Annotated in this window: 54 protein-coding genes, 1 tRNA gene and 1 other RNA gene (1 of these 56 cut by a window edge); 23 read left to right on the top strand and 33 right to left on the bottom strand. The window is 64.9% G+C overall.

Going from position 1 to position 54,532, the window contains the following annotated elements; genetic code table 11:
• From ACVINW_RS08880 to ACVINW_RS08870, 3 genes are all read left to right on the top strand, one after another.
• Positions 1 to 320, top strand: partial view of a type II toxin-antitoxin system HicB family antitoxin gene (locus tag ACVINW_RS08880; protein WP_456750937.1) — the 3' portion only. 178 nt of this gene lie to the left of the window's left edge; only the last 320 of its 498 coding nucleotides appear in the window; the start codon falls outside the window, past its left edge; its stop codon occupies positions 318 to 320.
• A gap of 282 nt (positions 321 to 602) precedes the next feature.
• A complete protein-coding gene (locus tag ACVINW_RS08875) occupies positions 603 to 1,847 on the top strand; it encodes an MFS transporter (RefSeq protein ID WP_456750936.1) in 1,245 nt (414 codons plus the stop codon).
• A 172-nt stretch (positions 1,848 to 2,019) separates the two neighbouring features.
• Positions 2,020 to 3,234 (top strand): MFS transporter, encoded by a 1,215-nt coding sequence (locus tag ACVINW_RS08870; RefSeq protein WP_456750935.1) that lies wholly within the window; start codon positions 2,020 to 2,022, stop codon positions 3,232 to 3,234.
• A 105-nt stretch (positions 3,235 to 3,339) separates the two neighbouring features.
• On the opposite strand, the gene ACVINW_RS08865 is transcribed toward ACVINW_RS08870, so the two are convergent.
• Positions 3,340 to 3,834: a VOC family protein gene (locus ACVINW_RS08865; protein ID WP_456750934.1), complete on the bottom strand. Its 495-nt coding sequence runs from the start codon at positions 3,832 to 3,834 to the stop codon at positions 3,340 to 3,342.
• A gap of 164 nt (positions 3,835 to 3,998) precedes the next feature.
• Positions 3,999 to 4,544: a carboxymuconolactone decarboxylase family protein gene (locus ACVINW_RS08860; RefSeq protein ID WP_456750933.1), complete on the bottom strand. Its 546-nt coding sequence runs from the start codon at positions 4,542 to 4,544 to the stop codon at positions 3,999 to 4,001.
• A gap of 167 nt (positions 4,545 to 4,711) precedes the next feature.
• On the opposite strand from ACVINW_RS08860, the gene ACVINW_RS08855 reads away from it, so the two are divergent.
• Together ACVINW_RS08855 and ACVINW_RS08850 are read left to right on the top strand one after the other, a co-directional pair.
• Positions 4,712 to 5,896 (top strand): acyl-CoA dehydrogenase family protein, encoded by a 1,185-nt coding sequence (locus tag ACVINW_RS08855; RefSeq protein WP_456750932.1) that lies wholly within the window; start codon positions 4,712 to 4,714, stop codon positions 5,894 to 5,896.
• A gap of 157 nt (positions 5,897 to 6,053) precedes the next feature.
• Complete coding sequence (locus ACVINW_RS08850) at positions 6,054 to 7,193, top strand: acyl-CoA dehydrogenase family protein (RefSeq protein ID WP_456750931.1); 1,140 nt, start codon at positions 6,054 to 6,056, stop codon at positions 7,191 to 7,193.
• 187 nt (positions 7,194 to 7,380) lie between these two features.
• Here ACVINW_RS08850 and ACVINW_RS08845 read toward each other — a convergent pair whose 3' ends face one another.
• From ACVINW_RS08845 to ACVINW_RS08805, 9 genes are all read right to left on the bottom strand, one after another.
• Entirely contained in the window at positions 7,381 to 8,418 is a 1,038-nt protein-coding gene (locus tag ACVINW_RS08845) for an amino acid ABC transporter substrate-binding protein (protein WP_456750930.1), read from the bottom strand.
• Positions 8,419 to 8,484: 66 nt separating this feature from the next.
• The gene (locus tag ACVINW_RS08840) at positions 8,485 to 9,078 is read right to left on the bottom strand and encodes a L,D-transpeptidase (protein ID WP_456750929.1); all 594 of its coding nucleotides are present in this window, start codon (positions 9,076 to 9,078) and stop codon (positions 8,485 to 8,487) included.
• 174 nt (positions 9,079 to 9,252) lie between these two features.
• Positions 9,253 to 9,381, bottom strand: coding sequence for a DUF2474 domain-containing protein (locus tag ACVINW_RS08835; RefSeq protein ID WP_456750928.1), 129 nt, complete (start codon positions 9,379 to 9,381; stop codon positions 9,253 to 9,255).
• Positions 9,381 to 10,391, bottom strand: coding sequence for a cytochrome d ubiquinol oxidase subunit II (gene cydB, locus ACVINW_RS08830; RefSeq protein ID WP_456750927.1), 1,011 nt, complete (start codon positions 10,389 to 10,391; stop codon positions 9,381 to 9,383). The genes ACVINW_RS08835 and cydB overlap by 1 nt, the downstream gene beginning before the upstream one ends.
• On the bottom strand, positions 10,388 to 11,794 hold the full coding sequence (locus ACVINW_RS08825) for a cytochrome ubiquinol oxidase subunit I (protein WP_456750926.1): 1,407 nt from the start codon (positions 11,792 to 11,794) through the stop codon (positions 10,388 to 10,390). Before ACVINW_RS08825 ends, cydB begins: the two co-directional genes overlap by 4 nt.
• Before the next feature lie 75 nt (positions 11,795 to 11,869).
• Positions 11,870 to 12,448 (bottom strand): redoxin domain-containing protein, encoded by a 579-nt coding sequence (locus ACVINW_RS08820; RefSeq protein WP_456750925.1) that lies wholly within the window; start codon positions 12,446 to 12,448, stop codon positions 11,870 to 11,872.
• 18 nt (positions 12,449 to 12,466) lie between these two features.
• A complete protein-coding gene (locus ACVINW_RS08815) occupies positions 12,467 to 13,165 on the bottom strand; it encodes a cytochrome c biogenesis CcdA family protein (protein WP_456750924.1) in 699 nt (232 codons plus the stop codon).
• Positions 13,166 to 13,575: 410 nt separating this feature from the next.
• The gene (locus ACVINW_RS08810; protein ID WP_456750923.1) at positions 13,576 to 14,187 is read right to left on the bottom strand and encodes a sigma-70 family RNA polymerase sigma factor; all 612 of its coding nucleotides are present in this window, start codon (positions 14,185 to 14,187) and stop codon (positions 13,576 to 13,578) included.
• 234 nt (positions 14,188 to 14,421) lie between these two features.
• A complete protein-coding gene (locus tag ACVINW_RS08805) occupies positions 14,422 to 15,489 on the bottom strand; it encodes an acyltransferase family protein (RefSeq protein WP_456750922.1) in 1,068 nt (355 codons plus the stop codon).
• 217 nt (positions 15,490 to 15,706) lie between these two features.
• Between ACVINW_RS08805 and hrpB the strand changes: the two genes are divergently transcribed.
• From hrpB to ACVINW_RS08790, 3 genes are all read left to right on the top strand, one after another.
• Positions 15,707 to 18,307 (top strand): ATP-dependent helicase HrpB, encoded by a 2,601-nt coding sequence (hrpB, locus tag ACVINW_RS08800; protein WP_456750921.1) that lies wholly within the window; start codon positions 15,707 to 15,709, stop codon positions 18,305 to 18,307.
• A 282-nt stretch (positions 18,308 to 18,589) separates the two neighbouring features.
• On the top strand, positions 18,590 to 20,056 hold the full coding sequence (locus ACVINW_RS08795; protein WP_456750920.1) for an NCS1 family nucleobase:cation symporter-1: 1,467 nt from the start codon (positions 18,590 to 18,592) through the stop codon (positions 20,054 to 20,056).
• 176 nt (positions 20,057 to 20,232) lie between these two features.
• On the top strand, positions 20,233 to 20,745 hold the full coding sequence (locus ACVINW_RS08790) for a TIGR02281 family clan AA aspartic protease (RefSeq protein WP_456750919.1): 513 nt from the start codon (positions 20,233 to 20,235) through the stop codon (positions 20,743 to 20,745).
• Between the two features lie 53 nt (positions 20,746 to 20,798).
• Here ACVINW_RS08790 and ACVINW_RS08785 read toward each other — a convergent pair whose 3' ends face one another.
• A complete protein-coding gene (locus tag ACVINW_RS08785; protein WP_456750918.1) occupies positions 20,799 to 21,284 on the bottom strand; it encodes a hypothetical protein in 486 nt (161 codons plus the stop codon).
• Between the two features lie 528 nt (positions 21,285 to 21,812).
• On the opposite strand from ACVINW_RS08785, the gene ACVINW_RS08780 reads away from it, so the two are divergent.
• Positions 21,813 to 23,312: a phosphomannomutase/phosphoglucomutase gene (locus ACVINW_RS08780; RefSeq protein ID WP_456750917.1), complete on the top strand. Its 1,500-nt coding sequence runs from the start codon at positions 21,813 to 21,815 to the stop codon at positions 23,310 to 23,312.
• Positions 23,313 to 23,477: 165 nt separating this feature from the next.
• Here the strand turns inward: ACVINW_RS08780 and ACVINW_RS08775 are convergent, their stop codons facing one another.
• The 6 genes from ACVINW_RS08775 to ACVINW_RS08750 form a co-directional block, all read right to left on the bottom strand.
• The gene (locus tag ACVINW_RS08775; protein ID WP_456750916.1) at positions 23,478 to 24,944 is read right to left on the bottom strand and encodes a methyl-accepting chemotaxis protein; all 1,467 of its coding nucleotides are present in this window, start codon (positions 24,942 to 24,944) and stop codon (positions 23,478 to 23,480) included.
• Positions 24,941 to 25,222, bottom strand: coding sequence for a hypothetical protein (locus ACVINW_RS08770; protein WP_456750915.1), 282 nt, complete (start codon positions 25,220 to 25,222; stop codon positions 24,941 to 24,943). Before ACVINW_RS08770 ends, ACVINW_RS08775 begins: the two co-directional genes overlap by 4 nt.
• 187 nt (positions 25,223 to 25,409) lie before the next feature.
• Complete coding sequence (locus ACVINW_RS08765) at positions 25,410 to 25,910, bottom strand: Lrp/AsnC family transcriptional regulator (RefSeq protein WP_212021204.1); 501 nt, start codon at positions 25,908 to 25,910, stop codon at positions 25,410 to 25,412.
• 76 nt (positions 25,911 to 25,986) lie between these two features.
• Positions 25,987 to 26,934, bottom strand: a complete 948-nt coding sequence (locus tag ACVINW_RS08760) for a sugar kinase (RefSeq protein WP_456750914.1) — start codon at positions 26,932 to 26,934, stop codon at positions 25,987 to 25,989.
• A gap of 80 nt (positions 26,935 to 27,014) precedes the next feature.
• A complete protein-coding gene (nudC, locus tag ACVINW_RS08755; RefSeq protein WP_456750913.1) occupies positions 27,015 to 27,965 on the bottom strand; it encodes an NAD(+) diphosphatase in 951 nt (316 codons plus the stop codon).
• A gap of 6 nt (positions 27,966 to 27,971) precedes the next feature.
• Positions 27,972 to 28,391: an HIT domain-containing protein gene (locus ACVINW_RS08750; protein ID WP_212021210.1), complete on the bottom strand. Its 420-nt coding sequence runs from the start codon at positions 28,389 to 28,391 to the stop codon at positions 27,972 to 27,974.
• A gap of 110 nt (positions 28,392 to 28,501) precedes the next feature.
• Here ACVINW_RS08750 and ffs point away from each other — a divergent pair.
• From ffs to ACVINW_RS08725, 5 genes are all read left to right on the top strand, one after another.
• An RNA gene (gene ffs / locus ACVINW_RS08745) (signal recognition particle sRNA small type) lies at positions 28,502 to 28,598 on the top strand.
• Positions 28,599 to 28,707: 109 nt separating this feature from the next.
• Complete coding sequence (locus ACVINW_RS08740; protein ID WP_456750912.1) at positions 28,708 to 30,558, top strand: DNA polymerase III subunit gamma/tau; 1,851 nt, start codon at positions 28,708 to 28,710, stop codon at positions 30,556 to 30,558.
• Positions 30,559 to 30,581: 23 nt separating this feature from the next.
• A complete protein-coding gene (locus ACVINW_RS08735; protein WP_018269493.1) occupies positions 30,582 to 30,902 on the top strand; it encodes a YbaB/EbfC family nucleoid-associated protein in 321 nt (106 codons plus the stop codon).
• A 1-nt stretch (position 30,903) separates the two neighbouring features.
• Positions 30,904 to 31,509: a recombination mediator RecR gene (recR, locus tag ACVINW_RS08730; protein WP_163160808.1), complete on the top strand. Its 606-nt coding sequence runs from the start codon at positions 30,904 to 30,906 to the stop codon at positions 31,507 to 31,509.
• 205 nt (positions 31,510 to 31,714) lie between these two features.
• Positions 31,715 to 32,143, top strand: coding sequence for a hypothetical protein (locus tag ACVINW_RS08725; protein WP_456750911.1), 429 nt, complete (start codon positions 31,715 to 31,717; stop codon positions 32,141 to 32,143).
• 127 nt (positions 32,144 to 32,270) lie between these two features.
• On the opposite strand, the gene ACVINW_RS08720 is transcribed toward ACVINW_RS08725, so the two are convergent.
• The 3 genes from ACVINW_RS08720 to ACVINW_RS08710 all read right to left on the bottom strand — a co-directional run bounded on the left by ACVINW_RS08720 (position 32,271) and on the right by ACVINW_RS08710 (position 35,375).
• Complete coding sequence (locus tag ACVINW_RS08720; protein ID WP_456750910.1) at positions 32,271 to 33,638, bottom strand: AmpG family muropeptide MFS transporter; 1,368 nt, start codon at positions 33,636 to 33,638, stop codon at positions 32,271 to 32,273.
• 121 nt (positions 33,639 to 33,759) lie between these two features.
• On the bottom strand, positions 33,760 to 34,059 hold the full coding sequence (locus ACVINW_RS08715) for a GIY-YIG nuclease family protein (protein ID WP_456756345.1): 300 nt from the start codon (positions 34,057 to 34,059) through the stop codon (positions 33,760 to 33,762).
• A 95-nt stretch (positions 34,060 to 34,154) separates the two neighbouring features.
• The gene (locus ACVINW_RS08710) at positions 34,155 to 35,375 is read right to left on the bottom strand and encodes a DNA recombination protein RmuC (protein WP_456750909.1); all 1,221 of its coding nucleotides are present in this window, start codon (positions 35,373 to 35,375) and stop codon (positions 34,155 to 34,157) included.
• A gap of 170 nt (positions 35,376 to 35,545) precedes the next feature.
• Between ACVINW_RS08710 and def the strand changes: the two genes are divergently transcribed.
• Genes def through truA form a run of 3 tightly spaced genes read left to right on the top strand, consistent with a single transcriptional unit; the run spans position 35,546 to position 37,783 of the window.
• Positions 35,546 to 36,073, top strand: a complete 528-nt coding sequence (gene def, locus ACVINW_RS08705; RefSeq protein WP_092122626.1) for a peptide deformylase — start codon at positions 35,546 to 35,548, stop codon at positions 36,071 to 36,073.
• A 37-nt stretch (positions 36,074 to 36,110) separates the two neighbouring features.
• Positions 36,111 to 37,046 (top strand): methionyl-tRNA formyltransferase, encoded by a 936-nt coding sequence (gene fmt / locus ACVINW_RS08700; RefSeq protein ID WP_456750908.1) that lies wholly within the window; start codon positions 36,111 to 36,113, stop codon positions 37,044 to 37,046.
• A complete protein-coding gene (truA, locus tag ACVINW_RS08695; protein WP_456750907.1) occupies positions 37,046 to 37,783 on the top strand; it encodes a tRNA pseudouridine(38-40) synthase TruA in 738 nt (245 codons plus the stop codon). Before fmt ends, truA begins: the two co-directional genes overlap by 1 nt.
• A 64-nt stretch (positions 37,784 to 37,847) precedes the next feature.
• On the opposite strand, the gene dapE is transcribed toward truA, so the two are convergent.
• From dapE to rpmH, 11 genes are all read right to left on the bottom strand, one after another.
• Positions 37,848 to 39,014 (bottom strand): succinyl-diaminopimelate desuccinylase, encoded by a 1,167-nt coding sequence (gene dapE, locus ACVINW_RS08690; RefSeq protein WP_456750906.1) that lies wholly within the window; start codon positions 39,012 to 39,014, stop codon positions 37,848 to 37,850.
• Positions 39,015 to 39,223: 209 nt separating this feature from the next.
• On the bottom strand, positions 39,224 to 39,652 hold the full coding sequence (locus ACVINW_RS08685; protein WP_456750905.1) for a DUF805 domain-containing protein: 429 nt from the start codon (positions 39,650 to 39,652) through the stop codon (positions 39,224 to 39,226).
• Positions 39,653 to 39,896: 244 nt separating this feature from the next.
• Positions 39,897 to 40,742, bottom strand: a complete 846-nt coding sequence (gene dapD, locus ACVINW_RS08680) for a 2,3,4,5-tetrahydropyridine-2,6-dicarboxylate N-succinyltransferase (protein ID WP_021079579.1) — start codon at positions 40,740 to 40,742, stop codon at positions 39,897 to 39,899.
• 175 nt (positions 40,743 to 40,917) lie between these two features.
• Positions 40,918 to 41,607, bottom strand: coding sequence for a pyrimidine 5'-nucleotidase (locus ACVINW_RS08675; protein ID WP_456750904.1), 690 nt, complete (start codon positions 41,605 to 41,607; stop codon positions 40,918 to 40,920).
• A gap of 177 nt (positions 41,608 to 41,784) precedes the next feature.
• Positions 41,785 to 42,771 carry a DUF1036 domain-containing protein gene (locus tag ACVINW_RS08670; RefSeq protein WP_456756344.1) on the bottom strand — a complete coding sequence of 329 codons (987 nt, stop codon included), beginning with the start codon at positions 42,769 to 42,771 and terminating at the stop codon, positions 41,785 to 41,787.
• A gap of 59 nt (positions 42,772 to 42,830) precedes the next feature.
• Entirely contained in the window at positions 42,831 to 43,724 is an 894-nt protein-coding gene (argB, locus tag ACVINW_RS08665) for an acetylglutamate kinase (RefSeq protein ID WP_456750903.1), read from the bottom strand.
• A gap of 204 nt (positions 43,725 to 43,928) precedes the next feature.
• Positions 43,929 to 44,297, bottom strand: a complete 369-nt coding sequence (locus ACVINW_RS08660; RefSeq protein WP_456750902.1) for a DUF423 domain-containing protein — start codon at positions 44,295 to 44,297, stop codon at positions 43,929 to 43,931.
• Positions 44,297 to 44,947, bottom strand: a complete 651-nt coding sequence (yihA, locus tag ACVINW_RS08655; RefSeq protein WP_456750901.1) for a ribosome biogenesis GTP-binding protein YihA/YsxC — start codon at positions 44,945 to 44,947, stop codon at positions 44,297 to 44,299. The genes ACVINW_RS08660 and yihA overlap by 1 nt, the downstream gene beginning before the upstream one ends.
• A gap of 113 nt (positions 44,948 to 45,060) precedes the next feature.
• Positions 45,061 to 46,932: a membrane protein insertase YidC gene (yidC, locus tag ACVINW_RS08650; RefSeq protein WP_456750900.1), complete on the bottom strand. Its 1,872-nt coding sequence runs from the start codon at positions 46,930 to 46,932 to the stop codon at positions 45,061 to 45,063.
• A gap of 3 nt (positions 46,933 to 46,935) precedes the next feature.
• Entirely contained in the window at positions 46,936 to 47,331 is a 396-nt protein-coding gene (rnpA, locus tag ACVINW_RS08645) for a ribonuclease P protein component (protein ID WP_456750899.1), read from the bottom strand.
• 32 nt (positions 47,332 to 47,363) lie between these two features.
• Positions 47,364 to 47,498, bottom strand: a complete 135-nt coding sequence (gene rpmH, locus ACVINW_RS08640) for a 50S ribosomal protein L34 (RefSeq protein ID WP_008542748.1) — start codon at positions 47,496 to 47,498, stop codon at positions 47,364 to 47,366.
• A 398-nt stretch (positions 47,499 to 47,896) separates the two neighbouring features.
• Here rpmH and ACVINW_RS08635 point away from each other — a divergent pair, with 398 nt between their 5' ends.
• The 5 genes from ACVINW_RS08635 (at position 47,897) to ACVINW_RS08615 (ending at position 51,384) form a co-directional block, all read left to right on the top strand.
• Positions 47,897 to 49,342, top strand: a complete 1,446-nt coding sequence (locus tag ACVINW_RS08635; RefSeq protein WP_456750898.1) for a sensor histidine kinase — start codon at positions 47,897 to 47,899, stop codon at positions 49,340 to 49,342.
• A gap of 151 nt (positions 49,343 to 49,493) precedes the next feature.
• Positions 49,494 to 49,570: transfer RNA gene (locus ACVINW_RS08630), tRNA-Arg, on the top strand.
• Between the two features lie 181 nt (positions 49,571 to 49,751).
• Complete coding sequence (locus tag ACVINW_RS08625; RefSeq protein ID WP_456750897.1) at positions 49,752 to 50,009, top strand: hypothetical protein; 258 nt, start codon at positions 49,752 to 49,754, stop codon at positions 50,007 to 50,009.
• Between the two features lie 291 nt (positions 50,010 to 50,300).
• Positions 50,301 to 51,110, top strand: coding sequence for a sterol desaturase family protein (locus tag ACVINW_RS08620; protein WP_456750896.1), 810 nt, complete (start codon positions 50,301 to 50,303; stop codon positions 51,108 to 51,110).
• Positions 51,097 to 51,384 carry a DUF5658 family protein gene (locus ACVINW_RS08615; protein WP_456750895.1) on the top strand — a complete coding sequence of 96 codons (288 nt, stop codon included), beginning with the start codon at positions 51,097 to 51,099 and terminating at the stop codon, positions 51,382 to 51,384. Before ACVINW_RS08620 ends, ACVINW_RS08615 begins: the two co-directional genes overlap by 14 nt.
• A gap of 70 nt (positions 51,385 to 51,454) precedes the next feature.
• Here the strand turns inward: ACVINW_RS08615 and ACVINW_RS08610 are convergent, their stop codons facing one another.
• Positions 51,455 to 53,485: a YgiQ family radical SAM protein gene (locus tag ACVINW_RS08610; protein WP_456756343.1), complete on the bottom strand. Its 2,031-nt coding sequence runs from the start codon at positions 53,483 to 53,485 to the stop codon at positions 51,455 to 51,457.
• 431 nt (positions 53,486 to 53,916) lie between these two features.
• Here ACVINW_RS08610 and ACVINW_RS08605 point away from each other — a divergent pair, with 431 nt between their 5' ends.
• Positions 53,917 to 54,297, top strand: coding sequence for a hypothetical protein (locus ACVINW_RS08605; RefSeq protein ID WP_456750894.1), 381 nt, complete (start codon positions 53,917 to 53,919; stop codon positions 54,295 to 54,297).
• Positions 54,298 to 54,532: the final 235 nt, after the last annotated feature.

The following is a 54,532-nucleotide window of genomic DNA, read 5'->3' as shown; positions in this document are numbered from 1 at the left end:
TGCCGGAGCCGACGCCGATCGAACGCATCGTGCCGCCGAAGGGCTCGGACGTCGCCGCTTTCTTCATGGTCGGCGTCGATCCGCCGGATCCGTCCGAACGCGTCAATGTCTATCTGCCGAAAAGCCTGATCGCGCGGATCGACAAGCGTGCGGCCGAGCTCGGCATGAGCCGTTCGAGCTTCTTCGGCTTTGCAAGCTCACTCGCGCTCGAATGGCCGGGCGGCTATCCGCGCGGCGCCCCGATCGCGCCGCGCTCCAAGGTCCACAAGACCGGCGCGCTGCGCGCCGAGAAGCGGCCGGGCAAGAAGTCGGCGCGGTGAGGGACGCCCGCTCCACTCGTCATTCCGGGGCGCGCCTCTTGGCGCGAGCCCGGAATCCATTGCTCCGCACGCTTCGTGGATGAATGGATTCCGGGCTCTCGCTTCGCGAGCCCCGGAATGACGAGATAGGGTGCTAGCTGCTCTTTATTTCGAAAGGCGCTGCTACCCTCGTGCGCCTCCCGCATGGCCTACGTCCGTTTGCGCCGGTTGCTCGGCCTCGACCCGCTCTCCATAGTGCCGGCGATTGGAGGCTCCCGCCGGGGCTTCAGTGCGGGAATGCCGATGATCGACGTGACAGCTGCGGATGAGACGAGCGACGACGCGCGGGCGCGCAGCAATGTGTGGCGGCTTGCGGCGGCGCAGGCGCTGACCGGCGCCAACTCGGCCGTGATCTTCGCCACCGGCTCGATCGTCGGCGCGACACTGGCGCCGAACGTCTCGCTCGCCACCGTGCCGCTCTCGATGTATGTGCTCGGCCTTGCCGCCGGCACGCTGCCGACCGGCGCGATCTCGCGGGCCTATGGACGGCGCGTCGCCTTCATCGTCGGCACCTTCTGCGGGACGCTCACCGGCGCGCTCGGCGCCTGGGCGATCCTGCATTCATCGTTCTGGCTGTTCTGCGGCGCGACCTTCCTCGGCGGGCTCTACGGCGCCGTCGCACAGTCCTATCGCTTCGCGGCGGCCGATGGCGCCAGCGTCGCGTTCCGGCCCAAGGCGGTGTCCTGGGTGATGGCCGGCGGTGTGTTCGCCGGCGTGCTCGGGCCGCAGCTCGTGCAATGGACCATGGACATCTGGCCCCCCTATTTGTTCGCATTCTCGTTCGTGATGCAGGCGCTGGTCGCGCTGGTGGCGATGGCGGTGCTGTCGGGCGTCGACGCGCCGAAGCCCGCGGCAGCGGACCTGCATGGTGGTCGCCCCCTGCTCGAGATCGCCAAACAACCGCGCTTCATTGCCGCAGCGCTGTGCGGCGTGATCGCCTATCCGATGATGAACCTGGTGATGACCTCGGCGCCGCTCGCCATGAAGATGTGCGGGCTCACGGTCAGCGATTCCAATTTCGGCATCCAGTGGCACATCGTGGCGATGTACGGCCCGAGCTTCTTCACCGGCTCGCTGATCGCTCGCTTCGGCGCGCCTCGCATCGTCGCGCTCGGGCTCGTGCTCGAGGCGGTCGCCGCGATGATCGGGCTGTCCGGCATCACCGCGCCGCACTTCTGGGCGACGCTGTTCGTGCTCGGGATCGGTTGGAATTTTGCGTTCGTCGGCGCCTCCGCGCTGGTGCTGGAAACGCACCGGCCGCAGGAACGCAACAAGGTGCAGGCGTTCAACGATTTCCTGGTGTTCGGCATGATGGCGGTCGGCTCGTTCTCGTCCGGCCAGCTGCTCGCGCATTATGGCTGGAACGCGGTCAACATGGTGGTGTTTCCGCCGGTGCTGCTCGGGCTTGCCGTGCTGTCGCTGGCGTCGTTCGCCAGGCGGCGGGCGAAATTGCGTGCGGTGGAAGAAATCCCGGACCCGAGCATCTAGGCAAGTTCCGGAAAAGTGTGGCGCTGGTTTTCCGGAAGAGCATGCCCAAAAGAGCTTCCTGCTGCCAGATGCTGACACTTCGATCCGTTTCGAAATGACCGGCTTGCACGGCTCCTTACATCGTGAGAACGGATCAATCCGGCCCTGACGATGTGAGAAGCAAGAGCAAGAAATGGACGCATCCTCGCCCACGCAAGCAGACGAATCCTCACTCGGTTATGAGGGCTGGCGCATCGTCGTGGTCTGCTTCCTGCTTGCGACCTTCGGCTGGGGATTGGGCTTCTACGGCCAGAGCGTCTATGTCGCCGAACTGCAGCGGCTGCACGGCTGGCCGGCGTCGCTGATCTCGTCGGGCACCACCTTCTTCTATCTGTTCGGCGCCGCGCTGGTTGCCTTCGTCAGCGAGGCGATCAAGGCGTTCGGCGCGCGCAGCTGCCTGATCGCCGGCACCTTGGCGATGGCGGTCGCGGCGGTCGCGATCGGCGAGGTGCGCGCGCCCTGGCAGCTCTATCTCGCCGACGCGCTGCTGGCGTTCGGCTGGGCCGGCACCAGCCTCGGCATCATCACCAACACGCTCGGCCTGTGGTTCGACAAGAAGCGCGGCATGGCGATCAGCCTGGCGCTGAACGGCGCCAGCTTCGGCGGCATCGTCGGCGTGCCGCTGCTGGTTGCCGGGATCGGCGCGTTCGGCTTCTCCGGCGCGATGATCGCGGCAGCTGGGCTGCTTGTCGTAGTGATGGTGCCGGTCATCCTGATCTTCGTCGGCCAGCCGCCGGTGCATCTGCACGCGGTGACGTCGGCGGGCGCCGATGCGCCGTCGGCGAGCCAGGTGCGCGGCAATGCGCTGCGCGACGTCCGCTTCCTCACGGTCTCGATCGCCTTTGCGCTGGTGCTGTTTGCCCAGGTCGGCTTTATCGTTCATCTGATCGCCTATCTCGATCAGGTGATCGGCCGCGAGCGCGCGACGGTGGCGATGGCGCTATTGACCGCAATGGCCGTGGTCGGCCGCGTCTCGTTTTCCTTCGTGATCGACCGGCTCAACCAGCGGCTGGCGTCGGCGCTGTCCTTTGTCAGCCAGGCGATCGCGCTCGCGCTCATCATCAACGTGCACAATGATTTGGTGCAGATCGCCGCCTGCGCGCTGTTCGGCTTCTCGGTCGGCAATCTGATCACGCTGCCGGCGCTGATCGCGCAGCGCGAATTCGATCCGCGCGCATTCGGCGTGCTGGTCAGCCTGATAACCGCGATCAATCAGATCACCTACGCCTTCGGCCCCGGCGTGGTCGGGCTGCTGCACGACCTCTCCGGCAGCTACACGTTGCCGTTCTATGGCTGTATCGGGCTGGAGCTGATCGCCGCGACGACGATCATGATGAAGAACAGGTAGCCCGGATGGAGCGCAGCGCAATCCGGGAGCAGTATCGCCTCATGCAGCGAACCCCGGATTTCGCTGCGCTGCATCCGGGCTACGAATTCCTTCCGCGTTGCGGAATTACGCCGCGCGCTGCTTCAAGAGATCCTCCAGATCCAGCCGCCGCGTGAACATCGAGAGCTTGCCGTCGGCGCCGCGGGGCCATTCGGCTTCGGGCCGGTCCCAATATAGCTCCACGCCGTTCTCGTCGGGATCGCGCAAATAGAGCGCCTGGCTGACGCCGTGGTCGCTGGCGCCGTCGAGCTGGATGCCGGCCGAGATCACCCGGTGCAGCGCGTCGGCGAGCGCGGGGCGGGTCGGATAGAGGATGGCGGTGTGGAAAAGGCCGGTGGTGCCGGGCGGCGGCGGGCGGCCGTCCTTGCTCTCCCAGGTGTTGAGGCCGATGTGGTGGTGATAGCCGCCGGCCGAGATGAAGGCTGCGTCGGCGCCCATGCGCTGCTGCAGCTCGAAGCCGAGCACCCCGCAATAGAAGCCGAGCGCGCGCTCGAGATCGGCCACCTTGAGGTGGACATGCCCGATCCGCGTGCCCGCGACGATGGGGGGATTTTCCGGCATGGCTTGGCTCCGTTGGCAACAGTGCCTTGCCGTCAGGGGCAAGACTTCAGGGGCGAGACTTCAGGGGCAAGGCTTCGCCCGCCTGATATAATCCGGATTTGCCGCGGCCGGAGCGATCCATCCGGAAACCCAGCGTTTCCGAAAGGCGCTCCGGTCCGCCTGATCTAGCAGAGCTCCGACAGCTCGCCGCCGGGCAGCTGGAACTCGAACGTGTTCAGCGTCATCGACACCATGGTGTAGTAGCCGCACAGGCCGATCACCTCGACCAGTCCGCGCTGGCTCAGCACCTCGATCGCCTCGTCATACAGTGCTTTCGGCAGGCCGTGACCTTCATGCAGCGCCTTGGCCACGTCGTAGATCACCCTGGCCTTGGGATCGTCGAAAGTCGGCGTCCGGCGCACGCGGATGTCCTCGATGATCTTCGGATCGAGGCCGCCCTTCAGTGCGAGGCGCTTGTGGGCATACCACTCGTAATGCGCGGTCCAGTGCCGCGCGGTGACCAGGATCGCGATCTCCGACAACTTGGGCGGAAAGACCGTGTCGAAGCGCAGCACCTCGCCGAGCCGTGTGGCGTGCCGCGCCATCTCCGGGCTGTTGAGCCAGGCCATCATCGGGGCCGGTGGCGCGCCGCGCTTGCCGGCGATCGACTCGTCGTAGGTTTCTTTCTGGGCGGCGTTCATTTCGCTAGGCGAAAGCAGTTTCAGCCGCATGTCCGTTTCCTCTTGTTTTTCAATCGTTACCCCATCCCGGCGATACACCCGATCGCGCAAGCTGAGTAGCGACGCCAGAGCATAACGCGGCCGCGAGGCATATTGAATTCGGCGGCGGCGTAGGTCTAAGGTCGAATCCAATTCGTCGAATTGACTGGAAACGCACCATGGCTGACCTTGAGAAATTCCGCGCCGAGACCCGCGCCTGGCTGGGCCAGAACTGCCCGGCGGACATGCGCAAGCCGATGACCTCGGATGGCGACACCTTCTGGGGTGGCCGCAACGCGAAATTCTCCTCCGAAGCGCAGTGGGTCTGGTTCGAGCGGATGCGCGACAAGGACTGGACCGTGCCGCATTGGCCGAAGGAATATGGCGGCGGCGGCCTCGACGGCGAGGAGGCCAAGATCGTGCGCCAGGAGATGGCCGCGATCGGCGCGCGTCAGCCGCTGACCTCGTTCGGCATCTCGATGCTCGGACCGGCGCTTTTGAAATACGGCACCGAGGAGCAGAAGAAGGAGCATCTGCCGAAGATCACCGCGGGCTTGATCCGCTGGTGCCAGGGCTATTCCGAGCCGAACGCCGGCTCCGACCTCGCCTCGCTGCAGACCCGCGCTGTCAGCGACGGCGACGACTACATCATCAACGGCCAGAAGATCTGGACCTCCTACGCGAACTACGCCGACTGGATCTTCTGCCTGGTGCGCACCGATCCCGCGGCCAAGAAGCATGACGGCATCAGCTTCATTCTCTTCGACATGACTTCGAAGGGTGTCTCGACAAAACCGATCCTGCTGATCTCGGGCTACTCGCCGTTCTGCGAAACCTTCTTCGACAATGTCCGCGTGCCGAAGTCGCATGTCGTCGGCACCGTCAATCGAGGCTGGGATGTCGCGAAATATCTCTTGCAGCACGAGCGCGCGATGATCTCGGGCATGGGTGAGCGCGGCGTCGGCCGTCCGCTCGGCCAGATCGCAGCCGACTCGGTCGGTGCGGACGCGCAAGGCAGGCTCGACGACGCGCAGCTGCGCAGTCAGATCGCGAATTTCGAGGTCGATGAGGCCGCGCTCGCCGCCGCCGCCGAGCGCGCGGTCGATCTCGCCAAGGCCGGGCAGTCGCATCCGGCGTTCTCGTCGGCGATGAAATATTACGGCACCGAGCTCAACAAGCGCCGCTACGAGATCCTGATGTCGGCCGGCGGCATTGACGCGCTGGAATGGGAAAGCGACCGCTCCCGGGGCGGCGCCCGCCCGCGCGCCTGGCTGCGCACCAAGGCCAACTCGATCGAGGGCGGCACCTCGGAGGTGATGCTCGGCATCGTCGCCAAGCGCATTCTCGATCTGCCGGGGGCGTGATGCGGTCTCTCCACCCGTCATTCCGGGGCGCGACGCAGTCGCGAACAAGGAATCCATAACCCCAGATCGTGGTTATGGATTCCAGGCCTGTCCCTTCGGGCCATCCCGGAATGACGAACTTAGACATTTCTGCTTCGAACGTTAAAACGGATTCTCCATGGCCCTCGTCCTCACCGAAGAACAATCCATGCTGCGCGACAGTGCGCGCGGTCTCATCCGCGACAAGGCGCCGGTGGCGCATCTGCGGTCCTTGCGCGATGCCAAGGACGCCACCGGCTTCTCGCGCGAACTGTGGAAGACGTTTGCCGAGATGGGCTTCTCCGGCCTGTTGGTGCCGGATCAGTTCGGCGGCAGCGGGCTTGGCTGCGTCGAGGCCGGCATCGTCATGGAGGAGATCGGCCGCACCTTGATGCCGTCGCCGTTCCTTGCGACCTCGGTGCTGGCCGCCTCGGCGCTGTCGCGCGGCGGCAGCGAGGCGCAGAAGGCGCAGCATCTGCCGAAAATCGCCGACGGCTCGCTGCTGGCGGCGCTCGCGATCGATGAGGGCGCCAAGCATCGTCCGTTGCAGACCAAATTGCAGGCGACGCGCGCCGGCAACGGCTTCAAGCTGTCGGGCGACAAGGCCTTCGTGGTCGACGGTCACACTGCCGATTTGCTGATCGTCGCCGCGCGCACGGGCGGTAGCGCCGGTGACAAGAATGGGCTGACGCTGTTCCTAGTCGATCCCAGGGCGAAGGGGCTCGCGGTCGAGCGCACCGCGATGGTCGATTCGCACAATGCGGCGCGCATCGTGTTCGACAATGTCGAGGTCGATGCCGATCATGTGCTCGGCGAGGTCGATCAGGGTTTTGCGCTGCTCGAGGGCGTGCTCAATATCGGCCGCGGCGCGGTTGCGTCCGAAATGGTCGGTCTTTCTGATGAGGTGTTCGGCCGCACGGTGACGTATCTCAAGGAGCGCAAGCAGTTCGGCAAGGCGATCGGCGAATTCCAGGCGCTGCAGCACCGCGCCGCACAGCTCTACATCGATATCGAGATCACCCGCGCCGCGGTTATGAAGGCGTTGCAGGCGCTCGATGCCGATCTCGGCAAGGCCGCCACCGCGGTCGCTGTTGCAAAAGCGCGCGCCGGCACCACGGCGACGCTGGCCGTGCAGGAAGGCGTTCAGATGCATGGCGGCATGGGCATGACCGACCAGTTCGACATCGGCTTCTTCATGAAGCGCGCCCGGGTCTGCCAGGAGCTGTTCGGCGACAGCAATTTCCACACCGACCAGCTGGCGAGCGGCAAGGGGTACTGAGGAGGGCGACGCAGCCGCGCTGTCGTCGCCACGCAACCAACTGTCATCGCCCGGCTCGACCGGGCGATCCAGTATTCCAGAGACGTCAGTGCTTGAGCCGAGAGGCCGCGGCGTACTGGATCACCCGGTCAAGCCGGGTGATTACAGTTGCGGATGGGGAAGCAGCAGTGGCCTCGCTACCCGCCGCTCAGCGGATCGGCGGGGCGTACTGCACGCCGCCGGCGTTCCAGAGCTGGTTCATGCCGCGCGGGATCTTCAGCTTGGAATCGGCGCCGACGTTGCGGTCGTAGACCTCGCCGTAATTGCCGACGTGCTTGATGATGCGCACCGCCCAGTCCTTGGTCAGGCCGAGATCCTCGCCATAGGATCCCTCGGTGCCGACCAGCCGCATCACTTCGGGCTTCTTCGACTTCAGCGCCTCGTCGATGTTCTTCGAGGTGATGCCGAGCTCCTCGGCGTTGATCATGGCATAGAGCGTCCACTTCACGATCATCATCCAGTCGTCGTCGCGCTGCCGCACCACCGGGGCCAGCGGCTCCTTGGAGATGATGTCGGCCAGGATCATGTGGTCGCCCGGCTTGGAGAGGTTGAGCCGCAGCGCATAGAGCTGCGAGGCGTCGGAGGTCAGCGTGTCGCACTGCCCGGAATCATAGGCCTTCACGACATCGTCGAGCTTGTCGAACTTCATCTCCGTGTACTTCATGTTGTTGGCACGGAAATAGTCGGCGAGGTTGAGCTGCGTCGTGGTGTTGGCCTGCACGCAGACCTTGCTGCCGTTCAGATCGAGCGCGGAATCGATGTTGCGCGAGCGCGGGATCATGAAGCCTTGGCCGTCATAATAGGCGACCGCGGGGAAATAGAGATCGTAATTGACCTCGCGCGACATGCTCCAGGTGGAGTTGCGCGACAGGATATCGACCTTGCGGTTCTGCAGCTCCTTGAAGCGTTCGCTGGCGTCGAGCGGCACGAACTTCGCCTTCGTCGGATCGTCGAAGATCGCCGAGGCGACCGCGCGGCAGAAGTCTACGTCGAAGCCGGTCCAGTTGCCCTTGTCGTCCGGGATCGAGAAGCCCGGCAGGCCCTTGTTGACGCCGCACAGTACTTCGCCGCGGCGGACGGTGCGCTTCAGCGTGCGGGTGTCGTAGCGCTCATAGGTGATGGCGGCGGCCGCAACCAGCGCGGCGACCGCGAGCCCGATCGTCAGGCCGCCTCGAAATGTACGCATGGGTTCTCTCTCGCGAATGATCGGGGAAAATCAGGTCGGATATCGAAGGCGGGTAGGGCGTAGAGATTATAGCTCGGGCTTCTGTCGGATGATCACCTTGGTGCCGACGGGGACGCGGTTGTAGAGATCGGCGACGTCGGCGTTGACCAGGCGGAAGCAGCCGGACGAGATCGCGGTGCCGATGGTGTCGGGCCGGTTGGTGCCATGGATACGATACACCGTGGTGCCGAGATACATCGCGCGTGCGCCGAGCGGATTGCCCGGGCCGCCAGCCATGAAGCGCGGCAGATAGGGCTGGCGCGCGATCATTTCCGGCGGCGGAGTCCAATCCGGCCACTCGGCCTTGCGCGTGATGGTCACCAGCCCCTGCCACTGGAAACCGTCGCGGCCGACGCCGATGCCGTAGCGCAGCGCGCGGCCATTGCCCTGCACGAGGTAGAGATGGCGTTCGGCGGTGGAGACGATGATGGTGCCCGGCGCCTCGTTGGTCCGGTAATACACGACCTGCTTCTGCCATTCGGGGTCGAGCTCGTAACTGTCGTCGGCGATCAGGCCGGGCTCGTCGGCGTCCGGGCGGCTCTGGGCGAAGCCTTGCGACGTCGACAGCACGAGCGCGCCCGTGGCGATCGCCATCCAGACCAGGTGACGAAGTTTCGTCATTGCAAGCTCTCTCCTTGTTGGCGCGCAGCCAATGGTTGCTCCACCCAAATCACGCTCGGACGCATCAAATCTCAGCGGCAGCTTGATGGCAAGTTTAGGGCGAGCGTCACACTATATCACTGTAATGCTTCCGTTTTTTGTCATCGAAAGCCGAGGCGCGCCACGCCTGACGCCTCATTTCGGCGCGATCCAGAGCCGCAGCATGAATGAGATCAAGGTCACCGTGCCGACGCCGCCGAGCCAGAGCACGGCGAACCACAGCAGGCGCCGGCCGAGCGGCCGCTGACTAGGATGGGGCGGCATCAATGGTATCCGTGGCCGGGGCGGACCTTGCCGCGGAACACCCAATAGGCCCAGGCGGTGTAGCCGAGGATCAGCGGCACCAGGACCGTGACCCCGACCAGCATGAAGACCTGGCTGTTGGCCGGCGCCGCCGCCTGCCAGATCGTGATGCTCTGCGGCACGATGTAAGGATACATGCTGATGCCGAGCCCGGCATAGGACAGCGCGAACAGCGCCAGCGTCAGGAAGAATGGCTGGTGGTCGTTCTTGTTGCCGAGCGCGCGCAGCAACAGCGCGGTGACGGCGGCGACCGCGATCGGCACCGGCGCGGTGAGGATGATGTTGGGCCAGGCGAACCAGCGCTGGGTGTATTGCACGGCGAGGAACGGGGTTGCGATGCTGACGGCGCCGATCGCGCAGAGCATCGCGACCAGCAGGATCCAGCTCAGGTGATAGGCGCGGTCGCGCAGCCCGTCTTCGGTCTTCATCACCAGCCAGGTCGCGCCGAGCAGCGCATAGCCGATCACCAACGCAATGCCGGTCAGCACGCTGAACGGCGTCAGCCAGTCCCACCAGCCGCCGGCGTAGTGACGGCCTTCCACATGGATGCCCTGCAGGATGGCGCCGAGCGCAATCCCCTGCGCCAGGCTCGCAACCAGCGAGCCGCCGGCAAAGGCGAGGTCCCATTTGTTGCGCGCCTTCTTGGTGCGCCAGCGGAATTCGAAGGCAACGCCGCGGAACACGAGGCCGAGCAGCATCGCGATCATCGGGGTGTAGAGCGCCGGCATCAGCACCGCATAGGCCAGCGGAAACGCCGCCATCATGCCGCCGCCGCCGAGCACCAGCCAGGTCTCGTTGCCGTCCCACACCGGCGCCACCGTGTTCATGATGATGTCGCGGTCGGCCTTTTGCGGAAACAGCGGAAACAGGATGCCGAGGCCGAGATCGAAGCCGTCCATCACGACATAGACGAACACGGCAAAGGCGATGATGAAGGCCCAAATCGTGGCGAGGTCGATTGCGATGCTCATCGCGCGCCCTCCGCGGCTGCGCCGGCTGCCGGCGTGATGCCGGCCGCGCGGGCCGGGATGTTCGTCGCCGGGCCTTGTTCGCCGGGGTGTGGCGGCTGCGCCATCAGCCGCAGGATGTAGATCACGCCCGCGGTGAACACGGCGAAATAGACGATGATGAAGGCGATCAGCGACGAGCCCACCGCCGGTGCCGCCAGCGGTGAGGCCGAATCGGCCGTTCGCAGCAGCCCGTAGACGGTGAATGGTTGCCGCCCGGTCTCGGTGGTGATCCAGCCCGCCAGCACGGCGATGAAGCCGGCCGGGCCCATCGTCACCGCGAAGCGATGCAGCAGCGATGACTGGTACAGCATGCCGCGCCAGCGCATCAGCAGGCTGAACAGGCCGAGCCCCATGATCAGGAAGCCGAGTCCGACCATGATGCGGAACGCCCAGAAGGTGATCGGCACCGGCGGCCAGTTTTCACGCGGCACGGTGTCGAGGCCGGCGAGCGGCGCATCGAGCGAATGCTTCAGGATCAGCGACGACAGTTTCGGCACCTCGATCGCGTATTTCACCTTGGCATCTTTTTGGTCGGGCCAGCCGAACAGGATCAGCGGTGCGCCGTCCTTGTGGCTCTGGAAGTGGCCTTCCATCGCCATCACCTTGGCCGGCTGGTGCTCCAGCGTGTTGAGGCCATGCTGGTCGCCGGCGAGGATTTGGATCGGCGCCACCAGGGTTGCCATCCACATCGCCATCGAGAACATCACGCGCGCCCCCGCCAGATGCTGGTCGCGCAGCAGGTGCCAGGCGCCGACCGCGCCGACCACCAGCGAGGTGGTGAGGTAGGCCGCCAGCACCATGTGCACCAGGCGGTAGGGGAACGACGGATTGAAGATCACCTTGAGCCAGTCGGCGGCGACGAACTGGCCGTCGGCATTGACGGCCTGGCCGGCCGGCGTCTGCATCCAGGAATTGGCCGACAGGATCCAGAACGCCGAGATCAGCGTGCCGATCGCGACCATCAACGTCGCCAGGAAGTGCAGCCTGGGACCGACGCGCTCGAGCCCGAACAGCATCACGCCGAGGAAGCCGGCCTCGAGGAAGAATGCGGTCAAGACCTCATAGGCCATCATCGGGCCGATCACCGGCCCGGTCTTGTCGGCAAATGACGACCAGTTGGTGCCGAACTGGTAGGACATCACGATGCCCGACACCACGCCCATGCCGAACGCGACCGCGAAGATCTTCAGCCAGTAGTTGAACAGGTTGATGAAGACTTCGCGCCTGGTGATCAGCCACAGCGCTTCCAGCACCGCGAGATAGCTCGCAAGCCCGATCGAGAATGCGGGAAACACGATGTGGAACGACATCGTGAAAGCGAATTGCGCGCGGGCGAGTACGACCGCATCCCAGCCTTCGAACATGATCCACCACCTGTCGTCGACCTGACATGGAGCTTACCACGTCAGGTGTGACGACAAAGAGGGCGGATTGTCCGATCAGCTATTGGCGTTGAGCAGCCGGGCGACGGTGCGGTCGATCTCGTCGTACTGTCCCTCGCCGGCGTGCTGGAACACGATCTTGCCGTTCTGGTCGATGATGTATTGCGCCGGCCAATACTGGTTGCCGTAGGCGTTCCAGGTCTGCGAATTGTTGTCCTGCGCCACCGGATAGGGGATGCCGTGCCGCTTCAGCGCCGCCTGCACGTTGGTCGCCGAATGCTCGAACGGGAATTCCGGCGTGTGGACTCCAATCACGACGAGGCCGCGATCCCGGTACTTTGAATAAAGTTGGGTGACATGCGGCAGCGTGTTGACGCAGTTGACGCAGCCATAGGTCCAGAAATCCACCAGCACGACCTTGCCGCGCAGATCCGCGAGCTTCAGCGGCTGCGAATTGAACCAGGTGCTTATCCCGGTGAATTCGGGCGCGGTTTGGCTCTGTCCGGTGGTCATGGCGACGGCCCGCGGCACCGGCACGGCCGGCGCGTCGGACTCGGTGCAGAGACCTGGGATGACGGCGCCGCCGAGACCGAGGCCTGCGACCACAGCGGATACGGCAATCAAGCGCAAGGACATCGCATTCTCCTTTCAAGCTCACAGGCCGATCTGGCCGTTGGGATAGAACTGGGTCAGCCACGCCACGATCAGCGTGTCGTATTGCAGGTAGAACAAAGCGGCGAAGCCGATGATCACGACGCCGAAGCCTTGCTGCAGGCGCGGCGCGATCCGCGCCAGGCTGCGCACGCGTGTGGTGACCGCCTGCCCGCCATAGGCGATCGCCAGCATCGGGATCGCGGCGCCGATCGCGTAGGTGACGAGTTGCAGGCTCGCCCATGCGGTGTCCTTCGAGGTCGCGACGATGGTCAGGATCGAGCCGAGTACCGGACCGGCGCAGGGCGTCCACACCAGGCCGAGCGTCGAGCCGAGCACGAAGCCGCCGAACAGGCTCGGCGACGGCGCGGCCTGACCAACGCTGCCAGTGAGCCGAATCGCCAACCATTCGAACGGCGCCGGCCAGATCATCAAGAGGCCGAAGCCCGCGAGCAGGATTGCTGCGCCGGTCCGCAGCAGGTTGGGATCGAAATCGAAGGCGCGCGTGATCGCGCTCAGCAGCAATGCCACCGCAGAGAATGACATCACGAAGCCGAGCGCGATCATCGCGGGCCGCGTCTTGCCGGTCTGGCCTATCGATGCCCCAAGCAGGATCGGCAGCATCGGCAGGGTGCAGGGCGCGGCGACGGTGGCGACACCGGCAAGCAGGGCCAAGGTAAGGGCAGGGGCAAGGCTGAGCATCGTCGTCCGTCCATCGGAAGTCCCGGCGCGCCGGAGGGCCGTGCCGGGGTCGTCTGATGATCTTCGCGAGGACGCTCGCGCCGTTACGGCGGGACGATTGTGGGCACCGTCACGTCTGTGTGAGACGAGGCGCGCTCGACCTCACAAACGCGCGCCAAAACAGAGCGACCCGGCTGGGGGGCATCCCGGCCGGGTCGTCGGAGGTTTACTTGGGAGGTTAGAACTAGAAAGCGTCGAAACCGGTCAGTGAATTGGGTTGGGGTTGCGTCGTTGGATATGGGTATAGAGATCGCGTTTTTCCGGGTGATGTCGTCGATTGTTTCAATTGTTTCGTCGCCGGACGTTTTCGGCTTCGTGGACAATTGCCCGGCCTCCGCCATCTCCTTTTAAGTAATTGATCTATTGTTGCTTTACGCCGCCACGCTGTCCACGCCGGCAACCCGGAGGAGATCGGCGAGCTGCTTGCGGGCATAGAACATGCGGGTCTTCACCGTGCTCTGCGGGATCCCGATGATCTGCCCGGCCTCCTCGACCGACTTCTCATGGTAGTAGACCAAGTTGATGATCTCGCGGTGCGCCGGCGACAGCTTGGCCACGCAGGCGCGCAGGATTTCGCTGGTGGTGGCGCGATCGAGCGAGGTTTCCGGCGTGTCGGCGCCATCCGGGATCTCCAGCACGTCGTCCTGGTCGATGTCCTCAAGCTTGCGCTGGCGCAGCGCGGTCAGCGCCTTGAAGCGGGCGATCGACAGCAACCAGGTCGAGACCTGCGAGCGGCCCTCGAATTGCGCCGCGGTGCGCCAGACGTCCAGGAACACCTGGCTGACCAGGTCCTCGGCCATCGTGGTGTCGCGCACCATGCGGAGCACGAAGCGGTAAACCCGGACGTTATGACGGGCGTAGAGCGTGTGCATCGAGGTGCGGTTATGCTTGGCGATACGCGCGAGCAGCATTTCATCCGAGGTCGCGCGGGCAGCTTCGATATGCTTCGTGGCTGCAGAGTTGATGGCGATGACGTTCGGCATGACAGGCTCCCAGTTCGCCGTTAGGCGGCGGTTCGTTGGGAGAAAGCTAGTTACCGCCCGTTTCCGGATGTCTGCGCGAAAAGCGGAAAATGGTTTCGTGATCGGGAGAATTGTTTCGTCGCTGCCCGGACGACGAAACATTCGGGACCGAAAGTTCAATAATTTTAACGGGTGGAAATTCCAGCAGGCCGAAATCGCCCCTCTGGGAACGATTCCGGACCATGACTTTTGGCACTATTCGGCCGCTTGCAAAGCGGGCGCCGCCTTTTTTGGGGCAATCCAGAATGCGTCCGGCCGTTCGAACAGGAAATTGGCCCGAACCGCCAGCGCCAGCCGCCAGATCAGCAGCGAACCGGCGACGCCGACCGCGGTCACGATCAGCGAGATCAGGCCGATGTTGGGGATGACATCGAATCGCAGCAGCAGCGTGCGGGTCGCGGCCATCGGCAGAAAGAAGGCGAGATAGATCACGATCGAATGTTGGCCGCAGAAGCGCAGCAAGCCGAGCCAGTGCCCGCGCGCCAGCAGCGTGCCGGTGACGATGATCGCGCAGGCGCCGGCAAAGCCGAGCGCCAGCGAGACAACAGGCCATTCGCTGACATCGCATGCAACCAGGCCGCCATTGACGAGGGCCCACAGCCCGAGCCCGAGCAGGGCGAGCGCCGGCTGCGCCCGCGCGCGGTCCGACAGCGCGAACACGTAGTCCGCCAGGATATAGCCGGTGAAGAAATAGACGAAGCGGGCGCTGAATTCGTCGACCACAGTCGAGCCGGTTGCGACATGCGCCGACTCCAACGCTGCCGCGATCAGCCAGATCGCAAGCGGGTGGACGCTGCGGGTCAGCTTGGTGACGACGAAGAAGATCGGCAGCAGGTAGATGAACCACAGCGTGCCGAACGGCTGGATGAAGGCCTCGAGGTATTGCAGCCCAACCTGGGCCCAACCGATGTCGGCGGCCAGCGGTGGCGCCTTGAAGCCGAACTGGATCGTTACCCACAGCACGTAGAAATAGGCAAAGTGCATCACCTTGCGGTCGAGATAGGTGCGCCAGTCGCGATCGATCACGACCGACAGGAACAGTCCCGAGATCAGGAAGAAGTCGGGCATCCGGAACGGTTTGGCGAACATCACGACATAATGCATGAAACCGGTCTGCTCGGCGGCCTTCTCGACCCCCAGCACCGAATGCATCATCACCACCATGATGATGCAGATGCCCTTGGCATAGTCGACCCAATCGACGCGCGCCCCCGCATTCCCGGCGGGGCGATCTGTCGCGACGATTGTGCCGTTTGTGGCCATCCTTGTCCCGTTTCGGCGTGATCGGGCCCATCATCGGCCCGATCGGTTGCTTTCTCCTTTATCAGTACAAGGGATGTGCCACCTTAAGCTCAGCCCTTTCCCCGGTTCCCTGGACCAGGCGAATGGTCTAAGAGCCGGGAAATCTTGAGAAGAATCCAACGCCCGTTAACCACAGGACGCGGGGCCGGCAGAGGGCCGTGGCCTGCGATGAAACTCCTTGCCGCACCAATTCGATAGCCCGCTGCCAATCGACGCCGTGCTCGACGAGCTCGACCGCACGCTCGATCGCCACAACGCCGCCGTGCTGGTGGCGCCGCCGGGCGCCGGCAAGACCACGCGCGTGCCGCTGGCGCTGCTCGATGCGCCCTGGGCCAGGGGCAAGAAGATCATCGTGCTGGAGCCGCGCCGCATCGCCGCGCGCGCCAGCGCCGAGCGGATGGCGAAGACGCTTCGTGAGCGTCCCGGCGAGACCGTCGGCTATCGCGTCCGCTTCGGCTCGAAGGTGTCGCGCGCGACGCGGATCGAGGTCGTCACCGAAGGCATCTTCTCGCGGCAGATCCTCGACGATCCCGAGCTCAACGGCGTCGCCGCGGTGCTGTTCGACGAATTCCACGAGCGCTCGCTCGATGCCGATCTTGGCCTGGCGCTGGCGCGCGATGCGCAGACCGGCCTGCGCGAGGATCTGCGCATCCTGGTGATGTCGGCCACCCTCGACGGCGCGCGCGTCGCCAAACTGCTCGGCGATGCGCCGGTGGTCGAGAGCGAGGGCCGCGCTTTTCCGGTCGAGACCCGCTATGTCGGCCGCAAGGTCGAGGTGCCGGTGGAGCGGCAGATGGCCGAGACGATCGCGACTGCGCTGCGCGCCGATGCCGGCTCGGTGCTCGCGTTCCTGCCCGGCGCGGCCGAGATCCGCCGCACGCAAACCTTTCTCGCCGAGCGCGTGCACGACGCCTCGGTCGAGATCGTGCCGCTGTTCGGCGCGCTCGATGCCAGCGTGCAGGATCGTGCCATCGCGCCGGCGCCGAAAGGCATCCGCAAGGTGGTGCTGGCGACCTCGATTGCCGAGACCTCGCTGACCATCGAGGGCGTCCGCATCGTGGTCGATTGCGGCCTCGCGCGAGTGCCGCGCTACGAGCCGGACATGGCGCTGACGCGACTGGAGACCGTGCGGGCCTCGCGCGCCGCGGTCGATCAGCGCCGCGGCCGCGCCGGCCGTATTGAGCCTGGCGTCTGCTACCGGCTCTGGGACGAGCCGCAGACCGCGTCGCTGCCGGCCTATACCGCGCCCGAGATTCTTTCCGCCGATCTGTCGTCGCTGGTGCTCGACCTCGCGCAATGGGGCGTCAGCGATCCCGCAAGCCTTGCCTTCCTCGATCCGCCGCCGGGGCCGGCGCTGAAGGAAGCCAGATCGCTGCTGTCAGAACTCGGCGCGCTCGACGCTGACGGCCGCATCACCGAGGAAGGCCAGAGTCTGCGCGCGCTGGCGCTGCCGCCGCGGCTGGCGCGCATGATCGTGGATTCCGCCCGCTTCGGCATGGGCGAGGAGGCGGCCGAGATCGCCGCCGTGCTGACCGAGCGCGGGCTCGGCGGCGACAGTGTCGATCTCGACCACAGGCTCGACCAGTTCCGCCGCGACCGCTCACAGCGGGCCTCGAGCGCGCGCAGCATGGCCGCGCGCTGGGCCTCGCAGGTGGCGGCCAGCGAGGACGCTCTTACTTCTCCCTCCCCCCTTGCGGGGGAGGGTCGGGGAGAGGGAGCCACACGGGCAGTTTCTCCCGGGGCCGCTCCCTTCCCCAACCCCTCCCCGAAAGAGGGAGGGGAGCCCTACCGCTCTCGCGTTCCTAACGCAGACCTTTCGACCGGCGTCATGCTGGCATTTGCGTTCCCGGACCGGGTCGCGAAGAACCGCGGCAATGGCAGCTTCGTGCTGGCCAACGGCCGCGGCGCTGCCGTCGAGCAGACCGCAGCGCTGGCGCGGCTGCCCTATATTGCGGTCGCCGAACTGACCGGCACGGCCGCGAGCGGCCGCATCCTGCTGGCGGCGCCGATCACCCAGGAGGAGATCGAGCAGCGCTTCGCCGACCAGATCGAGACGATCGAGGAGGTGACGTTCGATCGCAGCGCGATGGCGCTGCGCGCGCGCCGCCGCCGTTCGCTGCACGCGATCACATTCTCGGAAGCGCCGATGCCGCTGACGCCATCGGCCGAGACCGCGCGCATCTTCGCCGACGGCCTGATCGCGGCGGGGCTCGACCGGTTGCCCTGGTCGAAGCAAGCGAAACAATGGCGCGACCGCGTCATGTTCCTGCGCAAGGCCGAGGACGACAGCTGGCCCGATCTGTCCGATGCCGCGCTTGCCGCGCGCGCCGACGACTGGCTGGTGGGGGCGCTCTACGACAAGACCGCTCTGAAGGATCTGTCGGCCGGCGATGTATCGGACGCGCTGATGACGTTGTTGCCATGGGAGCTACGCGCGCGGCTCGATCGCGAGGCGCCGACGCATTTCGAGGCGCCGACCGGAACGCAGCTTGCGATCGACTACGAGGCCGAGCAGGGCCCGACCATCGCGGTGCGGTTGCAGGAATTGTTCGGGCTCAACAGCCATCCGTCGATCGCCAAGGGCGCGGTGCCGCTGGTGCTGGAACTGCTGTCGCCGGCGCAGCGCCCAGTGCAGGTGACGCGGGACCTGCCGGGTTTCTGGCGCGGCAGTTACGCCGCGGTGCGTTCCGACCTGCGCGGCCGCTATCCGCGCCATCCCTGGCCGGAAGATCCCGCCAGCGCGATGCCGACCCGGCGCGTGAAGCCGCGCGGGACTTGACGGGTCGCGAATTTCATACATCGCCGTCATTGCGAGGAGCTCGCGGCAAAATTGCAAAGCAATTTTGCGCTGAAGCGACGAAGCAATCCGTCGATCCGGGCATGCCGCTCGATGGATTGCTTCGCGGAGCCTGTCATCCGGCGGCGCTTCGCGCCGACCGGGTGGCTCGCAATGACGGGCACAGATCCACACCGTCCGGGGGACGTAACGCTGGCAAGCACCGGCAAACGGTGATTAGATTTGTGCGTCGGGATCACGGGCTCGCACATTGGGGAGGCCGCCATGAACTTCCAGAACCTGGAGATCAAGAACGCATCGCCGTCGCTGTACAATGAAGACCTGGCGCCGGCCAAGGAACGCAACTGGGGCGCCTTCAGCATCTTCAACGTCTGGACCTCGGACGTGCACAGCCTGTGGGGCTATTACCTCGCCGCCAGCCTGTTCCTGCTCTGCGGCAGCTTCGTCAACTTCATCCTCGCGATCGGCGTCGGCTCGCTGGTGATCTTCGTGCTGATGAGCCTGATCGGCAATGCCGGGGTGCGGACCGGCGTGCCCTATCCGGTGCTGGCACGGGCCTCGTTCGGGGTCTGGGGCGCCAACATTCCGGCGCTGGTCCGCGCCATCGTCGCCTGCTTCTGGTACGGCGCGCAGACCGCGGCGGCTTCCGGCGCGATCGTCGCGCTGCTGACCCGCATGGACGGCTTCAAGGCGTTCCACCAGTCGAGCCACATGCTCGGCCATTCCACGCTCGAGGTGATCTGCTTCGTCGTGATCTGGGCGCTGCAACTCTTGATCATCCAGCGCGGCATGGAAACGGTGCGGCGCTTCCAGGACTGGGCGGGGCCCGCGGTGTGGCTGATGATGCTGATCCTCGCGATCTATCTCTGCATCGCGGCCGGCGGCATCTCGCTGACCGCGCCGATCCCGCACGATGTGCTGCTGGAGAAGACCAAGGAGGCCGGCGTGCCCGGCGTGCCCGGCTCGTTCCCGGCGCTGTGCGCCGTCGCCGCGACCTGGATCACCTATTTCGCCGCGCTCTATCTCAACTTCTGCGACTTCTCGCGCTATGCGCCTGACGTCAACGCGCTGCGCAAGGGCAATATCTGGGGCCTGCCGGTCAATCTGATCCTGTTCTCGCTGGTCGCCGGCGTCACCACCATCGCAGCCTTCAACGTCTATCACGAGGTGCTGCTGCATCCCGACCAGATCTCGGCCAAGTTCGACAGTTGGTTCCTGGCGCTGCTCGCCGCCGTCACCTTCGCTGTGGCGACGCTCGGCATCAACGTGGTCGCCAATTTCGTTTCGCCGGCGTTCGACTTCTCGAACGTGTTTCCGCGGCATATCGACTTCAAGAAGGGCGGCTACATCGCGGCACTGATCGCACTCGCGCTGTATCCGTTCGCACCCTGGGAGGGCAGCGCCGCCTCGTTCGTCGGATTGATCGGCGCGACCATGGGGCCGATCTACGGGATCATGATGGTCGACTATTATCTGATCGCCAAAGGCCGAGTGAACGTGCCGGCGCTCTATCAGGAGGACGGCGAATATCGGTTCCAGAACGGCTGGAACGTCAGCGCGCTGATCGCCGCTGCCGTCGGTGCGCTGTTTTCGTCGGTGCTGCCGAACTTCACCTCGATCCTGCCGGCCTGGTGGGCGGTCTATGGCTGGTTCTTCGGGGTCGCGATCGCGGGCGCGGTCTATTACGCGCTGCGCGCTGCAATGCCGAGCCCGGTCGCCAGAACCGCCTGAGGACCGGCAAATTCCGGCTTTGGAGGGCGGCCGATCGCATTCGGCCGCCTCTCCGGGTTCGCATTAACTGTTCGCTCATCCTTTTCGCCAAAATGACAGGCTCGCGCTGCCGCGCTTGCTCGCGGCGCGGCGCGCGGCGTGGTGAAATTGCGTGTTCGGTTCTCCGAGTTGGTGTCATGCGTAACCTGATGATTTTCGCGGCCATCCTGATCGGGCTGGGCACCTTCATGGCCCAGATGGCCAGCAAGATGTCGCCCGCCGCCGCGACCACCACCAAGCAGACCATCTCCCCCGCCGTCACGGTGGCGCAGGCCAGCGCCCGCACGCTCAGCATCGCGCCCGATCCGCGCGGTCATTTCGCGACCGACGGCCGGATCGACGGCCAGCGCATCGATTTCATGGTCGACACCGGCGCCTCCGTGGTCGCCCTGAACGAGACCTCGGCCGCGCGCTTCGGCCTGCGTCCGGTGCCGGGCGACTACACCTCGCGCGTCACAACCGCCAACGGCACCATCAGGGCGGCGCGCACCCGCATCGCCATGGTCGAGATCGGCGGCATCACCGTGCGCGATGTCGACGCTCTGGTGCTGCCGGATGAGGCGCTGTCGGAAAACCTGCTCGGCCTGTCCTTCCTCTCGAAGCTGAAGCGCTTCGAATACGCCAACGGAAAATTGTTGCTGGAGCAGTAAGGCCGATTGGCTGAGGCGCTTTCGCAGAGTGTCGAGCCGGTCTCCCGGCGGACTCACTGTAAGTCCCTATTGTACTCCCTAATTTCGTGATCCTGATCGTCGACATTCGGATAGCGCTCTACCTGATAGCAGTAAATCCTGCCATCCAATTTGTATATCGAGCGTTTTACACGCTCGTCGTTGTCCGGCGATTTTCCAATAAGAGATATGCCCAGACCGCGATCGTCACCCTCCAGCGCCAGGCTATCCATCGCAAAAGAAAAACCGGATAGACACGCTGTCGGCACGTCAGTCCATTGCCCATCGTGTTCGATGCGCATCGAGCGTTCAAAGTTTGCTCCAAACCCTTCCTTTTCCGGGTTACGGTCGCAAACCGGTTTGAGGGAACGAAGCTCGATCCTTGCAAGATCTTGACCTTTGTAATCTTTGAAATTCAAGATCGCAACATCCGCCGCACACCAGTTACTAGAGTTCGCCTTACATAAGGTTGAACTGGCAAATAGAAGCAATAAAGCTCCAGCGAACGCGATCGCCTTCATCGACATGACTCAATATTTGTATCGATTCCAATCCGGCATCCGACCCGCCGTTGGCTTGCCGTTATGCCAATACAATCGGCTCCCATATCGAGTTCCGACCCACGCTCTATAACCTGGAGTTTTCTGAGAATAAGCCTCCGCATTTCTTAGATCTCCATCACTTTCTCGCTGATCTTCCCAGTGCATATGCCCCCTTGCGACCGCGCCGGTATCGCCAAGCCCCACACCACCGCCAACTCCGTCTTGGAATCCCCGCGCGATCTGATCGTAGTAATATAGTCCGCCGCGTTTATAGATTTCCACGCCCAGTTCCGGGATAAAGCCCCTGCTCTTGGTCTCTTCCGGGCCTTCCTTGCCTAGTGGTGCCCCTGCAAAAGCGCGGGCGTCTTGCGCCAGCGGGCAAGTATTCGCCGATGCCAAATCTGCCGTAATTATTGGCCACAAGCCGTCAATCTGCCTTCCGTTGCGGCGATGCATTCGCTAAAGCCAGCGGCACTGTTCCTCCGCATTTCCACGAGGCCGTTCCTGATGTTTCCCAAGCCGAAGCCCGCGCTGGTCCCGAACACTTATGCCTTCGAATCCGGGCCGATGGTGAAGCCGACCGGATTTCGCGAGTATGACGCGCGTTGGCTGTTCAACCAGGAAATCAATTTGATGGGCGTGCAGGCGCTGGGCATGGGGCTCGGCGCGCTGATCGCAGAGCTCGGCGTCCGCCAGGAGATCGTCACCGGGCACGACTTCCGCGGCTATTCCGCCTCGATCAAATACGCGCTGATCTCGGGCCTGATGGCGGCCGGCTGCAAGGTGCACGACATCGGGCTGGCGGTGACGCCGATGGCCTATTTCGCGCAGTTCGATCTCGACGTGCCCTGCGTCGCGATGGTCACCGCCTCGCACAACGACAATGGCTGGACCGGCGTCAAGATGGGCGCCAACCGTCCGCTCACCTTCGGCCCCGACGAGATGACGCGGCTGAAGCAGATCGTGCTCAACGCGGCGTTCAACAACAAGGCCGGCGGCTCCTACCAGTTTCACGAGAATTATCCGGCGCGCTACATCGCCGATCTCACCAACCGGCCGAAGCTGAAGCGCAAGCTGAAGGTGGTGGCGGCCTGCGGCAACGGCACCGCGGGCGCGTTCGCGCCGCAGGTGCTGGAGGCGATCGGCTGTGAGGTGATCCCGCTCGACACCGAGCTCGATCATACCTTCCCGAAATACAATCCCAATCCGGAAGACATGGAGATGCTGCACGCAATCCGCGATGCGGTGCTGGCGCACAAGGCCGATGTCGGCCTCGGCTTCGACGGCGACGGCGACCGCTGCGGCGTGGTCGACAACACCGGCGAGGAGATCTTCGCCGACAAGGTCGGCGTCATGCTGGCGCGCGACATGTCGGCGATCAACGCCAACGCGCAGTTCGTCGTCGATGTGAAGTCGACCGGGCTGTTCGTGACCGACCCCGTGTTGCAGAAGCAGGGTGCCAACACGATCTACTGGAAGACCGGCCATTCCTACATGAAGCGCCGCACCAATGAACTGGGCGCGCTCGCCGGCTTCGAGAAGTCAGGCCATTTCTTCTTCAACAAGCCGTTCGGCCGCGGCTATGACGACGGCCTTGTGTCGGCGATCGCGATCTGCGAGATGCTTGACCGCGCGCCGGGCAAGTCGATGGCCGATTTGAAGAACGCGCTGCCGAAGACCTGGTCGTCGCCGACGATGTCGCCGCACTGCGCCGACGAGGCGAAATACGGCGTGGTCGATGCGGTCGTGAAGCACTTTGAGAGCTTGCAGCAGAACGGCGCGCAGGTCGCGGGCCAGGCCATCCGCGATCTCGTCACCGTCAACGGCGTGCGCGTCACGGTCGCGGACGGCAGCTGGGGCCTGGTCCGCGCCTCCTCCAACAAGCCGGAACTCGTGGTCGTGGTCGAAAGCCCGGTCAGCGAGCAGCGCATGCGCGACATGTTCGAGGCGATGGATTCCGTGCTGCGCACCCATCCCGAGGTCGGCGCGTACAATCAGAAGATCTGAGCCACGTGCTCTGCTGTCATCACCCGCGAAAGCGGGTGATCCAGTACGCCGCGGCCTCTCGATTGAAAATGACTGTCTCTGGAATACTGGATCGCCCGGTCAAGCCGGGCGACGACAGTGAGGTAGGTCAATCGAGTCGGGCGATGGCAGCTGGGAAGGTGGTGCTCACGCCGCCCGCAGCGAGGCCAGGAAGCGGTCGAGCTCGGTCTTCAGCCATTCCGATTGCGACGACAGGCCGTTGGCCGCATCGAGCAATTGTGCGGTCGCGCCGCCGGCCTGTTCGGAGGCACGGTTGACGTTGAGGATGCCCTTGTTGACGTCCCTTGTACGGTCGGCCGCCTGCTGCAGATTGCTGGAGATCTCGCGGGTCGCCGCGCCCTGCTGATCGACGGCGGCGGCGATCTCGCCGGAGACGTGATCGATTTCGGCGATGGTGGCGCCGATGGTCCCGATCGCGCTGACGGCCGCACCGGTCGCGTTCTGGATATCCTGGATCTGAACCGCAATCTCCTCGGTCGCCTTGGCGGTCTGGGTGGCCAGCGCCTTGACCTCGCTCGCGACCACCGCAAAGCCGCGGCCATGCTCGCCGGCGCGCGCCGCTTCGATGGTTGCGTTCAACGCGAGCAAATTGGTCTGGCTGGCGATGTTCTGGATCAGTGTCACCACCTCGCCGATCTTCTGCGTGCCCGCCGCAAGCCCTTGCACGACGCCGTTGGTGCGGCGCGCCTCGTCGGCGGCCTTGGCGGCGATCCGCGCCGAGCGCGTCACCTGCTCGGCGATGTTGTTGATCGACGCCGTCAGCTCCTCGGTCGCCGACGCCACGGTTTCGACGTTGCTCGACGCCAGCGTCGATGCGGAGGCCGCTGCATTGGCCTGGCGCATGGTTTCCGCGTTGCTGCCGTTCATCGTTGCCGACAGGCCCTGCATCGCGTTCGCCGCCACCGCGACGGCCTCGACGACCTCGCCGATCTTGCGCTCGAAGCCCAGGGCCAGTTCGCGCCGCGCGGCATCGCGGTCGTGCTTGGCCCGTTCGGCCTCGATGCGCTCGGCATTGGCGCGCGCCTCGGCGGCACTGACGGCCTCGGCCTCGGCTGCCTTCCGCGCCGAGGTCTTGAACAGTTCGGCGAGCGTGTGCGCGAGCCAGATCAAGACGCCGGCCTCGATCAGCAGGATCACGGCGTGGAGCACGACGCGGCCGAGATCGGCGCCGCCGGGATAGATCGCGGCCGGCAGGATGAAATTCAGCGTCAGGTGATGCAGGGCAACCGCCACGGTGCCGGCGACGATCGGCCGGTAGTCGCAATAGGCGACCAGGCACGCCAGCGCAGCGAAGAAGTACATGTGCATGTCGACCTGCCAGCGGTGGCCGGCGAACTGGTAGACCAGCATCGACACGCCGGCCATCAGGGCGACTGCCACGATCAGCTGCGTTGAGACGCCGTTTCCGGAGGTGCGCCACGACACCGTCGCGGCCAGCGCCATCGCGACCATGAAGCCGGCCGGGATCAGCCAGTCGGTGTGCAGCGACAGGCCGACGACGATCGCGATCGGCACATGCAGCCAGAGCACCACGAGCAGGATCTTGCTGGCCGTCTCGCGCAGCGCGGCCATCTCATCGTCTTCGAAGGTCATTCCCAACCCCCAGATCGCCCAACCCCCGGATCGTCGTCCGCCTTGAAGCAGCCGGCGATCGCCTGCGGATCCATCGTCAGCAAGGCGCCGGCCTCGTACAGCCGGGTGAGCCCGCCATTGCGGTCAGGCCGCACCACCAGCAGGGCCGGGATCGCGGTCATCCGAACGATCGACGCATTGGCCGATGCGGCGGCCGTCAGCGCGCGCTCGGCGCGCCACCACGGCGGAAACGCCACGGCCACCACGTCGTTGCCCGCACGCACCTGCAACGACAGCATTGTGATCGCGATCCAGCTCGCAATCAGCAGTGCAGCCGCGCCTCGCCATGCGGGCCGTCGCCTCGCTGGGATGATTCCCCCCGGCACCATCGCAGCACAATGCCGCTGCCGGCGCTAACTTCAGGTAAATGCAGACCAGGCCGGCTACCTGGGGGCGTATCGAATCTGATGGGGTGTGTGCCGGCGCTTATGCCGCCGGCACCGGCAGCGCCGTCACCGACTTGATCTTCTCCATCGCGAAGCGCGAGGTGACGTTCTTCAGCGGCACGGCACTGATCAGCTTCTTGTAGAACACGTCATAGGCCTGCATGTCCGCGACCACGACGCGCAGCATGTAGTCGACGTCGCCGGCCATCCGGTAGAACTCCATCACCTCGGGCATGGCGCTGACGGCATCGGCGAATTTGCGCAGCCAGGCTTCCGAATGGTCGGCGCTCTCGACCGAGACGAACACCGAGATCCCGAGCCCGATCTTGTTCTGGTCGACCAGCGCCACGCGGCGCAGGATCACGCCGTCGGCCTCGAGCCGCTGGATCCGCTTCCAGCATGGCGTCGACGACAGCCCGACCCGGTCGCCGATCTCGGCGACGGAGAGCGAGGCATCCTCCTGCAACACGGTCAGGATCTTGCGATCGATGGCGTCGAGGCGGCGATTATTGTCATGCAGCTGAACGGCGAGTTCGGACATAGAAGAAAGTTCCATATGAAGGATCAATATCCCTCATATAGAGAAAAATCTTCTCGCGCAAGCGGTTCCTGACCGGTCAGGCCGGCGGGGCTTCGGCGTGCTCGCCCAAAAACGCTTCAACTTCAGCACGTTGCGGTGCGGCATAAGCACCCCCGAAGCGGGTGCATTTCAGCGCTGCGGCGGCGGAGGCGAAGCGCAGCGCCTGCCGCAGCTCCTGCTTCTCGGTGATCGCCAGCGCAAACGCCCCGTGGAAGACGTCGCCGGCGCCGAGCGTATCGACGGTATGAACCGGGAAGGCCGGGGTCTCCTCGAGCTCGCCCTGCTCATTGAGCCAGATCGTGCCCATCGGCCCGCGGGTGCCGGCCAGGAAGGAGGGGGTGAGCTTGGCGAGCTTGTGCAGCGCCTGGCCGTCGTCGGTGACGTCGGCGGTCTCCTGCAGCGGCTCGCTGGAGAACACCAGATGGGAGGAGGCGGTGAGCAGCCCTTCCCGCATCGACATTGCGCGGTCGACGTCGACCACCACGGGAATGCCGCGCTTGACCGCCTCGGCGCACAGCTCGGTGCAGAACGGCGCGCAGCGGCTCTCGGTCAGGATCGCCGCGCAATCCTCCAGCAACAGGTCGGTCGGCGGCAGCTTGACCTTCCACAGCTCCGGGTCGCGGAAGGTGACGATGGTCCGTTCGCCGGTGTCGTCGATCATGATCGCCGAGATCGGCGTCACCAGATCGGGCATGTGGATGAGATGGTTGGTCTCGATGCCTTCCTGGCCGAGCTTGTCGAAGATGTAGCGGCTCGAGGTCTCCCGCGAATCGCCCATCGGCCCGCAGATCGAGGCGCGGCCGCCCAGCCGGACGATGCCGATTGCGGCGTTCAGCGCGTTGCCGCCGCAGATCTCGTCGAAATGCGTCGCATTCTCCTTGGAGCCGCGTGCCGGGACATTGACCCGGAAGGTCAGGTCGCGCACCGGCAGGCCGATGCAGAGGATGCGGGGCGGGATTTTCGGAGCGCCGTCTTGAAAATTCATGCAAAGGTCCGTCGCAATGGTTCCGTCAACTGGCACAATTGGTGTCCAGATTTAATCGGCAGAACGATGTCCGGTTCCCGCTATTGGTCGAGCGGGTTTCGGTGGTGCACCCAACGGCCGAGCAGATGATGGGCGATCGCGAACGGATGCGGGCCGGCGAGGCCGTCGGGGTGCTGGCGCTTGAGCATCAGCGTCGCCTCGGCATGGTCGAACCAGCGCGCATCTTCCAGTTCGGTGCGGTCGACCACGATATCCTCGTTGGTCGCGCGCGCGGTGCAGCCGATCATCAGCGATGACGGATAGGGCCAGGGCTGCGTCATGTAGTAATTGACGTCGGTGCAGCGGATCCCGGCTTCCTCGAAGATCTCGCGCCGGACCGCGTCCTCGATGGTCTCGGCGGCCTCGACGAAGCCCGCGAGGCAGGAATACATGCCGGGCATGAACTGCTTCTGGCGGCCGAGCAGCACCTTGTCGCCTGAGGTGACCAGCATGATCACGACCGGATCGGTACGCGGAAAGTGCTCGGCCTTGCAGCTCGGGCATTCGCGCTTCCAGCCGCCGTCCCTCATCGCGGTGCGGGTGCCGCAGTTCGGGCAGAAGCCGTGGCGCTGATGCCAGGTCACCATCGACTTCGCCATCGCGATCGCCGAGAGCTGTTCGGGCGGCACCACGCCCTGCATCGCCATGCCGCGCAATTCGGTGATCGCGACGTCGCTGCGGCCGACCAGCTTCTCGGCCGCCTGCGGCGCGATCCCCATGCCGAAGATCGGCGCGCTGTCGCGCAGGCCTAGGAAGATCGTGCCGGGATTGGCGCCGTAGCTGCGGGCCTCCTCCAGCGAGAGCAGCGCGCGGGCGCCGCCCTCCTCCTGCTTCACGACCAGCGAGTCGCGGTAGATCACATAGGCGCGCGCCTCGCGGTGGCCCTCCAACGCAAACAGCTTCTCGTCATTGCTGCGCAGATGCGCGGCGCGGTCCAGCACATGGGTGACGAAGGCCGGCTGGCCGAGCGGAAATGAATCGGATGCGGACATTGAATTTCAACCCAACCAGATCTTGCGGCGAAGCGCGCTGATGAAATTCTGCACTTCCTCGGCATCATGCGCCAGCGGCGGCATCACGCCCCAAACGGGACGCGGCCATGCAGCGTCGCTGGTGCGGCGCGCAATGACATGGACGTGAAGCTGCGGGACGAGGTTGCCGAGCGCTGCGACGTTGAGCTTGTCGCATTTGGTGACCTCTTTGAGCGCCCGCGAGACGCGGGTGATCTCGGTCATCAACTGCGCCTGCTCGACCTCGTCGAGGTCGATGATCTCGACCGCGCCGTCGCGCCGCGGCACCAGCAACAGCCAGGGATAATGCGCATCCTTGATGACGAGCACCTTGCACAGCGGCAGGTCGCCGATGTCGATGGTGTCCTTGTTGAGCTGCGAATGCAGCGACCAGTTGGAGGCGGGCATGAGGGCAAATAATGCCTTTCCGTGTTCCCAGACAAGCCCCGCAAAGCCAGCCTTACAAAGCCGGGTCAGGCCGCTTGCTTTCCGGCGGTTTTGGCCCCAAATAGGGACCGGGAGATTGGCGGTGGACGAGCCACTCGCCAACCGGGTCAGGTCCGGAAGGAAGCAGCCCTAACGAGGTCCGGATCGGGTCGCTCGTCAGTCTCCTACCTGTTTTTCCGAGCGAATCGCGCTGGAATGGCGGTCCCCGCGCCCGGCGCTTGATTTTGGCTCCCATCCGCACGCCGGCTGAAGAGACACCCAAGTTGCGGATCGACGCATGAACGACGACGCTGGCGCCCCCTCCCAACCGTCCGACGGCGCAGGCCAAAGCGGCTTTGATCTCGGCGGGGCGCCTGAGGCCGCCAACAAGCCATACCGCGTTCTCGCCCGCAAATACCGTCCCTCCAGCTTCGAGGACCTGATCGGCCAGGAGGCCATGGTTCGCACCGTCTCGAATGCGTTCGAGACCGGGCGGATTCCGCAGGCCTGGATCCTCACCGGCGTCCGCGGGGTCGGCAAGACCACCACCGCCCGCATCCTGGCCCGCGCCCTGAACTATGCCAAGCCGGACGGCTCGGTGCAGGGGCCGACCATCCACATGCCTGATCTTGGCGTGCACTGCCAGGCGATCATGGAAAGCCGGCACATGGACGTGCTGGAGATGGACGCCGCCTCCCACACCGGCGTCGACGATGTCCGCCAGATCAATGACAGCGTGCGCTATGCGCCGGCGAGCGCGCGCTACAAGGTCTACATCATCGACGAAGTCCACATGCTGTCGACGGCGGCGTTCAACGCCTTCCTGAAGACGCTGGAGGAGCCGCCGGAGCACGCCAAGTTCGTGTTCGCCACCACCGAGATCCGCAAGGTTCCGATCACGGTGCTGTCGCGCTGCCAGCGCTTCGACCTGCGCCGCGTCGAGGCGGACGTGCTGATGAAGCATCTCGGCAATATCGCGACCAAGGAAAGCGTCGAGGTCGAGCCCGAGGCGCTCGGCATCATCGCGCGCGCCGCCGAGGGTTCGGTGCGCGATTCCCTGTCGCTGTTCGACCAGGCGATCGCGCATGCCGCAGGCCTCGTGAAGGCCGATGCGGTGAGACAAATGCTCGGCCTTGCCGACCGCACCCGGGTCATCGATCTCTTCGATTCGCTGGCGCGCGGCGATCTCGCCTCTGCCTTCACCGAATTCCGCGCGCAGTATGATGTCGGCGCCGATCCGGTGGTGGTGCTGTCCGATCTTGCCGAGTTCGTCAATTTCGTCACCCGGGTGAAGGCCATCCCGGCAACCGCGGACAATGTCGCATTCGGCGAGACCGAGCGGGTGCGGGCGCGCGAATTCGCCGCCAAGCTGTCGATGCGGGTGCTGTCGCGGATGTGGCAGATGCTGCTCAAGGGCATTGCCGAGGTGCAGACCGCGACACGCCCGGCGGCCGCCGCCGAGATGGTGCTGGTGCGCATCGCCTATGTCGCCGACCTGCCGACGCCGGACGAGGCGATCCGGATGATGGTCGAGCAGAACGGTGGCGGCGCCGCGCCGGCAACATCTGGCTCCGCCGCATCGTCCCCGTCACGCGGCGCACCTGGCTCGGCGATGTCTGCGATGCCATCAGCGCCGGCGCGTGCCCCGCAGGCCGCGCCGCGTGCCGATCTCGCCGCGCGTCCGCAGATGGCGGCACCGGCCGGCAATGCCGCGCCGGCGCTGCGGATCTCGAGCTTCCCGCAGCTGATCGCGCTCGCCGGCGAGAAGCGCGACATCATGACCAAGAGCGCGCTGGAGGCCGATGTGCGGCTGGTCCGCATCGAGGACGGCCAGCTCGAGATCGCATTGGAGCCGAAGGCGCAGCGCGCGCTCATCACCGATTTGCCGCGCAAGCTCGAATTGTGGACCGGGCGGCGCTGGACCGTGATCATCTCCAACGAGGCCGGCCAGCCCACGGTGCGCTCGCAGAACGAGCAGGCCCGCAGCGAGCATCAGCGCGCGGCCGAAGCCGATCCGCGCGTCCAGGAGGTGCTGGCGCGCTTCCCCGGCACCAAGGTGGTCGAGGTCCGCCGCCTCGCCGCCGAGGTTCCGGTCGCGGACGTATCAGGCGAAGACCCGATTGAAACTTCCGACAGCGATGACGATTGATCTTTGGCGATAGGAACGCAGGCATGGCTGATTTTCTCGGCATGATGAAACAGGCGGCGCAGCTGCAATCCAAGATGCAGGAGATGCAGGAGCAACTCGGCAATGTCGAGGTCGAGGGCATTTCCGGCGGCGGTCTGGTCGCGGTGCGCATGACCGCGAAGATGGAAGTGAAGGGCATCAAGATCGATCCGTCGCTGATGAAGCCGGAGGAGCGCGAGGTGCTCGAGGATTTGCTGGTCACCGCGCATGGCGACGCCCGCCGCAAGGCCGAGACCGCGATGCAGGAGAAGATGATGGCGCTGACCGGCGGGCTAGGCCTGCCGCCGGGATTCGGTCCCACTTAAAATGGCCGCGAGCGTTGCCGGTCCCGAGATTGAACGCCTGATCCAGTTGTTGGCGCGGCTGCCGGGCTTAGGTCCCCGTTCGGCGCGGCGTGCGGCGCTGCATCTGATCAAGAAGCGCGAAGCGCTGATGACGCCGCTGACCGCGGCGTTGCAGGTCGCGATCGACAAGATCCAGGTCTGCAAGACCTGCGGAAACATCGATACACAAAACCCCTGCACCGTGTGCACCGACCCGCGCCGCGATCCCGCGATCATCGTTGTGGTCGCCGATGTCGCCGATCTCTGGGCGTTGGAACGCGCCAATGCGACCAATGGCCGCTATCACGTGCTTGGCGCGACGCTGTCGCCGCTCGACGGCGTCGGTCCGCAGGATCTCACCATCGATCAACTGGTGGCGCGCGCGCATGCGCCTGAAGTCAGTGAGATCATTCTCGCTTTGAATGCCACCGTCGATGGCCAGACCACCGCGCATTACATCACCGACCTGTTGTCGGAGGCGAACGTGCGGGTGACGCGGCTGGCGCATGGCGTGCCTGTCGGCGGCGAGCTTGATTACCTCGATGAAGGTACGCTATCGGCTGCGATGCGGCAGCGGACGCTGTTCTAGCGCGCACTTGAGAGCAGGCCCTGGCGATATTGCCGGCCGATCCGTCACAAGTCGAAAAGATCGCGCTCAGACAAAATGATAGGGTGGATGACGATTCGGGGATGGCCATCCACGCACAACAGCATGATCCGGAAAAGTGGAAACCGGTTTTCCGAAAAGATCATGCTCAAACAGATCTGACGAATCTACTACGGAACCACTGCAAATGACGACACACCGATTCGGCGTACGCTTGGGCTTTGCGTGTCTCGCGGCAATCCTCGCTGCGCCCTGTGCCATCGCGCAAGAGAGCGATGCAGCGCAGAAGCCCGGCAAGATCATTCACGCAGGCGACGTGCTGTCCGGGGAACTCGGCGTCATGAAGGTGCGCGATACCAAGAATCGCGGCAAGCGCGTCGCGACCTACCAGATCACCAGCGAGCCGCGCCGCCTGCCGCCGCCGAACGGCCTGTGCAATCTCGAAACCGGGCCGGAAACCTTCCAGCTCGTTCCGACCAACGATGCCCAGGCCGCGCAGCTCAAGAGCCTCTCCGGCAAGGCGATCTCGGTGAAGGTCGACGAGGTCGCCTGCGCCAAGGACGCCGGCGAGATGAGCGAAGCCATCGTCACGAAGTGGAGCGTGGTGACGAAGTAGCTACCTCAGTTGCGGTGTCATCGCCCGGCTCGACCGGGCGATCCAGTACGCCGCGGCTTCTCCACAGAATCACGAACGTCTCTGGAATACTGGATCACCCGCTTTCGCGGGTGATGACAGCGGATGCTCAAACCCGCACCGGCCCCAGCTCATCAAAATGCCCGCGCCGTTGCAGCCAGGCGAGCAGGATCAGGCTCGGGATCGCGACCAGCACGCAGATCACGAAGAACCCCTGCCAGCCGACCGCCTTGGCGACATAGCCCGCGCCCGACGACAGGTAGGTGCGGCCGACCGCCGCGAGCGCCGTCAGCAGCGCGTACTGGGTCGCGGTGTGCAGCGGATTGCGGCACAGCGCCGAGAGGTAGGCGACGAAGATCACGGTGCCGATCGCGCTTGTGAAGTTCTCCGCCGTGATCGCCAGCGCCAGCGCCCATTGATCGACCCCGACATGGGCGAGCCAGGAGAACGACAGGTTGGCGACCGCCTGCAGCACGCCGCCGATCCACAGGCTCGACGCCAGCAAATAGCGCCGCGCTACGAAGCCGCCGGCAAAGCCGCCGATCAGGGTCGCGGCAAGCCCGACGCCCTTCACGATCGCCGCGTAGTCGACCTTTGAAAAGCCGATGTCGATCACGAACGGCGCGGTCATGGTGCCTGAGAAGGCGTCGGTGAATTTGAACAGCACAACAAAGGCGAGCGCCGCGAAGGCATCCTTGCGGCTGAGGAACTCGGAGAATGCGCCGAGCGCGGCGTGAAACACCCGTTCGGCGGCGTTCTGCGCATGCGTGGCCGCCTCGGCGCCTTTCAATTGCGCCGGCTCGGTCGCCGCAAGCGCGGTGACGATGCCGATCACCACCAGTGCGGCCATCACCACATAGCCCCACATCCACGCCGATGGCCGCGCGAGGCCTGCGGACTCGAAGCCGCTGACGATGAACAGCGCGCCGGCGGTCGAGACCAGCATGCCGACGCGATAGGCAGCGACATAAGACGCCATGCCGGCGGCCTGCTCGCTTTCCGGCAGGCTCTCGACGCGGAAGGCATCGACCACGATGTCCTGCGTCGATGACGCGGTTGCGACCAACAGCGCGGCAAACGCCGCGAACCATGGCGATCGCGCCGGATCGGCCACCGCCAGCACCAGGATCGCCGCGATCAGCAACAGCTGTGAGAACAGCAGCCAGCCGCGGCGGCGTCCGAACACTTTCGTGAACAGCGGCACGTGCAGCGCGTCGACCAGCGGCGCCCAGAGGAATTTCAGCGTGTAGGGCGTGCCGATCAGCGCCAGCAGCCCGATGGTGCCGAGATCGACCCCGGCCTCCTTCATCCACACCTGCAGCGTCGAGCCCGACAATGCCAGCGGCAGCCCCGAGGAGAAGCCGAGCAGCAGCACGATCAGCACCCGCGGCTGCAGATACACCGCAAAACTGTCGCGCCAGGAGGTGGCGGGAGGGGTGGTTTTTTCCGGCATGGCTGTGGCGTCGGGGGCGGTCATCTATCCCATCGTGAGGTCATCGTCCGCGAAGGCGGACGATCCAGTACTCCGTGACGATTCCGTCCAGCCACCGTCGTCCCGGCGTACTGGATGCCCCGCCTTCGCGGGGCATGACGCATAGTTAGACACCTGCAATTCCCGGATACAAGTCTTCCCAATTTGGGTTGTGCTGTTCGATCAGACGAACCTTCCAGGCTCGATTCCACTTCTTCAACCGCTTCTCGCGCTTGATCGCGTTATCAGGATCATCGAACTGCTCGAAGTAGACAAGCTTCACCACATCGTATTTCTCGGTGAAGCTCTTGATGAGTTTCAGCTTGTGCTCGCCCACGCGGCGAGTGAGGTTATTTGTCACACCGATATAGAGCGTGCCGCCGATGTGGCTGGGGAGGATGTAGACGTAGTAGCTGCGTCGCCCCAAACTGCCGCCTCTGGGATACTGGATCGCCCGGTCGAGGCCGGGCGATGACACCGATTGGATGGCGCGAGCGCGCCAAGCAACTTCTAAAACTACAATCACTCCCCCGCCTGCAGCTTGCGCGGGCTGGGGAACAGGTCGGCGGCGGCGGGCTTGACGAAGCGGGGGACCTCGATCGGGGTCTCGGCCTTGCTGAAGTCGAGTTCCTCGATGCGGCCGGCGCGTTTCTCGATCTTGTCGGCGGAGATCAGGATCTGCCTGACGTCCTCGTTGACCTGGCCGAAGTGATTTTGCAGCTTGAGCACGCGATCGCGCAGCCGGCCGAGATCATCGCCGAGGTGCATCACCTCGTTGCGGATCTGGTCGGCGGCGTCGCGGATGCGGGCGTCCTTCAGGATCTGCTGCATCACCTGGATCGCCAGCATCAACAGCGACGGCGACACCAGCACGACGCGGGCGCGATAGGCCTTCTGGACCACGTCGTCGAAGCCGTCATGGATCTCGGCATAGACCGATTCCGACGGCACGAACATCAGCGCGGTGTCCTGGGTCTCGCCCGGGATCAGGTATTTCTCCGCGATGTCGCTGACATGCTTGAGCACGTCGGCGCGCAGCCGCTGGCAGGCCGATTTGCGTTCCTCGTCGCTGCGCGCATCGTGCAGCGCAGTCATCGCCTCCAGCGGAAATTTGGCGTCGATGCAGAGCGGGCGCTGGTCGGGCAGGAACACGACGCAATCCGGCCGCTTGCCCGACGTCAGCGTGTACTGGAACTCGAACGAGCCCTTCGGCATGCCATCCTGGACGATCGCCTCCATCCGCGCCTGGCCGAACGCACCGCGCGATTGCTTGTTGGCGAGCACGTCGCGCAAGGTCGTGACCTGGGTGGTGAGCTCGTTGAGGTTCTTGTGGGCGTGGTCGATGATGCCGAGCCGCTCATGCAGCACGCGCAGCGAATCCATGGTGTTGCGGGTCGATTGTTCCATCGACTGGCCGACCCGGTGGGTCACCGAATCCAGCCGCTCGTTGACGGCGCGGGCCATCTCGGCCTGGCGCCCGGCGAGCGCCTGCGCGAAGGCATCGACCTTGGCGTCGACCCGCCCGGAGGATTCGCTCTGGGCGCGCAGCATGTCGGCAAGCCGCTCCTCCAGCTCGTCGGCGCGGATGGCCTGGGCCATCGCCAGTTCCGCGCCACGCCGGCTGGCGCGGGCGATCACCACGGCGATGGCGAACAGCAGGATCAGCGTCAGCGCGCCAAGCCCGATCAGCGCGTCGGAGACGCGGACCGGAAGGTCGCCAAACATGAGAAGAATCTCGTTCATGCCAGCCGTTGTAGCCGATTCGCGGCCGCATGCGAACGAAGAGGGAACATTTATGGTAAATGCTTTCCTAATTTTCTTGGTTAATCAGGCGTGAAGAATCGTGGTTAAGGCTGTCTTAACGGGTTCCTGAACGCATTGACCGCATCAGGCCCGCGGCTTAAATCGCCGCCATGGCATTACGAGAAATCATCATCCTGCCGGACAAGCAGTTGCGGCTGGTGTCGAAACCGATCGAGAAGGTGACGCCGGAGATCCGCAAGCTCGCCGACGACATGCTCGAGACCATGTATGACGCGCCCGGCATCGGGCTCGCGGCGATCCAGGTCGCGCAGCCGTTGCGGCTGATCACCATGGACCTCGCCAAGCGCGACGAGAACGGCGAGACCACGCCGCAGCCGCGGGTGTTCATCAATCCGGAGATCATTTCGCATTCGGACGAGCTGTCGGTCTACGAAGAGGGCTGCCTGTCGATCCCCGAATATTACGAGGAGGTCGAGCGCCCGGCGCGGGTGCGCCTGCGCTTCACCGACCTCGACGGCAAGCTGCATGAGGAGGATGCCGAGGGGCTCTACGCCACCTGCATCCAGCACGAGATCGACCATCTCAACGGCGTGCTGTTCGTGGATTATCTGTCGAAGCTGAAGCGCGACCGCGTCTTCAAGAAATTCGAGAAGGCCGCCAAGCGCGCGGCGGAGTAGGCGCGCTCTCCGCTGTCACGCCCGGAAGACCTGATCCATGCCTCTCCGCCTGATCTTCATGGGCACGCCCGATTTCGCGGTGCCGACGCTGCTGGAGCTCGTGGCCCATGGCCATGAAGTTGTGGCGGTCTACACCCGTGCGCCGAAGCCCGGTGGTCGCCGCGGCCTGCAATTGCAGCCGACACCGGTCGAGCAGGAGGCGCGCCGGCTCGGCATATCGGTGCTGACGCCGAAGACGCTGAAGACAGACGAAGCGCTCGCGGAGTTTCGCGCCCATGACGCGGATGCCGCCGTCGTCGTCGCCTACGGCATGATCCTGCCGCAAGCGATCCTCGACGCGCCCAGGCTCGGCTGCTTCAACCTGCACGCTTCGCTCTTGCCGCGCTGGCGCGGCGCCGCGCCGATCAACCGCGCCATCATGGCCGGTGATGCCGAGAGCGGCGTGATGGTGATGAAGATGGATGTCGGCCTCGACACCGGCGACATCGCGATGGCCGAGCGTCTCGCCGTCACGGACAGCATGACGGCGTCCGACCTGCACGACGCGCTGGCGCCGCTCGGCGCCGACCTGATGGTGCGTGCGATGGCCGGGCTCGAGCGCGGCGGGTTGCAGTTGACCAGGCAAAGCGCCGACGGCGTCACCTACGCCGCCAAGATCGAGAAGGCCGAGGCGCGGATCGACTGGACGCAGCCGGCGCACGCGGTGCTGCGGCACATTCACGGGCTGTCGCCGTTCCCCGGCGCCTGGTGCGAGCTTTCAGGCGAAGGCGAGCCGGTGCGGCTGAAGATCCTGCGCTGCGAGCTGGCCATGGGTTCGGGCCAACCGGGCGATGTGCTCGACGACACCTTCGCGATCGCCTGCGGCGCCGGCGCGATCCGGATCCTCGAATTGCAGCGCGCCGGCAAGACGCCGACCAAGGCGGCGGATTTTTTGCGCGGCACGCCGCTGAAGCCGCCGGCGCGGCTCAACTGATGCCCCGCTACAAGCTCACCATCGAATATGACGGCACGCCGTTCTCCGGCTGGCAGATCCAGGACACCGCGCCGACCGTGCAGGGCGCGCTGGAGGCCGCGGTCAAGGCGATCTGCGGCGAGGACGTGCGGGTCCATGGCGCGGGGCGGACCGATGCCGGCGTGCATGCGCGCGGCCAGGTCGCGCATTGCGACATCGCCAAGCATTTTCCGCCTGGCCGCTTTCGCGACGGGCTGAACGCGCATCTGCGGCCCTATCCGATCGCCGTGCTCGCGGCCGATATCGTGCCGGACGATTTCGAGGCGCGGTTCTCGGCGACCAGGCGGCACTATCTCTATCGCATCACCAACACCCGCGCGAACCTCGCGCTCGACATCGGCCGGGTCTGGCGGGTGCCGCGCGCGCTCGATGCGGATGCGATGCACGCGGCCGCGCAACGCCTGCTCGGCAAGCATGATTTCACAACCTTCCGCGACACCGAGTGCCAGGCCAGATCGCCGGAGAAGACGCTCGATCAGCTCGACGTCGTCAGAGACGGCAATGCCATCAACATCGTGACCTCGGCGCGCTCGTTCCTGCACAGCCAGGTGCGCTCGATGGTCGGCTCGCTGGTCTGGGTCGGCGAGGGCCGCTGGAGCGCGGACGATCTCTCTGGCGCACTCGCCGCCCGCAACCGCGCCGCCTGCGGCCCGGTGGCGCCGCCGGAGGGACTATATCTGGTGCGGGTAGATTATTAGTGGCCACAATCCCTACTGTGCATGGGGTTGTTTTTCACTATTTTTGTCCAGCCAACCGGCTGGATCACGCAAAATACCGCTCCAGCACGCCGCGATAGATCTTCGTCAGCTGCTCCAGATCGGCCACCGGCGTGCGCTCGTCGATCTGGTGCATGGTCTGGCCGACCAGGCCGAATTCGATCACCGGGCAATAGCTCGAGATGAAGCGCGCGTCGGAGGTGCCGCCCGAGGTGGACAGCTCCGGCTTGCGGCCGGTGACCTCTTCGATCGCGGCGACCGCGAGATCGGTGAACGGACCGGGCTGGGTGACGAACACGTTGGAGTTCGACGGCATCCAGTCGATATGGGCGCGGATGCGATTGCCGCAGGCTTTCGCCAGCCGCGCGTCGACCAGCTGCCGCAGGGTTTCCTGGGTGTGGTTGTCGTTGTAGCGGATGTTGAACTTCGCCCGCGCTTGGCCGGGAATCACGTTGGTTGCGGTGTTGCCGACATCGACCGTGGTGAATTCGAGGTTGCTGGCCTGGAATTGCGCGCTGCCGTGATCGAGCGGCTCGTCGCTCAGCGCCACGATCAGCCGCGAGATATCCGGCACCGGATTCGACGCGCGGTGCGGATAGGCGACATGGCCCTGCACGCCGTCGACAATGAGCGTGCCGGACTGCGAGCCGCGGCGGCCGATCTTGATCATGTCGCCGAGCACTTCGACATTCGAGGGCTCGCCGAGCACGCAATGGTCGAATTTTTCGCCGCGCTCGGCGCACCATTTCAACAGCTTGACGGTGCCGTTGATCGAGACGTCTTCCTCGTCGCCGGTGATCAGGAAGGAGATCGAGCCGTTGCCATTCTCTTTCGGCTTGCCGTCATGGTCGCCGAGATATTGCAGCACGGCGGCGACGCTGCAGGCGATGCCGCCCTTCATGTCGACGGCGCCGCGGCCGTAGAGATAGCCGTCCTTCACCTCGCCCGAGAACGCACCGAGCGTCCACGCCGCCTCATCGCCGGGCGGCACCACGTCGGTGTGGCCGGCAAAGGTGATGTGCGGCGCCGTGTTGCCGATGCGCGCATAGAGGTTGTCGACATCGGCGGTGCCGGGCTCGGAGAACGTCACGCGGTGAACCTCGAAGCCTGCGGTTTTCAGCAAATTTTCGAGGACGCCAAGCGCGCCGGCGTCGGCCGGGGTGACGGAGGGGCAGCGAACCAGATCGCGGGTTATCGAGACGGCATCAGTCATGCGCCTCGCTTAACACGTCACAGCGCGGGTGGACCAGCTTTGTGCGGCACGATATCGAGCTCGCTTTGTTGATCCCAGCCCTGCGTCGAGCGCGACCCGGTGCCGCGGCTGCCTCCCCGGCTCGCATGGATTTTGCCCAGTGGATTGGGACCGTAGCGATTGGGGTAGGAGGTGCCGCGCAGAAACGCCAGCTCGATGAAGCCCCAGATTTAGAGCACGAAAACGATCGTGCCCGCGGCCGCCACCCAATAGGACTGATCGGGAAGCCGGTCCGAGAATTGGCTCATGAGGCCGGGGATCGCGAAGAACGGGACCATCCACCAGCCGCTCCTGTCGCGGTCGTGCAGGCGCTTGATCGAGACGGCGATATAGACCCAGACGAACAATAGCGTGCCGCCGGCCTTGACCAGCAGCGTCGGCAATCCGGCCCATGTCAGTGATGTGTAGCTGTCGGGGTCGAACGCCCGGAAGATGTCGTCGACATTGAAGCCGAATGACCGATCCTTGCCGCCGAGGCCGGCCAAGACCACCAGCGCGTCCAGGAACATCATCCAGCAGACGATGATCAGCACTGCGAGCCAGAATTTGGCGCGGTTGACGCGGCCCTTGAAGCCGAACAGGTAATTGGCCCAGTCCATGAAAAAGCTCCGGGCGGCGGCAACGTTTCGCGGCCCGGAGTTTTGTCGGAGTCAAAGGGAAATTGGTTCGATCTTCCTGGACCGTCATCCCCGCGCAACGGCTTCGCCGTTGTCGCTGGAGGTGCGAGCGGAGCGAGCCTCGAAGGATGCACGGCCACCAGCCGGGCCGTCGACCCTTCGAGGGCCGCTGAAGAAGCGGCCACCTCAGGGTGACGGTGAGGGATGGGGAATCGCCGCGGCGTCGTTAGTCCCGCAGCAGCTCGTTGATGCTGGTCTTGGCGCGGGTGCGCTCGTCGACGCGCTTGACGATCACGGCGCAGGCGGTGGCGGGGCCCGGCTGGCCGTTCTTCAGCGGTTTGGCCGGCAGCGTGCCTGGCACCACGACGGCATATTCCGGGACCTCGCCGACAAAGATCTCGCCGGTCTCGCGGTCGACGATCTTGGTCGAGGCGCCGAGGAATACGCCCATCGATAGCACCGCGCCCTTGCGCACGATCACGCCCTCGGCGACCTCGGAGCGTGCGCCGATGAAGCAATCGTCCTCGACGATCACGGGCTCGGCCTGCAGCGGCTCGAGCACGCCGCCGATGCCGACGCCGCCGGAGATGTGCACGCGCTTGCCGATCTGGGCGCAGGAGCCGACCGTCGACCAGGTGTCGATCATGGTGGCCTCATCGACATAGGCGCCGAGATTGACGAAGGAGGGCATCAGCACGACGTTCCTGGCGATAAAGGCCGAGCGGCGCACGATCGCGCCGGGCACGGCGCGGAAGCCGGCGTCGCGGAAGCGGTTCTCGCCCCAGCCCTCGAACTTCGAGGGCACCTTGTCCCACCACGACGCCTTGCCCGGGCCGCCGGCGATCTGGCCCATGTCGTTGAGGCGGAACGAGAGCAGTACCGCCTTCTTCAGCCACTGATTGACCTTCCACTTGCCGCTGGCCTCGCGCTCGGCGACGCGGGCCTCACCCTTGTCGAGCAGCTCCAGCGCGTGATCGACGGCCTCGCGGACCTCGCCCTTGGTCGAGGTCGAAATGCCTTCGCGGGCGTCGAACGCGGTGTTGACGGTGGTTTCGAGGGCGGACAGCGACATCGGGACGATCCTTGGGCGTATCGGGGATATGACGGAAATTTTGCAGGGCTTTTTCGGAATTTGAGGCCGCGGAGTCAAGGCTGACGCGGGCATGTAGCCCGGATGGAGCGCAGCGTAATCCGGGATCCCGACGGGTGGCGACAGCGGTCCCGGATTGCGCTTCGCTTCATCCGGGCTACGGCTTCAGCCGCTGCAAGAACCCGGTGAGATCGTCCGTGACATGGTCGACATAAGCGGCGTCGCGCCCCTCCAGCTCCCAGGTCTCGCGCACCACCTCTTGGCTGCCGTCGGGCACCACCAGCACGGTGGTCATGCCGAGCTCATGCGGCACCACCAAATTGCGCGCGAGGTCCTCAAACATCGCAGCCTTCGCCGGATCGACGTCGTGCCGCCTGAGGAACTTCTGGTAGGTCTCCGGCGCCGGTTTCGGCTCGAGGTCGGCGGCGATGATGTCGAACACGCCGTCGAAATGCTGGCCGATGCCGAGCCGGCCGAGCACCGCATCGACATGGTCGACCGAGCCGTTGGTCAGGATCAGCTTGCGCCCAGGCAGTTTTGCGATCGCAGCGCCCATTTCCGGATTCGGTTGCAGCGGCGAGTGGTCGATCTTGTGTACATAGGCGAGATAGTCGTCCGCCTGCACGCCGTGTTCGGTCATCATGCCGCGCATCGTGGTGCCGTAGCGCAGGTAATAGTCCTTCTGCAGCCGCCGCGCTTCCTCGGGCGAGATCTTCAGCCAGTTGCCGACGAACTCGCCGATCCGCGCATCGACCTGCTGCCACAGATTGACGTGATGCGGGTACAGCGTGTTGTCGAGGTCGAACACCCAGGTCTCGACATGGCCGAAGCCGCGGGGAGCTTTCATGTTATCTTTCCGTCGTCGTCCTGGCGAAAGCCAGGACCAATACCGCGTGATCCATCAAATGCAGCGGGGAGCCAATACTGCACAACCGTCGACCACGACCAGTCTTCGCCAAATGATTGCCTGTGGTAATGGGCTTTCGCCAGGACGACGGAGATATATGCAGCGCCGTCATCTTCATCACGGCACCGCAAAGCGCAGCGTCTTGCCGCCACTGGTCATGTCGACGGTGGTGAAGCCGAGTGCGGTGAGGCCGCGGGTGGTGCAATCGCCCTGCTCGTTGACCTCGAACTTGCTGTCGCGGGTGCAGAGCGGCACCGCACCGCCCCAGTTCAAGGGCTTGTCCTTGATGCGGATGGTGCGGTTGTCGCCATCGACCGCTTCGGCAAAGGAATAGATCTGCTTCGGCGTGCCGGTGACGTCGGGATGCAGGCATTTGCCGGGGTCGATGCGATACCAGCCGCGGCTGGTCACCACCTTGCCGTCGTCGGTCGCGACCGCCGCCATCACCTTGTACTGGGTGTCGTTGCACCAGGTCAGTCCTGACGCGGACGGTTTCTGCACGGCATCGACCATGGTGGCGAAGAAGTTCGGCGACTGCACGATGTCGCTGCCGAGCCCGCGGCTCCTGAGGAAGGCCGACAGCGCGCTCTGGGTCTTCGGCCCGTCGACGCCATCGATCGGCGCCGCGTCGTAGCCCGCGATCACCAGCAGCCGCTGGATGCCGGCGAGCCGCGCCTGCTCGTCGTCATATTCGCTGTCTTCTGCGAGATAGGCGACGAGATTGCCGTCATCGGTCTGCGTCGGCGTGATCTGGGTGAATTGCGCCGGGGTCTGGCCGGAGCGGCATTGCCGTGCGGCGGCGATCACGAAATTGTCCTGAGCGACGCACAGCGTATCGGTGCCGTTCTGCGGGATCGGCGAGGCGCCATAGACGCCGAGCGCGCGGGCGTTGAGCAGCACACGGTCGGCGGTCAGCGCGCCCTGCACCACGACCCGGCAGGTCGCCGGATCGATCCGGAACCAGCCGCGCGTCGCGGTTGCGGCCTTGTCGTCGATGCCGATCGCGGCCTCGATCACATAGCTCATGCGGTTGCAGAGCTTGAGGTCGGCATGCGCCGGCGCCGACGAGAACAGGAACGACACCAGCGCGGCCGGCAGCGCCATCGCGAGCCGCGCCGCCGGCGACCGGCGAGGTTGCCTCGCCGTGTGTCCCGCGTCTGCCATTACTTGTGGATCAGCGTGCCGGTGCCCTGGTTGGTGAAGAGCTCGAGCAGCACCGCGTGCTGGGTCTTGCCGTCGATGATCACGACGCCCTGCACGCCCTGTTCGAGCGCGTAGATGCAGGTCTCGACCTTCGGGATCATGCCGCCGGAGATCGTGCCGTCGGCGATCAGCTTGCGGGCTTCCTTGATCGACAGGTCCGGAATCAGCTTCTTGGACTTGTCGAGCACGCCGGGCACGTCGGTCAGCAGCAGCAGGCGCTTGGCCTTCAGCGCACCGGCGATCGCGCCGGCAAAGGTGTCGGCGTTGATGTTCAGCGTCTGACCGTCCTTCGACGTCGCCAGCGGCGCCAGCACCGGGATCAACTCATAGCCGATCAGCTGGTTGAGCAGCGTCAGATCGACCTTTTCGGGGTCGCCGACGAAGCCGAGATCGACCGCCTTCTCGATATGGGAGTCGGGATCGACCATGGTGCGCGTCGTCTTCGACGCCTTCACCATGTTGCCGTCCTTGCCGGAGAGGCCGACGGCCTTGCCGCCGGCTTCATTGATGTAGCCGACGATCTGCTTGTTGACCGATCCCGCCAGCACCATCTCGACGATCTCGATGGTGGCGGCGTCGGTGATGCGCAGGCCGGCGGCGAATTCCGACTGGATGCCGAGGCGCTTCAGCATGGTCGCGATCTGCGGACCGCCGCCATGCACGACCACCGGGTTGATCGCGGTCTGCTCGAGCAGCACGATGTCGCGCGCGAACGCCTTGGCGGTGTCCTCGGCGCCCATGGCATGGCCGCCGTACTTGATGACGATGGTTTCCTCGTCATATTCCTGCATGTGCGGCAGCGCCTCGGACAGGATGCGGGCCTGATCGAGCGGGCTGATGTGCTGGTCGGTCATGGGGCTGGTCTCATCGTCAGCGGAGGGACGGGCGCGGTTCTATCTGATTGCCGGGCAGGGCGCAAAGCGGGAGAGGTTGTATCCGTAGCCCGGATGAAGCCAACGGGTCGCGCGAACGCGCGCCCGATGACAGGCTTCGCAATCCGGGGTCGCCACCCGCGACGGGATTCCCGGATTTCGCTTGCGCTCCATCCGGGCTACGGATCAGCGCTTCGGCCACGCCGCCGAAACCGCCAGCACCAGCCAGCTCAGGATCAGCAGCGTTCCGCCTGATGGTGCCGCCATCGGAAACAATCCATGGCCGGCATACTGGCGCAGTACCAGGTCGCCTGCGAACAATGACGCCGCGATGACGAAGCCTGCTGCCGCCACGATTCCGAGCCTGGCATGGATGACCGCGCGGTCCGCGACCGCAATCGCCGCGATCGCGGCGGAGGCGTGGAACAGCAGCATCGAGGATGCCGCTGCCAGCCGCGTGGCGTCAGGCAAATGGGCTGCGGCTGCGGCCAGCATCACGCCGCAGGCGCCCATGATCGCGGCAAGGGCGATCAGGAGGCGGGACATGCCGTTCATCAACGCCGCTCCTCGATCAGGCGCACCATGGCGGCACGCAGCTCCGGCATGCCGTCGCCGGTGCGTGACGAGGTCACCAGCACGTCGGGAAACGCCGCAGGATGCTTGGCGAGCTTGGCGATGGTCTCAGTGGTGACGGTCTTCAGTTCGCCGGGCTTGACCTGGTCGGCCTTGGTCAGCACGACCTGGTAGCTGACCGCTGACTTGTCCAGCGTCTTCAGCACGTCGAGGTCGACGTCCTTGATGCCGTGGCGCGCGTCGATCAGCACATAGACCCGCGCCAGCGTCGCGCGTCCGAGCAGGAATTTGTGGATCAGCGCGGTCCATGACGCGACCTTGGTCTTCGGCGCCGAAGCGTAGCCGTAGCCGGGCATGTCGACCAGGCGGAAGGCTGCCTTCTCGGGCCCCTCGAAGAAGATCAATTCCTGGGTACGGCCGGGCGTGTGCGAGGTGCGCGCGAGGTTGCTGCGGCCGGTCAGCGCGTTGATGAGGCTCGACTTGCCGACGTTGGAGCGGCCGGCGAAGGCAACCTCGAGGCCGGCCATCGGCGGCAGCGTCTCGATCGAGGGCGAGGCCCAGATGAAGCGCCAGTCGCCCGCGAACAGCTTTCGCCCTCGCTCGATCAGCTCCGCATCGGGTTCGGCGGTCATGTGCGGCGGCTCGCTCTGGTTCCGTCATTGCGAGGAGCGAAGCGACGAAGCAATCCATCTCTCCTCGTGCCGAGGCATGGATTGCTTCGCTTCGCTCGCAATGACGGTGCTTCCTACGTCGGCTTCTTGGCGAACGTCGACTTCAGATTGTCGAACAGCTCCACCTTCACGCCGTTCTTGCGCATGATGAAGCTCTGCTGCAGCACCGAGAGCGTATTGTTCCAGGCCCAGTAGATCACGAGACCCGCCGGGAAGCCGGCCAGCATGAAGGTGAAGATCAGCGGCATCCAGTCGAAGATGATCTTCTGGGTCGGATCCGGCGGCGCCGGGTTGAGCTTCATCTGCACCCACATCGTGATGCCCATGATGATCGGCCAGATGCCCATCACCAGATAGGCGCCGAAATGCGGTCCGAGCAGCGCGATCGGATCGAACGGGATCAGGCCGAACAGCGTGAACAGGTTGGTCGGATCGGGCGCGGAGAGGTCCTTGATCCAGCCGAAGAACGGCGCGTGCCGCATCTCGATGGTGATGAACAGCACCTTGTAGAGCGAGAAGAACACCGGGATCTGCAAGGCGACGGGAAGACAACCGGCGATCGGGTTGATCTTCTCCTTCTTGTAGATCTCCATCATCTCCTGCTGCTGCTTCACGCGGTCGTCAGGATAGCGTTCCTTCAGCGCCTGCAGCTGCGGCTGCACCGACTTCATCTTCGCCATCGAGGCGTAGGACTTGTTGGCGAGCGGGAAGAACAACAGCTTCACGATCACGGTCACCAAGAGGATCGCGATGCCGAAATTGCCGACCAGGCGATAGAACCAGTCGAGCGCCAGGAACATCGGTTTGGTGATGAAGTAGAAGTGGCCCCAGTCGATCAAGAGATCGAAATGGTTGAGGCCGAGCTGCTTGTTGTAGCCGCCGAAGCCGACCAGCGGGAAGTTGAGGCCGACGGTTGCGGCCTCCTTGGCGCCGGCGAACAGCCGCGCATTGGCGACGCCGGTGCCGCCGATCGGAATGGTCTGCGCGCCGAGCATGTAGTCGGCCTGGTAGCGCTTATCACCGGTGGTGAAGCGGGCGCTGTCCAGCGTCGCATTGGTTTCCGGCAGCAGCGCGGTGGCCCAGTATTTGTCGGTGATGCCGAGCCAGCCGTCGGTGACCTTCGAGAATACGATGCCGCGCGAATTTCCGCCGGTCGGGGTCTTGGCTTCGTCGAGGTTCTTGTAGGTGTATTCCTGCAGGCCCTGCTCGCCGAGATAACCGATCGGGCCTTCGTGCAGGATCGCGTAGCCCGAGACCGGCGGCTTGCCGCCGCGCGAGATCAGGCCGAATGGGTACAGCGTCACCGGCGCGCTGCCTTGGTTGACGACCTCATCCTTGATGCTGAAGAGGTAGCGATCGTCGATCGAGATGGTGCGGCGGAAGGTCAGGCCCTGGCCGTTCTCGTATTTCAGAACCACCGGCGTGCTCGGCGACAGGCTGTTCGATCCCTCCTGCTGCCAGACCGTTTCGGCATCCGGCGTCTTCACCGACGAGCCGTTGGCGGTCAGCCACAGGAACTCGGCATAATAAGGTTCGGCCGTGCCGGACGGCGACAGCAGCACGACGGCCGGCGAGTTGGGGTCGACGGTCTCGCGGAACTGGACGAGTGCCAGATCATCGATCCGCGCGCCCTTCAGCGCGATGCTGCCGATGACACGCGGGGTCTCGATCTTGATGCGCGGGCCGGCTGCGAGCACGGTCTCGCGGCTCGCCACCGGAGCGTCAGCAGCAGGCGTGCCCGGTGCCGGGGAGGGCGTCGCTGCGCTTCCCGGAGCAGCGCCGGGGGCGGCACCCGGGGTCGGCTGCGGCGATGGCTTCAGCAATTCGGCCTGCTTCTGCGCCTCGCGCTGCTTCTCCATCTGCGGCACGTTGTAGAAGTATTGCCAGGCGATCAGGACGAGGCCGGACAGAATGACGGCAAGGATCGTGTTGCGGTTGTCGGACATCTCTTAGGGTCTCGTCATTCCATTCGGATTGGGCGCACTTTTGTTACCCGCCTTATTGGTAGCCGTTTGGGGCGCAGGCCGGTCGAGGCGGCGCAGCGCCGACCGCAGGTCGTCAATCATGGTCGCAAAGTCGCGGGTCAGCGCGTCACGGCGGCCGACTAGCACATAATCATGGTGCGGCCGCATGAATACGGCATCGACCCGTCTCATCACTTCGCGAAGCCGGCGGCGGATGCGGTTGCGCTCGGTCGCGGTGCCATTCTTCTTGGTGACGGTATAGCCGACGCGGATCGGGCCCTGATCGTCACGGCGGCGGCCCTGCAGCACAAAAGCTGCGGTATTCGCCCGTGCGCCATTGGCAACGGCGAGGAAATCCGCCCGCTGCCTCAGCCGATCCATAATGGGTATCTCCGGAGAGGAGACGTCCTGGCTCAGGCGCTCAGGCGCTTGCGGCCGCGCGCACGACGCGCAGCGAGGACCTTGCGGCCGCCGGCCGTGGCGAGACGGGCGCGGAAGCCGTGACGGCGCTTGCGCACCAGTTTGCTGGGTTGATAAGTCCGCTTCACGGGTAATTCTCCGCTGACCGGGCAATTTGCCGTTGTATTGAGATGGAGTCCGGTGATGCTGGCGGGCTCGAACGAGCCGTTGTACGGCCCCAAAGAGCCGCCCCCGGTCAAGAACCGGGCCATCGCGGACAGTTGGCGCGGCTTATAAGGGAGCGCCCAGTTTTCGTCAATGTCGCAGGGCGTCGCAAAAAGGCTTCTTCGAAACGACGCAATCGCGGCGAATATATCTGATTTCGCGGGGTATTTGTCGTTAACGGGACGCTTTTGGGCGTTCGGGGAACCGGCGACATTAGCGATCCGTAATTTGACCGGCTTGGGGGCCGGGCCGCATCTTCCGACCCCTAAGCCAAACAAGGCCTTATCTTGTGGCTCTAACTGACGATCAGGCGACCGTGCAGATGCCGCGGTCCAAGCCGTCCCTCCGGCTCGGGCTGTCGGGCAAGCTGTTGCTGCTGACGATCCCCCTGGTGATGATCGCCGGGCTCCTGATCTACGTGCCGGCGATCGCCAACTTCCGGATGAACCGGCTCAATGACCGCCTGGCCGCCGCCAACACCGCAGCGCTGGTGCTGGACGCCGCCCCCTCCGGCCTGGTGCCGGATTCCCTGGCGCGGCAGATCCTGACCAGCATCGGTGCCCGCGCGGTCGCCATCAAGCTCGGCCAGCAGCGCCGCCTGCTCGCCAGCGCCGATTTGCCGGCCTCGATCGACCATGACGTCGACATGCGGGCCATGACGGTGTGGTCGGCGATCGTCGATGCCTTCGAGATCATGCTGGAGCACGGCGACCAGACCATCCGTGTGGTCGGCCCGGCGCCGGGCCAGGCTCAGTTCATCGAGGTGGTGATCGACGAGAAGCCGCTCCGGCAGGCGATGTACCGGTTCTCGCGCAACGTGCTGGTCGTCGCGCTGTTGATTGCCGGCCTGACCGCCGGCCTGGTCTATCTGGCGCTGCATTATCTGTTCGTGCGGCCGATGCGGCGGCTGACTGCGAGCCTGATCGGCTTCCACGAGAATCCGGAGAGTTCGGCGCGAATCATCGTGCCGAGCCAGCGCGGCGATGAGATCGGCGTTGCCGAGCGTGAGCTGTCGGACATGCAGCGTGACTTGGTCTCGATGCTGCATCAGAAGAGCCGGCTCGCTGCGCTAGGCCTCGCCGTCTCCAAGATCAACCACGATCTGCGCAATCTCTTGGCGTCCTCGCAATTGCTGTCGGACCAGCTCGCCAGCGTGCCCGACCCGCGGGTGCAGCGCTTCGCGCCGAAATTGTTGCGCTCGCTGGAGCGCGCCATCGCGTTCTGCCAGTCGACATTGTCTTATGGCCGCGCGCAGGAGGCGGCACCCGACCGGCGTGTCATCATGGTCGAGCCCGCCGTTGCCGAGGTGCGGGAATCGGCCGGGCTTGCGACCGATGTCTCGATCACCTGGATCAGCGCGATCGAGCGCGGGCTGACCATCGACGCCGATCCGGACCAGCTATTCCGCGTGCTGCTCAATCTGGTACGCAACGCGGCGCAGGCGCTGGAGAGCCGGCCGGCCGACGATGGCGGGGCCCAGCAGATCCGCATCACCGGCCGCCGCGAGGGGACGGTTGCGATCATCGAGGTCTCCGATACCGGCCCCGGCGTACCGGCCAAAGCGCGCGAGCATCTATTCGAGGCGTTCCAGACTTCCGGCCGCCCCGGCGGCAGTGGGCTTGGCCTTGCGATCGCCGCCGAACTGATCCGCGCCCATGGCGGTCATATCCATCTGGTCGAGGGCACCATCGGCGCCACCTTCCGGATCTCGATCCCGGATCGCCCGGTGGAACTGCTGTCTGTCCGCAGCGAGCGGGCGCGGGCGTAAGGCCGCTCCGGCATCTCCGAGGCGGCTGAGCGTGCCGAAATTGGCGCTTCCAGAGCCTTGCCAATCGGACCGGGAGCCTGTAGCTAGAGCGCTCTTTCGCGACGTTCCGGGGCTCCCGGAGCCATCCGGGCCCAGGCCCAACCGCGAAAATGCGCCCGTAGCTCAGCTGGATAGAGCATCAGACTACGAATCTGAGGGTCGGACGTTCGAATCGTTCCGGGCGCGCCATTCGTCTTTGTTTTCATTGGATTTTTTGCGATCGCACCGGGGCGAAATTGCCTGCTGCGCTGCGGTCTGCGTTGCCGGATGGCCGCGGCCTTCAACTATTTGTGCGACGCGGCATCAGCTTTATTGCAATGCAACAAAAGAGGCCTACCTGTGCTTCTCGATTCCATTGAGGAGCCTGCAAGTGACCAAGATTTCCCTCTCCATCATCGCCGCCACCCTCGCGATCGCGAGTGCATCGGCCGCGGAGCTTCCAACCTTCGAAGCGGCGGGCCTGCCGATCTCGCCGGTGCAGGCCGGCGTGCTTGGCGCCGCCAATGCCCATGAGCAGGCGCCGGCCGCCGCGATGGCGGCGTCGCCGCATCAGCTCAACGTCCTGACGCCGCGAAACAAGATCACGACCGCGCGGGCTTCGGTCCGCACCGATCGTTCGCTGCACTGAGTGGCACAGCCGTCGTTCACGAAGGCCCGCGACGACGTCGCGGGCCTTTTATGTGCGCCCATGCAAGGTCTGCCTCCTGCTTGCCGATCCCTGCCGTTGCGCTCGGTGAATGGTTGGTCCCGCATAGGCAACCGGCCCCGAGACAATCAGCGCTGAAGGCGAGGGCCGTCCCGTAAAAGCCCCGCTTGCGCCGGCCGGAACGTTGAGAAAAAATAAGGCATTTCACCTTATAGGAAGCGGGAATGTTTTTATTCCTTTTGTGCTTCCTGTTGAACCGGCGAGTTCATTTTCATGTCGGACGAGATCGCCCACGCCGTTTTGTACGCGGCGATATTTCTGGGAGTCGTCTACACCAGCCGTATCCTGGAGAAGCGATGGCCCATTGCGGAGGTGTCCCGCGGCGAATTTCGCGATGATTGGCTCGCGGTGATCGTAAGTATCGGATTGGAGCATCTGCTCGCTCCGGTCGCAGCGATCAGCGCGGGTGCGATTGCGACCTATGCCGGGGTCGGTTGGATCAAGTTACCGACCGAAGGTTACTGGTGGTATGTCTCGCTCGCGATCGTGGTGGTCGCGCTCGATCTCTACAAATACACCTTCCATCGCCTGCAGCACGCAGTCCCGTTTCTTTGGGCGATGCACTCGTTCCATCACAGCGCGAACGGCATCACGTTCATTACCGGCGGTCGGCATTTTTGGCTCGAGAGAGTGCTCTCCGACGCATTCCTTCCAATCATGGCGATTCTGTTTCGTATCCCGCCGGACATGGCGGTCACCGTGGGATTCATCTTCTTCATTCCCGATGCGTGTGCGCATCTCAACGTCCGCATCCCGCTCGGCCGGTTCGTGACCTGGGTCAACAACCCGCAATGGCATCGGATCCATCACTCGGTCCATATCGAGCATCGTGACAAGAACTTCGCCGCTTTCTTTCCGCTCCTCGACATTCTGTTCGGTACGGCCTGGATACCGAAGCCGGACGAGTATCCCGCAACGGGTCTCGTGCCTGCCGAGCGAGTGGACATCATCAACAGCGTGATCTGGCCGATCCGGCATCTCCGGAATGTTCGGCAACGGGAGTCTCGGAATGAATTGGGTTAAAGGTCTGCTGGTGCTGTTCGTCCTGTTGCTGGGCTACGCCGACCTTGAGTCGACGAATGTGATCCTGAGCCTCGGGCTGGGCGAGCTGAACCCGTTCATGCATCTGGCCCAGACCTGGTTCGGCGTGTGGTGGCTGGTGCCCAAGCTGGGTCTGACCTTCATCGTCACCTGGCTGCTTTGGCGCAGCAACAACGTCTACAACATCGCCCTCGTCGCCATGTTCTGCTCGACGCCCGTGCTGAACAACCTCGCCATCATCGCTGGCGCGAACTGACCGAGCCAACTTGATCAGTTAGCCGTGTCGGCAGGCTCGGCCGGATTGACGTCCGGCCGCTGATGGCCTTTCACTTGCCCATCCGCAGGCCCTTGGTGGTGAAGCGCTGAGCCCGGCCGCCGTCGCGCAGCGGGCGCCGCGTGCCGGCGGCCTTGCCGGTGCCGGGCGGCTGGTGTGCGGGCACCAGCTGATCGGGGCGCGAGCCGATCAGATCGGCGCGCCCCATCTGCTTCAGCGCCTCGCGCAGCAGCGGCCAGTTGTCCGGGTCGTGATAGCGCAGGAACGCCTTGTGCAGCCGGCGTTGCCGCAGCCCCTTGATCGCCTCGACCTTGTCGGTCGCCCCGCGGCGCACGCCGCGCAGCGGATTGACGCCGGTGTGATACATCGCGGTGGCGGTCGCCATCGGCGAGGGCAGGAAGGTCTGCACCTGATCGGCGCGGTAGCGGTTCTTCTTGAGCCAGAGCGCGAGGTTCATCATGTCCTCGTCGGTCGTGCCCGGATGCGCGGCGATGAAATACGGGATCAGATAGTATTTCTTGCCGGCCTGCTCGGCCGCGGCATCGAACATCTTCTTGAAGCGATTGTAGGCGCCGATGCCCGGCTTCATCATCTTGTCGAGCGGGCCGCGCTCGGTGTGCTCGGGTGCGATCTTCAGGTAGCCGCCGACGTGATGGGTGACGAGCTCCTTGATGTATTCGGGGCTCTCCACCGCGAGGTCGTAACGCACGCCGGACGCCACCATCACCCGCTTGACGCCCTTCACCTCGCGCACCTTGCGATAAAGCCGGATCAGGTCGTCATGCGAGGTGTTGAGGTTCGGACAGATCTCGGGGAAGACGCAGGACGGCCGCCGGCATGCCGCTTCGATCTTCGGATCCTTGCACGCCATCCGGTACATGTTGGCGGTCGGCCCGCCGATGTCGGAGATCACGCCGGTGAATCCCGGCGTCTTGTCGCGGATGCGCTCGATCTCGCGCAGGATCGAGCCTTCGGAGCGGTTCTGGATGATGCGGCCTTCGTGCTCGGTAATCGAGCAGAAGGTGCAGCCGCCGAAGCAGCCGCGCATGATCGTCACCGAGAACCGGATCATCTCCCAGGCCGGGATCTTGGCGTCGTTGTAGGAGGGATGCGGCGCCCGCGCGTAGGGCAGGTCGTAGACGGCGTCCATCTCGGCCGTCGACAGCGGGATCGGCGGCGGATTGAGCCACAGATCGCGGTCGCCGTGACGCTGCACCAGCGGCCGCGCATTGCCGGGATTGCTCTCCCGATGCAGCACGCGCGAGGCACGGGCATAGGCGTCGCGGTCCTGCTCGACCTGCTCGCAGGCCGGCAGGCGGATCACGACGTTGCCCGGCTGGCGCGCTGCGCCCTCGTCGGCGGAGTCGAGATCGTCGGCATGCAGCTCGGCGTAATCCTCGGGCACGCGGCGGAACAGTGCGACGCCCCTGATTGAGTCGAGATCGCGCGGGGCTTCGCCATTGGCGAGTCGGTGCGCCACCTCGACGACGGCACGTTCGGCGTTGCCGTAGAGCAGCAGATCGGCCTTGGCGTCCGCCAGCACCGAGCGGCGCACCTTGTCGGACCAATAGTCGTAATGCGCGATGCGGCGCAGCGACGCCTCGATGCCGCCGAGCACGATCGGCACGTCCCTGAACGCTTCGCGGCAGCGCTGCGCATAGACGATGGTGCAGCGGTCCGGCCGGCGGCCGCCTTCGCCATTCGGCGTATAGGCGTCATCATGGCGCAGCCGTCGGTCCGCCGTGTAGCGGTTGACCATCGAATCCATGTTGCCGCCGGTGACGCCGAAGAACACGCGCGGCTTTCCCAGCGCCTTGAACGGTTCGGCCGATTGCCAGTCGGGCTGCGCGATAATGCCGACCCTGAAGCCCTGGGCCTCCAGCAACCGGCCGATGATCGCCATGCCGAAGCTCGGATGGTCGACATAGGCATCGCCCGTCACCAGCACGATATCGCATTGGTCCCAGCCGAGCGCGGCCATCTCGGCGCGGTTCATCGGCAGGAATGGCGCGGGCTGGTCGGGCCGCGCCTGGTGGCGCGGCCATGACGTCAGGGACGGTTCGGCGGTGGCAAGGCTGTTCATGGCAAGGCTGTTCATGGCGACCACGCATAAGACTCCGGCGTCGTGAATTCAACCAATCAGCGTGCGGCCTGACCCGGCCGCGTGTTGCGCGTCCCGAACCGGTCCGGATCTGTCCGGGGTGACGGGAATAGCGGCGAGCAGATCATACCGATATCTCAATGGCATGAAAGGTGAATGCCGGCTATCTCCCTGACCCGTTCCGCCAGCCAATCGTGGCGCAGTTGCGGCGATGCCGTGGGCCGCATCCGGACCGGGGACATGGGTAACAGGGTTCGAGGACATGGTAACACGTCGACGGCATGGAATGGCTCGGGCGGCCGCTCCGCGAGCGGGTGCAGTGAGCATGCAATCTCGGTCGCATCGGTAGAACCTGCTCGGCATGTCCGGCGACAAACAGCGGTGATCGCCATCGATGCGATCTGGGAGAGTGAATGATGTCGGACAGATCGATCCTCGCCTGCGTGGTCTGCACGGCCGTGATACTCGGTGCGCTCGGCGCATCCGTGCACGCGCAGACGCCGTCGAGTTGCAAGGAGCCGAAGACCGGCACCGATCGCGTCCCGATATTCTCGCCGCCGCTCGCCAATGTGGTGACGGGGAGTGGGCGGCTGCAATTCTACTCGGCACCGAATCTGCACTGCCCGATCAAAGGCGTGTTCGTCATTCCGAACGACGAGCTTGTCGCCTATGCGCAAACCAATGATGGCTGGTCGTCGGTGATGTACCTCAATCCACGCGGCGGCGACGACGTCTCGGGCTGGGTGAGGTCGGCGAGATTGAAAGCGACGGGAACCGTCGGTCCGAAGCAGTAGCGCGCGAACCGGGATCGCCGCGGATGGTCGCCTGCGCCAACGCAGGCTTGCGCGATTTCGAAAATGAATCGCGCCGGATCGCGCGGTCATGCGGATGTCACGGACTGGCAGCCGCTCGCGCGTTAACCTCCACAAGTTGAATTTCTTGACGGCTCGCGCTTGAAGTTGGAGGCTTGCCGCAGGACGAGCGCCTGATGGCGCTATCGGGATTTAGACTCCCGGCTTGCTTGAATGA

The sequence above is a fragment of the Bradyrhizobium sp. USDA 4461 genome, assembly GCF_054055655.1.
This window is presented reverse-complemented; position numbering and strand designations above follow the sequence as displayed.

Excerpts from the sequence above, each read along its gene's own strand:
- ACVINW_RS08875 (WP_456750936.1), top strand. The coding sequence starts at position 603 with ATGATCGACGTGACAGCTGCGGATGAGACGAGCGACGACGCGCGGGCG.
- ACVINW_RS08870 (WP_456750935.1), top strand. The coding sequence starts at position 2,020 with ATGGACGCATCCTCGCCCACGCAAGCAGACGAATCCTCACTCGGTTAT.
- ACVINW_RS08865 (WP_456750934.1), bottom strand. The coding sequence starts at position 3,834 with ATGCCGGAAAATCCCCCCATCGTCGCGGGCACGCGGATCGGGCATGTC.
- ACVINW_RS08860 (WP_456750933.1), bottom strand. The coding sequence starts at position 4,544 with ATGCGGCTGAAACTGCTTTCGCCTAGCGAAATGAACGCCGCCCAGAAA.
- ACVINW_RS08855 (WP_456750932.1), top strand. The coding sequence starts at position 4,712 with ATGGCTGACCTTGAGAAATTCCGCGCCGAGACCCGCGCCTGGCTGGGC.
- ACVINW_RS08850 (WP_456750931.1), top strand. The coding sequence starts at position 6,054 with ATGGCCCTCGTCCTCACCGAAGAACAATCCATGCTGCGCGACAGTGCG.
- ACVINW_RS08845 (WP_456750930.1), bottom strand. The coding sequence starts at position 8,418 with ATGCGTACATTTCGAGGCGGCCTGACGATCGGGCTCGCGGTCGCCGCG.
- ACVINW_RS08840 (WP_456750929.1), bottom strand. The coding sequence starts at position 9,078 with ATGACGAAACTTCGTCACCTGGTCTGGATGGCGATCGCCACGGGCGCG.
- ACVINW_RS08835 (WP_456750928.1), bottom strand. The coding sequence starts at position 9,381 with ATGCCGCCCCATCCTAGTCAGCGGCCGCTCGGCCGGCGCCTGCTGTGG.
- cydB (WP_456750927.1), bottom strand. The coding sequence starts at position 10,391 with ATGAGCATCGCAATCGACCTCGCCACGATTTGGGCCTTCATCATCGCC.
- ACVINW_RS08825 (WP_456750926.1), bottom strand. The coding sequence starts at position 11,794 with ATGTTCGAAGGCTGGGATGCGGTCGTACTCGCCCGCGCGCAATTCGCT.
- ACVINW_RS08820 (WP_456750925.1), bottom strand. The coding sequence starts at position 12,448 with ATGTCCTTGCGCTTGATTGCCGTATCCGCTGTGGTCGCAGGCCTCGGT.
- ACVINW_RS08815 (WP_456750924.1), bottom strand. The coding sequence starts at position 13,165 with ATGCTCAGCCTTGCCCCTGCCCTTACCTTGGCCCTGCTTGCCGGTGTC.
- ACVINW_RS08810 (WP_456750923.1), bottom strand. The coding sequence starts at position 14,187 with ATGCCGAACGTCATCGCCATCAACTCTGCAGCCACGAAGCATATCGAA.
- ACVINW_RS08805 (WP_456750922.1), bottom strand. The coding sequence starts at position 15,489 with ATGGCCACAAACGGCACAATCGTCGCGACAGATCGCCCCGCCGGGAAT.
- ACVINW_RS08795 (WP_456750920.1), top strand. The coding sequence starts at position 18,590 with ATGAACTTCCAGAACCTGGAGATCAAGAACGCATCGCCGTCGCTGTAC.
- ACVINW_RS08790 (WP_456750919.1), top strand. The coding sequence starts at position 20,233 with ATGCGTAACCTGATGATTTTCGCGGCCATCCTGATCGGGCTGGGCACC.
- ACVINW_RS08785 (WP_456750918.1), bottom strand. The coding sequence starts at position 21,284 with ATGAAGGCGATCGCGTTCGCTGGAGCTTTATTGCTTCTATTTGCCAGT.
- ACVINW_RS08780 (WP_456750917.1), top strand. The coding sequence starts at position 21,813 with ATGTTTCCCAAGCCGAAGCCCGCGCTGGTCCCGAACACTTATGCCTTC.
- ACVINW_RS08775 (WP_456750916.1), bottom strand. The coding sequence starts at position 24,944 with ATGACCTTCGAAGACGATGAGATGGCCGCGCTGCGCGAGACGGCCAGC.
- ACVINW_RS08770 (WP_456750915.1), bottom strand. The coding sequence starts at position 25,222 with ATGCTGTCGTTGCAGGTGCGTGCGGGCAACGACGTGGTGGCCGTGGCG.
- ACVINW_RS08765 (WP_212021204.1), bottom strand. The coding sequence starts at position 25,910 with ATGTCCGAACTCGCCGTTCAGCTGCATGACAATAATCGCCGCCTCGAC.
- ACVINW_RS08760 (WP_456750914.1), bottom strand. The coding sequence starts at position 26,934 with ATGAATTTTCAAGACGGCGCTCCGAAAATCCCGCCCCGCATCCTCTGC.
- nudC (WP_456750913.1), bottom strand. The coding sequence starts at position 27,965 with ATGTCCGCATCCGATTCATTTCCGCTCGGCCAGCCGGCCTTCGTCACC.
- ACVINW_RS08750 (WP_212021210.1), bottom strand. The coding sequence starts at position 28,391 with ATGCCCGCCTCCAACTGGTCGCTGCATTCGCAGCTCAACAAGGACACC.
- ACVINW_RS08740 (WP_456750912.1), top strand. The coding sequence starts at position 28,708 with ATGAACGACGACGCTGGCGCCCCCTCCCAACCGTCCGACGGCGCAGGC.
- ACVINW_RS08735 (WP_018269493.1), top strand. The coding sequence starts at position 30,582 with ATGGCTGATTTTCTCGGCATGATGAAACAGGCGGCGCAGCTGCAATCC.
- recR (WP_163160808.1), top strand. The coding sequence starts at position 30,904 with ATGGCCGCGAGCGTTGCCGGTCCCGAGATTGAACGCCTGATCCAGTTG.
- ACVINW_RS08725 (WP_456750911.1), top strand. The coding sequence starts at position 31,715 with ATGACGACACACCGATTCGGCGTACGCTTGGGCTTTGCGTGTCTCGCG.
- ACVINW_RS08720 (WP_456750910.1), bottom strand. The coding sequence starts at position 33,638 with ATGACCGCCCCCGACGCCACAGCCATGCCGGAAAAAACCACCCCTCCC.
- ACVINW_RS08710 (WP_456750909.1), bottom strand. The coding sequence starts at position 35,375 with ATGAACGAGATTCTTCTCATGTTTGGCGACCTTCCGGTCCGCGTCTCC.
- def (WP_092122626.1), top strand. The coding sequence starts at position 35,546 with ATGGCATTACGAGAAATCATCATCCTGCCGGACAAGCAGTTGCGGCTG.
- fmt (WP_456750908.1), top strand. The coding sequence starts at position 36,111 with ATGCCTCTCCGCCTGATCTTCATGGGCACGCCCGATTTCGCGGTGCCG.
- truA (WP_456750907.1), top strand. The coding sequence starts at position 37,046 with ATGCCCCGCTACAAGCTCACCATCGAATATGACGGCACGCCGTTCTCC.
- dapE (WP_456750906.1), bottom strand. The coding sequence starts at position 39,014 with ATGACTGATGCCGTCTCGATAACCCGCGATCTGGTTCGCTGCCCCTCC.
- ACVINW_RS08685 (WP_456750905.1), bottom strand. The coding sequence starts at position 39,652 with ATGGACTGGGCCAATTACCTGTTCGGCTTCAAGGGCCGCGTCAACCGC.
- dapD (WP_021079579.1), bottom strand. The coding sequence starts at position 40,742 with ATGTCGCTGTCCGCCCTCGAAACCACCGTCAACACCGCGTTCGACGCC.
- ACVINW_RS08675 (WP_456750904.1), bottom strand. The coding sequence starts at position 41,607 with ATGAAAGCTCCCCGCGGCTTCGGCCATGTCGAGACCTGGGTGTTCGAC.
- ACVINW_RS08670 (WP_456756344.1), bottom strand. The coding sequence starts at position 42,771 with ATGGCGCTGCCGGCCGCGCTGGTGTCGTTCCTGTTCTCGTCGGCGCCG.
- argB (WP_456750903.1), bottom strand. The coding sequence starts at position 43,724 with ATGACCGACCAGCACATCAGCCCGCTCGATCAGGCCCGCATCCTGTCC.
- ACVINW_RS08660 (WP_456750902.1), bottom strand. The coding sequence starts at position 44,297 with ATGAACGGCATGTCCCGCCTCCTGATCGCCCTTGCCGCGATCATGGGC.
- yihA (WP_456750901.1), bottom strand. The coding sequence starts at position 44,947 with ATGACCGCCGAACCCGATGCGGAGCTGATCGAGCGAGGGCGAAAGCTG.
- yidC (WP_456750900.1), bottom strand. The coding sequence starts at position 46,932 with ATGTCCGACAACCGCAACACGATCCTTGCCGTCATTCTGTCCGGCCTC.
- rnpA (WP_456750899.1), bottom strand. The coding sequence starts at position 47,331 with ATGGATCGGCTGAGGCAGCGGGCGGATTTCCTCGCCGTTGCCAATGGC.
- ACVINW_RS08635 (WP_456750898.1), top strand. The coding sequence starts at position 47,897 with ATGCCGCGGTCCAAGCCGTCCCTCCGGCTCGGGCTGTCGGGCAAGCTG.
- ACVINW_RS08620 (WP_456750896.1), top strand. The coding sequence starts at position 50,301 with ATGTCGGACGAGATCGCCCACGCCGTTTTGTACGCGGCGATATTTCTG.
- ACVINW_RS08615 (WP_456750895.1), top strand. The coding sequence starts at position 51,097 with ATGAATTGGGTTAAAGGTCTGCTGGTGCTGTTCGTCCTGTTGCTGGGC.
- ACVINW_RS08610 (WP_456756343.1), bottom strand. The coding sequence starts at position 53,485 with ATGAACAGCCTTGCCACCGCCGAACCGTCCCTGACGTCATGGCCGCGC.
- ACVINW_RS08605 (WP_456750894.1), top strand. The coding sequence starts at position 53,917 with ATGATGTCGGACAGATCGATCCTCGCCTGCGTGGTCTGCACGGCCGTG.